This window comes from Bremerella sp. TYQ1 (assembly GCF_020150455.1).
Classification (GTDB): domain Bacteria; phylum Planctomycetota; class Planctomycetia; order Pirellulales; family Pirellulaceae; genus Bremerella; species Bremerella volcania_A.
In genome coordinates this window covers 5073620-5131290 of the sequence record NZ_CP083740.1, presented here as the reverse complement: position 1 = coordinate 5131290, position 57671 = coordinate 5073620, and the positions used below count along the sequence as shown (strand labels likewise).

The window sequence follows — 57671 nt, the reverse complement described above, 5'->3', positions numbered from 1 at the left end:
TGGGACGAACGGGGGATCTGTTACCAAACGACTGATCAAACTTGCACGGCAGCCGCTGGAGCAACATTGCTGAACTTCTACGGAATTCACTCGACAGAAGAAGAGATGGCCCAGCTTTGCCTCACACGACAGGGTACCTCTTGGAAAGGCTTTTATCGCGGGCTAAAGCTGAAAACGAAAGACACGCGGTTCGACGTACGCATGGATTATCTTACGCCAGATGAATTGGCGCGAGCCAATCGACCGGTCGTACTTCGCGTCGGAAAGCGAGATTGGTTTGGTTCAGGCAACGCCGCAGGCCTACCAGATGGGTGGAAACCTGGCGAGATTCACTCGGTCGTTTGCCTCGGACGTATCCGAGGATATTACGTAATTGCCGACCCGAATCCCGATATCGGAATTGAGTTCTGGAGCGAAGACGAACTCAATCGTGTTTGGGACGGCCATAGCGCTATGTTGGTTTCCAATTTTGAGGGGCCTCCCTTTAAGTCGTTTCCCAAAACTGAAGAGCGAATTCGCAAGCTGGCGCTTCGCTAAGTCGTTCCGCGGCAGTCGATTGTCCGGGTTTCCGTGACCAGTAAGTCGACCGGAATGTCATGAGATTCCGCAGGAACGTTCGGGTAAATCTGGCAATCAAACGCCAATCCAATCTTCCGGCAATCGGGACGAACATCGGCAAGTAGTCGGTCAAAGTAGCCTTTTCCGTAGCCGATTCGGTTGCCGTTTTCATCGAAGGCAACGCCGGGCATCACCAAGCAGTCCAGCGTTTGGGGATCGACGACGCGATCTTTTCGCAGGACTTCTCGCGGTTCCAGAATTCCAAAGGCGCCTGCGACCAGTTCTATTTCCGATTTCAACTGAAACAAACCTAAGCGGTTATCCGGCAGGCAATAGGGCACCGCCACGTGGCCGATTGTATGGAGGGCATCCTCGATGATTCGCTTGGTCTCCACTTCTTGCCGCACATGAACATAAACCAGTGGCATGGCGCCGGTTGCCCAGGGAAACTCCGCCATGAACCGCCGCTGTATTTCCAAGCTTCGCTCGGCCAGATCGCTCAGTGATTGACGGCGTGCAATGGCATCGCGGCGAATGGCCGCTTTTTCGTTCGCAGGAGGATGTGCTTGGGGGGACAAACGTTACGGTCCAAACAGGGCAGTGGATAAAGAGACACCGGTGCCCCAAAAGTAAATCGTCGACACGGTTTGGGCCAGAGCAAACATGAGCGACAACGTCGCCAAAGCGAATCCGATCCAGCGCCATGGCGAACGCTTCCAGTTGATCAGATAGACGTTCAACATGACCGCTATCGCCGATAAAAAGACGCCGACAATTGAGTAGTACGACGCAATACAGGCAAAAATTGCCAACACCGAACCACCGACGCTTGTCCAATCGTCCGGCAGCCATCGCCGGAGAAAACTCGCGAATTTCGTTTCTGAAAAGGATTCGCCTGCTTCCTGCGACTCAGTAACTTCGTCCGCCGATTCCTCTTCAATGATGGCCTGAATGGGCTCATCGTGTTCGAGAATTGCCGGAAAGAGGTATCTTTCCAATACCGGCGAACGCCGAACTGGGGGAACGCGAAAGCGATCTTGAGTGGTGTTTCTGTCGCGTTGGTCCGTACTTGTTTTTGCGGTTTCTGTTCGAGCGAACGTAGAACCGCATTTCCAGCATCGATTCACGGCCCCCATCAGTTCTTCACCGCATTTACTGCATACGACGCTCATCCAGAGGACCTATTTGGCTGTAAAAACTTCCCGGGTGATGTCATGCACACTCAGAAGCACTCCCAGTGCAAATCTTGTGAAAATCGCCGAAACGGACTAATCTAAAAAGTTTACATGGAATAGCCAACTATTTCCCTATGCTTGTCCATTCCGCCTGACAGACACGACTCGATACTGCGACCAATCCAATTCGTGTCTTTCGAGGCCCGCCCCAATAGCTCTGCTAGAGAGAATTTAATGTTGAAAACTGCGCATGCCGTTTCCCGCTACCTAATCGCGTTGGCGATTGTTGCCTATTGCGGGACTTGCCTGATGGCTGAAGTCCCGGAACCTGAAACTCCGCAGCTTGCTCCCGCTTCGGACGAAGGAGAAAAAGCGATCTCCGGTTTCAAAGTTCCCGAAGGTTTCGAGATGAGCCTTTTCGCGGCCGAACCGATGACGGCAAATCCAGTCGCATTCTGCCTGGACGATCTGGGGCGTGTTTATGTGGCGGAAACCTACCGGCAAGGGCAGGGGGTCGAAGACAATCGAAACCACAACTATTGGCTCGTCGACGATCTTGCAGCTCAATCGGTCGAAGATCGTCGAGCCTACATTCTGAAGCACCACCCTGAGGCAGCTCAGAAGTACACTCAGCACGACGACCGCATTCGCATGCTTGTCGACACCGACGGCGACGGCAAAGCGGACAAAGACACTGTCTTCTCTTCTGGCTACAATGATATCGTTGAAGGAACCGGTGCCGGAGTGCTCGCCCTCGACGGCGATGTCTACTACACCAACATTCCCCATGTCTGGAAGTTGACGGACAAGGACAACGATGGCGTCGCAGACGAGAAAGTCTCGCTTAGCGAAGGCTACGGAGTCCGGTTTGCATTTCGTGGTCACGACTTGCATGGCTTGACGCTTGGCCCCGACGGGAAGATCTATTTCAGCATCGGCGACCGCGGCTACAACATCGAAGTCAACGGAACCCGGCTAAAGGATCCAGGATCGGGTGCAGTCTTCCGCTGCAATCCAGACGGTTCGAATCTGGAAGTCTTCTGTACCGGGCTTCGCAACCCGCAGGAACTTGCCTTCGACGACTACGGCAACTTGTTCACGTGTGACAACAATTCAGACAGTGGCGATCAGGCCCGCTGGATTTATCTGGTCAAAGGTGGCCACACCGGATGGAACATGGCTTATCAATACCTCAGCGACCGCGGTCCTTGGAATCGCGAAAAGCTGTGGCATCCTTTCCATGAAGGTCAGGCCGCCTACATCGTTCCTCCGATCGTCAACATTTCGGATGGTCCGAGCGGCCTGGTCTATTACCCTGGCACCGGCTTCGGCGATTCCTTCAAAGGAACGTTCTTTCTGTGTGATTTCCGCGGTGGTCCAGCCAATAGTGGGATTCGCACGTTCCGCATGGAGCCCAAGGGGGCAACGTATGATCTGGTCGATTCCGAACAGTTCCTGTGGAAGTGCCTGGTAACTGACGTTGATTTCGGCCCTGACGGCGCGATGTACGTCAGCGACTGGGTCGACGGATGGACTGGGCTCAACAAGGGTCGCATTTATCGTTTGACAAAAAACAATCCAGACGACGCGAAGTTGATTGCGGAAGTCAAAGAGTTGCTTCCGAGCGATTTCACCACCAAATCGGACGAAACGCTAATCAAGCTGCTTGGTCACACCGACCGCCGCGTGCGCATGAAAGCCCAGTTTGCTCTGGCCGCCGGTGACAAGCTGGATGTCCTTAATGCTGTCGCCAAAGATGCCGAGCAACCACAATTGGCACGTCTCCACGCGATCTGGGGTATCGGACAGATTGCGGAACAGAAGTCGAAGATCTCGGATCGCGTCAAAGCGGTCGAGTTGCTTTCGACTCAATTGGTTAAAGATGAAGACGCCGAAGTACGTGCCCAAGTTGGTCGCGTACTTGGCGAACTGCGTGTGATCTACGGTCTGCCGGCACTGCTGGAAGATGAAAACCCACGCGTTCAATATTTCGCGATGATCGGTCTCGGCAATGCAGGTCCTCATGGCGATCCGAATCAAGTCATTGACCGAGTGGCCGCTATTCTCGCAAAGAATGCCGACCAAGATCCTGTTCTTCGTCACGGTGGTATCGTTGCGTTGGAAGGAATGCGTCACCTGCAATCGCTGGCAGACCTGGCCAACCATCCTTCAGCGAGCGTTCGCATTGCGGCTGTCGTGGCTTTGCGTCGCCTGGAAAGCCCGACCGTTGTTCGCTTCCTTTCGGATGGGAACGAACTGGTTGTCACCGAAGCGGTTCGTGCGATTCACGACTTGCCGATGGAAAACGCCATGCCTCAGGCAGCTCGTCTTATCGATGCTGGCTGGAAGAACGATGCGTTGCTTCGTCGCGTTCTCAATGCCAACTTCCGCCTCGGCGATCCCGAGAACGCAGAAGCGCTGGCTCGGTTCGCGACGCGTAGCGATATGCCGGAAGCGATGCGATTGGAAGCATTGGCGATGCTCGAGACTTGGAAAAAGCCTGGCGAACTCGATCGTGTGATCAATTTCTATCGCCCACTGGAAGATCGTGACGAAAGCGTTGCCAAAGAGGCACTCGCTAAAGCATTGCCCAAGCTGCTTACCACCGACGAAGGCGTGCGCAATCAAGCCGCCAAGCTTGCAGCGTCGTTTGGCATCAAGGAAGTTGCTCCTGTGCTCATCGGTTTGGCACAAGATGATAAGCAGTCCGCTCAAACACGAGCCGATGCGATTGCCGCGTTGGCAAATGTCGACGCCGATCAAGCTTTGCCGATCGTCCGCGAAGCGTTGAAATCGGATCAGCCAGTTCTGCGAGCGGTTGCCCGAGATCAAGTTGCCCGCTTGGCTCCTGCGGAGACTGCGAAGACGCTGGCCGATGGTATCTCAGCCGATTCAACGGTCGAACGCCAGAACGCTCTGGCGACATTGGCCAAACTGAAGCCGGAAGGAACGGACGAAATCGTTTCGGCCGCGATGACCAAACTGCTTTCGGGCGACTTGCCGGAAGATACACGACTTGATGTAATCGAAGCGGCAACGGCATTGAAAGACTCCGAAGCGATCTCGTCGCTATTGGAGAAGTATCGATTGTCGCTCGATCCAGCCGATCCACTTGCCGAATACCGAGTCGCACTTTCCGGCGGCGATTTCGAGCGAGGGCGCAAGATTTTCTACGAGAAGACGGAAACCTCCTGCGTGCGTTGCCATCGTGCTATGGGCACCGGCGGACGTGTTGGCCCAGAACTGGACGCGCTGGGTCAAACCAAGACGCGTGAGTATTTGCTGGAAGCAGTCGTCCAGCCAAATGCCAAGATTGCCGAAGGGTTCGAGTCAATTCTCGTGTTGACGGTCGACGGCCAAACCTATTCCGGCGTGCTCAAAGAAGAGACCGACGAAGCGGTGAACCTGGTCGATGCCGACGGCAAATTGATCACTATTCCGCAGGACGATATCGAAGGTCGCAAGAGTGCCAAGAGCCCGATGCCAGAAGATATCTACAAGCATCTCTCGAAGGCAGAACTCCGCGACCTGGTTGAATTCCTGGCTGGCTTAAAGAAGAGCGGATCTTCCGCAGGTCACGAGTAAGCGTATCGGTTTACTCGACGCTCTTTTTGAAAAACGACCATAACTCGTCGGTCGCGTTCAATTTACTTACGTTGGGTCCCGTCATACTGGACGGGATCGTTCGATTGGCGCCTGGCCAGGAATGGCCGTGCCCTTTCAAGTAGAGAACGGTTACTTCCGGTCCGTTGTTCGTTGAAGGATAGCGGACCTTTTTGATCGCGTCATCTTCCGCAATGACTTTCGGCTCCGAAGCACAACCGCTCGCTTCAGCCCACGTCTTCAGGAAACTCTCGACCGCAGGCGTCGTCCGCGTGCCCCACGGAAGTGTCGACTCGCCGCCTTCTAGCGGCAGTAACGGGTCTTCGGTGCCATAAACATAGAGCATCGGCAGAGGTCTTGCCGGCTTGGGATTTTCAATCGCAAGCATTCCGGCAACAGTACCAATCGCGGACAGTCGGTCCGACATCTCCGCTCCCAAACGAAATGTCATACTCCCTCCGTTGCTGTGACCGGTCGCGAACACCTGGGAAGCGTCATGGGGAACTTTGGTTTTCAATTCGTCCAAAAGCGTGCGAATATACGCGACGTCATCAATCTTTGAGCGAGGGGAACCCTCTCGCAGTTGACCGGTATTCCAGACTTGAGGATTGGCCAGAAAGTTGGCTGGCAGCCGTGGCCGCGCTGGCAATCCATTGGGGGCAACCACCACAAAGCCTTCTTGATCAGCTTTGGCGGCCCAATTGTCATGATTCAATATTGAGTCGGCTCCGCCTCCGCCGCCATGCAGCACGATGACCAGCGGAGGTGGATTAGTCGCTTGATATCCCTTGGGAATATGGACAACCGCCGTGCGTTCAAACCCCTCGGACGTGGTCGTAATTTCGTACTGCCCCGGCGAGAGTGGCGAGGAAAGTTCCGCGGCAGTCGAGGAACTCCGTCCCCAGATCATCCAGCCAACGAAGACCGAACCAAGCAGCAATACGAACCAATGGCGTCGACGAAACATGGCAACCTCGCGGCGAATGAGTTGATCGTTACCCATCCATACCCTTCGCCGCGAGCGTTGGTTTCAGCCAAAACTAGGTTCCAAGAATCACGCCACCATCTACCCGAATCGCGGCCCCGTTCGTCGCACTGGAAAGAGGCGAACAATAATAGGCCGTCGTATTCGCAACTTCCTCGACTTCGGCGAACCGTTGGATCAACGAAGTTGGTCGAGCCGTTTGGAAGAATTCCTTCTCAAATTCCTCCTTCGACTGATTCGCGTCTTCGGCCAAATTGCCGACGAAATCGGACACCCCTTCCGAAGCGGTCGGCCCAGGCAAGATCGCATTGACCGTCACGTGCGTTCCTTTGGTCAGTCGTGCGACCCCGTTGACCAAAGAAATGTTCGCCGCTTTGGTCATCCCATAATGCACCATTTCGGAAGGAATCTGCACACCGCTTTCGCTGGAGACAAACAGAATGCGTCCCCAATTTCGTTCAAGCATGCCAGGCAGAACCGATCGTGTCAGACGAACGCCTGACATGACGTTAATCTGATAGAAACGTTCCCAGTCTTCGTCGGGAATTTCGACGAAAGGCTTCGGTTCGAAGATACCTGCGTTGTTGATCAGGATGTCGACTTGGCCTGCCTCTTGCAGTAGCTTGTCGCAACCGGCGGCCGTGGAAAGATCGGCGGCAATTCCTCGGGCACCGTTCCCGATCGCCTTGGCTGCGTCGGCCGTCGACTGTTCGCTGCGGCCGTTGACGATCACGTTCGCTCCTTCGTTGGCAAGCACCTGGGCAATGGCGTAGCCGATCCCCTTAGTCGATCCAGTTATCAAAGCGTTCTTGTTGGCAAGCTGTAGGTCCATCGTAGGAATTTCCGGGAAAGGGTAGGTTGCTGAAAGTCAGGAAACGGTTGCGTTTCTCTATCCTAGAGTTCCCGATTCGTCGTCGCGGGAAAGAGGCGACACGAACTCTCCACGTTCACCCTGGCATTCCCATAGATTCTTCGAGGGAGATCCGTGCCGCGCAGTTTACCGCAAACTGCGATGACCGCGCGACACTTAGCTTTGAAGATCGGACAGCGGCACGTCTCAGTGAGCTGGAGAAGTCTTCGACTCACTCGCTGTCGTGAACGTGTGCGAGACGTGCGGCAAGCCTTCGCCATGCGAGTGCCCCAGCATGGAACCAGGGGCGAAGAACTCGAGAATGCTCACTTTAATCGAATAGCCGACCGGCACCAGGAACAGCACCAGCACCGTCGCAAAGATCTCGCCGAACGCGATACTCGTCGCCATCGGGATCAAAAGCTGAGCCTGGAGCGAGGTTTCCATCAGCAGTGGCAGAAGCCCCCCCACCGTTGTAATGGTCGTCAGCAAGACGGGGCGGAATCGCCGACTTCCGGCTTCGACCAATGCCTCGTTGATCGGCAGGCCTGCTTTCACACGCTGATTGATGAAGTCGACAAGCACGATCGAGTCGTTCACCACAATCCCTGTCAGCGCGACCAGACCGAACATACTGAAGAACGTCAGCGGCATGCCCATGATGGCGTGCCCTACCACGGCACCGATCGCTCCGAACGGGATAATCGCCAGGATCAAAAGCGGTTGAAAATACGACTTAAATTCGAACGCCAGCAGCATAAACATGGCCACCAACGCAACGATAAACCCATTGCCAAGGCTGCCCATCGATTCGGTTCGCTGTTCGTTCTGACCTTCCCAGCTTACGCTTAAGCCGGGGTATTCTTTCAGCAGCTTCGGAATGAAGTCCGCTTTGATACCCGCCACGATTTCAACTTCGTTGCCACGCTCCGGATCGATATCGGCAGTAATTTTGATCGAGCGTTTTTGCTTCAAACGGTTGATCTCGGAATAACCGCGGACGATATCGACTTCCGCCAACTCGGTGATCGGCCGCTCGATACCATCATCTAGACGAATACGAATATCGTTGAACGATGCCAAACGATGGCGATCTTTCTGCGGATATCGCACCATGATCTTCACTTCGTGACGACCACGTTGCACACGCATGACTTCTTGACCATAGAACGCGGCTCGGACCGTTTCCGCTAAATCAGCCGTACGAACACCCAATGCCTGAGCGTCTGGTTTGATACGGAAACGATATTCCCACTTGCCGGGAATCGAGTCGTCGGCAATATCGATCAGCCCCGAATAGGTTTCCATATGGGCTTTGGTTTTTTCGACCGCTTCTTCCAACTCGTCCATATGTTCGCTGCCGGCCAGCAATCGGAATTCGATCGGCGTCGCCCCTGGCCCCAAGTCCTGAGAACTAATCGTCAGCGACTCAGCCCCTGGAACTGGTCCCAACTCCTCTCGCCAGGCAGCAACAATTTCCATACTGCTGATCTCGCGCAGTTCCGTATCTTGCAGTTCGATTTCAACACTACCGACATGACTTCCGCTTGCTTCGCTGGCATTCGCTCCAGGAGGACCACCCCCGGAAACTTGCGAACCTACAGTGCGAAACGAAACAAGGCCCAAGCTTTCTCCTTCCGGCGAGAGCTTTTCATTGACCGCCCAGAATGCTTCTTCAATCTGCTTGGTCCATGCCTGGGTGACTCGTTCCGGGGTTCCGTCCGGGAACGTCAACTTGGCTTGGACCGTGTTGCCATCCAGCTTCGGAAAGAAGTCGATCGGCGCGAGGCCTGAGCGAACGATTGCGGCTGTCAACAAGATGGCCGTTACGCCAAGTCCACATACGATAATTCGATTGGTCAATGCCCAGTGCAGACTTGGCTGATAAACGTTGCGAATGAACCACTCCAGGATCCGGGTCGTCGTGTTGCTCGCAAAATGAATGATCGGCAACATCCATGCGAATATGAATAAGATGACGCCGAGGAACTTCATGAAACCATCGTTTTTGTGGGCCAGGTGACACGGCAAAATCGTCACACACTCAAACAGCGACGCCAACAGAATGGCAATAATCGCCATCGGCATCACGGCCATAAACTTACCCATCACGCCACTGACAAACAGAAGCGGCAGAAACGCCATCACTGTTGTCGCCGTCGACGAAGCGACCGAGCTCATCACTTCGGTGGTGCCATCGACCGCGGAATCCATAAGCGGTTTACCCATTTGACGATGGGCATAAATGTTCTCACCCACGACAATCGCATCGTCCACCACAATACCAAGCGCCATTAGGAAACCGAACATCGAGATCATGTTCATCGTTTCCCCAGCAGCAAACAGATAGATGCCTGCGGCGAACAGAGAAAACGGAATCCCCATCGAAACCCAAATCGCGAGTTCCAGATCGAGAAACAAAATCAACAACACGAAAACGATGATCAAACCATAAATGGCGTTCTCGACCAAAAGATTCAATCGACCGCGGACTTCGACCGATTGATCGCTCCATGTCAGAAGCTCGTAACCGCTGGGCAGCTTCTTTTCCGAAACATAGGTCTTCACCACGTCGACCATCTTCAGAAGGTCTTCGTCCGAGCTACGCGAAATGGTCATTGCCATGGCCGGTTTGCCTTGGATGTAGGCTCGCGACGTCGTATCGGCCAGCTCGTCGCGCACCGTGCCTAGGTCTTCGATCGTCAACACGGCTCCGTCGATTTTGGTGATCAACGGTAACTCGGCAATATCGTCTCCCGTGGTACGTCGATTGTTACCACGCAGCAACACCTCTTGCGATTCGCCTCGGATCGTGCCCGCTGGAAGTTCGCGATTTTCACGGCGAATAATTTCAGCGACCGTTCCCAGTGTCAGTCCATGAGAACGCAGCACGGACTCGTCCATTTCAACATCGATCTGGTATTCACGATTGTTGATGAAATCGACCTGTGAAACCCCTTCGAGCTGCAACAGCTCGTCACGCACCTTTTCAGCAACCGAACGCAACTGCAGTTGGGCTTCTTCGGTATCAAACTCTGGGCCAATCACGCCGACACGAATGGCTGGACGACGTGTTGTGACACGGCGGACTTCCGGGTCTTCCGATTCTTCGGGGAAACTCGGAATTCGATCGATCTCGGAGCGGACTTCATCCAGCACGCGATCTGGATTGGTCACCGACGTCTGCAATTCAATGACGATACTTCCCACACCTTCGGCCGCGACGGAAGTAACTTTTTTGATTCCTTCCAACGATCGAACGGCTTCCTCGATCTTCTGGCAAATGCCTTCTTCTACCTCTTGCGGAGCCGCTCCGGGATAGGGCACCTGAACGAGGATCATGTCCAGATCGAAGTCAGGAAACGTCTCGCGCTTCATGCTCGAAAGGGAGTAGCCCCCGACGATAATCGCGGCGAGCATCAAGATATTCATGGCGGGCGTGTTGTTAATCGCCCAGCGAACGATGCCGTGCATAGTTACTCGACTACCTCGACTTTCGCGCCGTCAAATGGTGAAGCAAGTGGTGACACAACGACCATTTCGCCTGGTTGAATACGTCCTTCACCTGCGTAGACAAGTGCCGTCTCGTCGTCAGAAACCGCCACTGATATCTCTCGACGCTGTAGCTTGTCGTCTTTGACAACCCACAACCGATTTCCGGGATAAATGGCCGACACAGGAACGGAAACCAAAGGCGAACGTGGATTCACATGCACATCGACTTGCACGTACATCCCGACCATCAACGTCGGCACTTCATCCAAAGTATCGACATGCCCATCGTCCGTAATCCGCTGCACATGAAGCGGGTTTTCGACTTGCACGCGGCAAGGAATCATTCGCGTTTGCTGGTCGATTTCGCCACCGTCGTAGCGAGAAATCTTTCCGTCCCAGACATACACTTCGTTCCCAATTCGATACTGCACCGTTACCGGCGTTGGGGGAAGTTCGTAAGCGCCACGCTTTTTCGTTTCGGTCGAACCTGTCGACGATTCCCACAGCCACTTCATTTCGTGTGCTTGAAGGCTGCACTTGATCTCGAGTTTCGAGGTATCGCGGATCTTGCAGATTAACGTTCCCTTTTGCAAGTAACTGTCTTGTTCGACGTTATCTTCCACAACGACACCATCGATCGGCGACTTGATCGTCGTACGACTTAACATCAACTGCGCGGCGGCGACCTCAGAGCGAATCCGATCACGAGCGTTTTCGAGGCGACTCTTCGACGTCTTTAACAACGCCAGCTGGTCTCGCTGAGTTTGAAGCGACGTCTTCGCCGTCAGTTCCGCACGCAGCGCATCATCCAGACTCGATTCCGTGGTCGCGTTTCGACTGACCAGGCTACGAATTCGATCGGTCGAGCGAGTTTGAATTACGAGATTCTGTTCAGCCAACTCGATCTGACCTTCGGCCGACGCAATCTGAACATCCAATTCCGCGATGTTCCCTTCCGCTTGATCGAGGTCCTCTTGCAGGCGCTCCAGTTCCAAGTCATAGTCTCGGCGGTCGATCAGCACGATCGGTTCGCCAGCGGAAACCACGCGACCGACGCGCAGCTGATCCGATTTTTCGATCACGCGTCCATCGACTTCGGCAGCCAACTGGATTTCGCGATACGGAACGACAACGCCATCGACGTCAAAAGTGATGCCGGACTCGTGAGGCTCGATCGCTTTCAGCTCAACTAAGCGAATGTCTTCCGGAGGTGGCTGGTCCGATTCCGTTTTGGCTTGGCCCAGAAACACAACCGCAGCGACACCACCCGCCACCAGACAGAGGGAGATGAGCGACTTGAGAGCCAGCTTTAAAATGCTGGTGTACTTCGACATAGGACGTCTCGTGGTACCCAAAATCGAGAATTGCCAATTTCGTTAGCTACGTTAGTATTAAACACGTGTTTAACTCGATAGTATCGACGAAACTCTAAAAAAACAATCGCAAGATTCCAAATTCATGAATTCGTCACAGCCTGACGCCAAGCAGCGACTGCTCGATGCGGCCATCCAGGAATTTGCCCTGCATGGCTACGATCACGGTACGGTTCGCCGCATCTGCGGTCGGGCCGACGTGAACGTAAACGCTGTCAAATACTACTTCGAGGACAAAAAAGGGCTCTACATCGAAGCGGTCAAAGAGGCCCACCGAGCCCGTCACCGCTCGATGGCTCCTAGCGGTTTTATCCCTCCCGGCGATGATCCGAGCATGGAACCCGAGGTCCGCCTGAAAGGATTTATCCGTCAAATGGTCGGCATGGCGATGTCGGCCCAGGATCGGATTGACCACAAACATCTGCTGATCTTTCGGGAAATGTCCGATCCGTCCGGGGCGACCAAGGACATCGTTCAGGAATTCATTCAGCCCCATTTCGAACGACTCGACGGAATCTTGCGGCAGTTGTTGCCAGCGGATACGTCGGACGCCGATCGCCACATGTTTGGGTTCAGCGTCGTGGGGCAGTGCATGCATTACAAAATGGCTGGGCCGATCATCAACATGCTGATCTCGCAGGACGAGCTGCAAGCGTTGACCGCCGATCGCGTCTCGGACCACATTTTCCAAGTGATCTCGGCGGCGATTGCCTATCGTCACCGCACCGATTCCGCTTGATTTTCTGCGGCCAATCCATCACGCTGCTGGCTGTCGCGTCCTCGTTCTTTTCACGGAGGTTTGCCATGCGGATTCTCTTGGCCAGCACGATCTTGTTTTTGCTTTTCAGCACCACCGCGATCGCCGACGATTGGCCACAATGGCGTGGCCCGAAGCGTGATGGTGTCTGGCGTGAACGTGACATCCTCCGCCGCTTCCCAGAAGATGGGCTCCGGCGCCAATGGAGCGTCCCGATCGGTCCCGGCTACAGCGGACCAGTGGTGGCCGATGGGTACGCCTACGTCACCGATCGGGTCGTGGAATCGGAACAAAAAGAGCGTGTCCACTGCGTCGACATGATTAATGGGAAAAAGCTCTGGACGTTTGAATATCCGTGCCAATACGTCAACATCGGCTATATGGCAGGCCCCAGAGCATGTCCGATTGTCGACGACTCAAACGTCTATACGCTCGGAACGATGGGCAACCTGCACTGCTTGAATGCGATCACTGGCGACAAAATCTGGTCGCGCGATCTGCGAAAGGACTTTCGCATTCGTATGCCGCACTGGGGCATCGCTGCTTCACCACTGATTTGGCGGGACTACATCATTCTGCAGATTGGCGGAGCGGACGGAGCATGCGTCGTCGCTCTCGATAAGGACAGCGGCGAAGAAGTGTGGCGTAGCTTGAACGATCAAGCCTCGTACTCGTCGCCAATCATGATCGAACAAGCAGGTCGACCGACGGTTCTTGTCTGGACCGGCGATAGCGTGGCTGCCCTGGATCCGCACGATGGGGACGTTCGTTGGCGATATCCTTGGGCGCCAAAGGACATGCCGATCGGCGTTGCGACTCCGGTCGTTCAAGGAGACCGTGCGTTTTTTACTTCGTTCTACGATGGTTCGCTGATGCTGCGAATCGATCCGCATGAGTTTCGCTACGAGGTTCTCTGGCAGCGGATGGGTCGATCGGAAAACGATACCGACGCGTTGCACTCAACAATCAGCACCCCGGTTTTCGAGGGGAATTACATCTACGGCATCGACAGCTACGGCGAGTTCCGCTGTTTGGATGCGACCAATGGCGACCGCATCTGGGCCGATCAAACGGCAACACCGAAAGCTCGTTGGAGTACCGTCCATTTCGTCAAACATGGCTCGCGTTATTTCCTGTTCAATGAACGAGGCGAACTGATCATCGCGAAGCTTTCCCCCGAAGGCTTCCACGAGATCGATCGAGCGCAAATCATTCAGCCGACGCGCGATCAACTTTCGCGACGTGGTGGCGTTTGTTGGTCTCACCCCGCATTTGCCGACGAGTGCATCGTCGCTCGCAACGACGAAGAGTTGATCTGCATTAGCCTGGAAGACTAACGACTTACCAACCGGTTCGCGAATCGTTGATCGCTTGCTCGAGAATCGCGACCACCGTGTTAGGATCGTACGGCTTGCGAACGTAAAAGCGTGCTCCGCTTCGGCGAATTTCCCGCACCGTCCCTGCGTTGCCATTGGCACTGAGGATGATGATCGGAATCTCGCTCGTCTGGGCCGCGTCGGTCAGTTGGGCACAAACATCTAAGCCGTTGACGTCCGGAAGATTCACGTCCAGCAAGATCGCCGCGGGACGCTCTTTAAACGCCAGGCGAATGCATTCGCCACCTTGATGGGTTACGATCGGATTGTAGCCGCGACGCTTGACGAAGTGGGCGAGAGCCTCGCAAATATCAGGCTCGTCGTCGCAAATAAGAACTTCCCCCTTCATCTCGAAGTCGGCTAGTTCTTCCATCTTTGGGTTGGCTTCCGCAATCATGCGAGTCCCCGTTTGCGTTTCGCCTTTGAGAATCGGTCAGTCCATCGAACCCTCAAGGATGCCGCATGGATTGATGATGTCAAAACGCAACGGTTGCGAAAACACAACGTTTTTCGCAGGCCGCCTCCCTACAATCCTCAAAGTCTGTTTCTACCGATTCTTCCAATCGATATCGTTCAATTGGCACAACGCCAATTCCAGGGCGTGCGTGCCGAGGCGTCCATGTCCTTGAGCTTTCACCGCTTGATAAAGCTGTTCGCCGAGGGCCAGACCTGGCAGGGCGATTCCCATCTTGCGTGCTTCGGCCAGCGCGATGCCCATGTCTTTGATGAAGTGCTCGACAAAGAAACCGGGGTCGAAGTTGTTATTGATAATCCGCGGTCCCAAGTTCGACAACGACCAGCTTCCTGCTGCCCCGGACGCGACGCTTTGCATGACCGTTTCCAAGTCGAGGCCTGCTTTGTGACCATACAGCAATGCTTCGCAAACGCCGATCATCCCAGTGGCGATCAAAGTTTGATTGACCATCTTGGTGTGCTGCCCTGCGCCGGGACCTCCTTGGCGAACGATCGTTTTGCCCATCGCTTCCCAGCATGGCTTCAGTGCGGCAACAACGTCTTCGTCCCCTCCTATCATGATCGACAGCCGAGCTTCTTTTGCTCCGATGTCGCCGCCTGACACCGGGGCATCTACGCTGTGCACTCCGCGGGCTTTTGCCGTCTCGGCAATCTCGACGGCCAGTGTCGGTTCGCTGGTTGTCATGTCGACGATGATGTTGCCTGACTTGCTGCCGGCGAGGACTCCTTCGTCCCCCAAAATCACTTCGCGGACGTCTGCGGGAAAGCCGACGATCGTGAAGATCACGTCGCTCGCTTCGGCCACTTGCTTCGGCGTGTCGGCCCACTGGGCTCCCTTGGCAAGCAAGTCGGCGGCTTTCTCTTGGGTGCGGTTATAGACCGTGGCGGAGAAGCCATTGTCGATCAAATGGCCGCACATGCTGCTTCCCATAACGCCGGTGCCGATCCATCCGATTTTGGTTTTTCCTGGGGCGATTTCGATGCTGGGCATGGCGGTGACTCTCGGAAGAAGTTCGTGTTGGCGATGGATCATCAAGGGACGCTGCCGGAACCAATCTCAATCACATCTTTGCCGAGGTGGCGATTGTTTTTCGGGTTGGCTGCGGTGCGAAATGGGTAGACGCAACTACGATTGTACCACACTGTACAGGCGTCATTTGTCGCGGTGTTGTAAGTCACGCTGCGAGAAACGTTTAACGGCAGATTTGCGTGGAATTCCGTTCGACCGCGAATCGCAAACGACGCTTCAAGCCAGATTTTTCCGCCCAAGATGCCGCACACTTGGTCAACACTTCAGCGATAGATGCGCAGACTTTATCAATACTTCGCGCAGACTTCAGCGAGAATGAAAGAGACTTCGCGAGCAATGCGTCTCAAACAGCCACGCAAGCGAAGTGATCCAGAAGCGCAGAATGGTCGATTCTGCGCGTTTCGTGAAAATTACCGACGCGGGATCTGCCGGCGGTTGATGATCTCGCCGAGGATGAACGCGTTGCGAACCTGGGCAGGGTCGCGAAGCATGGCTGCGATCGCTGCGCCCGCGTTCTGCGAAGAGGGGGTCACTTCGGTATCGTAGCTAAACTGCTCTGCTTCGTAGTGGTTCTCTTCCGCTGCGGCCGAATGGATCGGCGAATCGAACGCGTATGGCTGGGCTTCGGTCGCTCGCTCAGGCTCAGTATGCGTCGTGTCGATCTTGGATTCGAGATGATGATCGCGTAGCGATTCGTGGGCCGCTTCCGCTTCGACAAGTTCATCGTCGTAATCGTCTTCGACCGATTGAGCTGGAACGCGGGAAGACGAACTGGGCTGACCGCCACGACGGCTTTGCTCCAGGAAGTCTTGGATTTCTCGTTCCAGGTCAGATTGAGGTTCTCGCCTGCGACGGTTTCCGCGATCGTCTTGCACGGCTTTCCCTCCTAACAATTGCAGCAAATAAGGTCCGAAGATAAAGACCACAACCACGCCGATTCGTATCAGAATCTCGATCGCGTCTGCTTCGGCAAGTAAATTCCAAAATCCCACGTTGGGCGTCCTCGGCTGGTGGGTTACTTATTCGAGCCGATCACGCCGCCGCTCGACTGAGCGATCGACTTCCGCATGTCGGTGTCGGCTTGAACGTTTCGCAGCGAGTAATAATCCATGATGCTCAAGCGGCCGTTGTGAAACGCTTCGGCAATCGCTTTGGGCACTTCTGATTCGGCATCGACAACCGCTGATCGGGCATTTTCGATCTCGGCGAGGTTCTCGCGTTCTTCGGCGACTGCCATCGCACGACGACCCTCGGCACGTGCCCGGGCGACTTGCGTGTCGGCTTCGGCCTGATCGGCTTGCAGCCGAGCCCCGATGTTTTCGCCAACGTCGATGTCGGCGATATCGATCGAGACAATTTCAAACGCCGTGTTGGCGTCGAGTCGGCGCGAAAGCACGGCCTTCGAGATTAAGTCGGGGTTTTCCAGCACGTTGGAATGGGTTTCGGCCGAACCGATCGCACTGACGATCCCTTCGCCGACGCGGCCGATGATCGTTTCTTCGGTCGCACCACCAATCAGTCGTTGCAAGTTGGCACGCACGGTCACGCGAGCTTTCACTTTCAACTGAATGCCGTTCTTAGCCATCGCGTCGAGCGACGTTCGCTTGGCGTTCCGGGGTGGGCAATCGATCACTTTCGGATAGACACTCGTCTGAACCGCTTCCAGCACGTCGCGACCGGCCAGGTCGATTGCCGTTGCTTCGCGGAAGGTCAACTGAATCGTTTTCGCTTTGTTGGCGGCGATCATCGCTTTGATCACTTGCGGAACGTTACCACCGGCCAGGTAATGGGCTTCGAGTGCTTTGGTAGTGATGCCGGACGAATCGCCCAGGCCGGCTTGAACGGCCATGATTTTACCGCGAACGATCATCTTGGCGTTGACGTTTCGGAACGACATGCCGAGCAGATCGAAGATGGTGATCCCGGCTCCTGTCCAGATCGACTGAATCCAAAGCCGAAAGTAAAACGCGAAGATCCCCAGAATGACCAACATCAGCAGCGCCGCGGCGAGCATGCCGATGATCATAACGTTGGTCCAGAAACTAGCCGCCACAAGGGCATGGTCTACGAGGTTTAGCATGAGGTGTTTGTCGACTGTAGGGCCGTGGTGTTTTCTTAAGTGAGTGCTGCGACTTCTATCTGGGGGCCATGCTTACATTTGCGTAGGCATGGATTTAAACCGACAACTACCAGGTGCCATGCCGTCGTCTTCGTTGGCATGCTTTTATTGGTCAGGTATTGGTACCCTAGCCCTCTTCCCTGCGAGGAAGAATGGACTGGAAATGTTCGTTTCGATTTGCCGTAGGGCCTGCGTGTCGTGGGTCGCCAAGTTGTTTCAGGTGTTCGACCCGCGACACGCGGGCCCTACGGGTGCGAGTTATGTCACCTGTTATGCCATTCTGACAGGGAAAGTCAAGCAAAGGGGTCGTCTTCGAAGATCTCGTCGTTTCGGGTCGTGAGGGACTCGGCTCCTTCTTCCGCGTCGGCGGCAACGGGGGCGTCTTCCATTTCGTCGACTTTGGCGACAAGGATTCGGTTGCCTTCCACTTCGATGACTTCAATTAAATCGCCTCGATCGGCCGCAGGGCCAATGATGATGACGTCCCAGTGCTCGCCGTCGATCTCGGCCACACCGCTGGGCAAAAGGTTGCTTTTCGCGATCCCACGGCGGCCGACCAGTTCTGTATGCACGTTGCTGTTTAAATCGTCCTGCGACTGTTCGGTGGCTGAATCAAGCAGGATCATGCGTCCCAGCGGCGTGTAGGGCCAAACGCGAATGGCCATGCCGATCAAAATTGGAACGGTAATGACCGTGGCGGCGAGGAACGCAGTCCCCACGGCGATGTCGCACTTCAAATAGGCGTAAATAACTGCCCCCACGAGCGCGACCGCCGCGAGAAAGCCCAGCACACCCCCGGACGGGATGAACATCTCGAGCACAATCAGCGCGAGGCCTGCGAACAGCAGGAGCAGGGCAATGATAATGGGTGACATGGTCGATCTCTCGATCTTTCCCAGGGTCGTTCCAACGTAATCGTTTCCGCGCGTCTGCTTACGACGCCGCACGAACAATGGCGTAGTTGCCGCGGACTTCCACGACGACAATCTTGTCGCCTGATTCAATCATATCACCGTCGGAGGTGACGCTCACGATCTCGTGTCCGATTTTGGCTTTGCCGCTAGGCCGCAGCGCCGTCAGGGCATGTCCCGTGTTGCCGACCAGGTGCGAAAGATCGACGATTGTTTCGCGGCGGCGAATCTCTTCCATCGCCTCGTCGTCAGGAGCGTCGAGCATCGTTTGATTCAAGAATGGCGTCCGCGGCAGTACATGTTTGGCAAACAGCGCCGCGGCGATCATCCCTGAAAACAGCACCAACACGGTCGCCAGCGAGTAAGGCACCTGATCGAGTTCGTAGTCGGTCGATGGCCAGATGAATGTCTGCATCGCGAGCACGATCCCCGTGATGAACATCATCCCCCCGCCGAGACCAAAGATCCCGAAGCCTGGCAGAACCAACACTTCCAGCAAAATGAAGAACAAACCGCCCACGATTAGCAATGCTTCGAGCCAGCCAGCGGTGCCGTTTAAAAAGCGGCTCCAGAAGAACAGACCGAAACACATGATGGCGACGAAACCCGGAACGCCAACGCCGGGGGCTTTGAATTCGCTGATCATCGCAATCACGCCGATGAACAAGCAGAACATCGCCAAGCTAGGGCTGGCCAAGATCTCGATGAACTGTTGGGCCCAGTTCGGCTTGGGAACGGCCAATTCGTCCGGCAGTCCATACCGGCGTGTGACATCGGAAACACTACTCGCCGGCGCGTCGGCCACGCCCCAGTCGAGCGCTTTGGTACCGCTTAGTTGAAGTGGTTGATCGGGCTGAGTGACTTCCGCCCCTTGTTTCCACTCGCCGGCTTGCGGCATGTCAGCCGCTTCTCGCTCGCTGAGGTATTTCACCAGCGTTGTGCCAGGTCGGTCGTAGCGGAAGACTTTCAAATCGGGATCGTTCATCGCGCCCCAAACCGACCAGGAACGGTTGGCTTCGGTCGAGATCTTCGCGAGATAATCTTCCAAGTCGGCGCGGCCTTGCGGGGTGTAGGTATAGCTGCCGGGACCGCCGAGCTTTGCTTCCGGAGCGATCGCGATCTCGTCGCACGCAAGGGCAATCAGCGAAGCGTTGGAGGTGGCTTCCTGGGTGATCAATGCCACGGTATGAACTGTGTCAGGCAGCCCCAACAGGAAGTTGACCATGTTCTCGCAGGCAACCGGATCGCCCCCTTGCGACTTCAGTTCGATCAACAGAAAGTTCATGCCGTTGGTCACCGCATCTTGCATGGACAAAGAAGTCCGCTGCACCATGCGGTTGGAGATCTCGCCATCCATGATGAAGCGAGCCGCTTTCCAATTGCGGTTCAAGCCGAGATCTTGCGTGATCTGGTTTTCGGGAATCTCCAGCAGCGCGGCCAATTGGCGATAGTTCTCGCTCAGATGGCTGATCAATTGCAGATCTTGTCGCAGTTGATTGGCGGTGAAGAGGCCCATCTGCCCACGCGGCACGAGCTTCTCGGAGGTGGCGACTTGTCCTTCCGCTTTCAGTTTTGCATACTCCTCGCCGTCGACAAAACGGCGATCGTTGACGCGGTAGATCTCGAGGCTTGGGTCGAGCATTCCCAACGCAAGCGTCGGTGGCAAGACATTGCGGAAGCCGGCAATCTCTTCATACGCCTGCCGCATGGTGGTCGAGATCGAGGCTTCGTCGATGCCTGCTTTGCCGAGTTCGGCGTCGGGATGCATGACGATTTGTTCACACGCCAAGGGAACCAAAACGGCGTGACCTTCGATTGGACCTTTCAGAAACGCGACCGTCTTGAGGCGTGTCGCTTCTTTCGAGGTAAGGAACCGGGCAATGGCGAGACTTCGCTCGAACTCGCTTCCTTGCGTTTGCCCCTGATCGTCCGCTTCCATCTCGAGGATCACGACAGGACGCTGGTCCTTGTCGGTCAGGCGAGAGAGCAACTTTTGCAGGCTTTGCTTGATGTCGGTATCGACCGTACCGGTGATCGGCAGGGGGACTTTCAGCCGCACGGCCGTCAGTTTGGCGGCAGCAGCCGGATCTCGTTCCGCTGGGTCTGGCTGGATTTCCTCCTTAGCAGCGGGATCGTTATTTTGCGACCAAACTGCCGAGGGGAAACAGGTGACTAGAGCCAGGAACAGAAAAGCGTCTGCCCACCAGACCCAGGTGCCGCGAGCTTTCAACATCCGGGAACCTTATCTACGCAGGAATCGAACGTCGGAATTGGCGTCGATATTCTCAAGTAACTGAATTATAGCGCGCTTGTAAACGGGGCAAAAGAAAATCCACCTTTCCGATTCGTGAAGGAATCGAGAAGGTGGATTCTGTGCGAATTAAGGCGATTTGGGTGGGTTGCGTCTTCAACCCGGTTTTAACGCGGAATCGACGCGTTGGGCCGGCCTGCGTTGGCGGGGGCCTGGCCACCCTGCTGCATTCCTGGCGACTGCTGCACGACGCGTTGCCAACCGCTGGGCAGTTGCGGCTGATAGAACGATCGTTTGAACATTTGCTGCAAGTTCGCGGTCAGGCCACCTTCTTCGTAGGTCTTACGATCCGAGAACTGGTAGACGGTTCGCGAGTAGTTGGGCATGTTCGGCGGCTGTGCCTGAGGGTTGTAGTTCCGATCGAACACGGCAATGGCGAACGGCAGGAACTCTTCTCGGTCGATCAAGATATCGATGTAACGATACTCGGCGGCATCTTGTGGACGCTTCGGCCAGGCCTCAAGCCAATATTCGTTGGGGTTGTTCGTCTGATGGGGCGAGACACGCAGGTAAAACCGCTCCTTGATCTCTTGCTTCTTGGCACCGAAAAGGAAGGGAAGGGGACCGTTGGTGATCGCTTGCCCTTGCTGCTCCGGCGGTAGCGGCCAGATCTTCAACTGCTTCGCGGCCACGTCGAACTCGAAGATCGACTGACCATCGCAGACCCAATGTTCGAGCACTTCGGCTGGGCGAAACTCGTAGGAAGGGGCCGATCCGGCTTCCTTCGGTGGCGTGTAGTGCTGAATAGAATCCACTTTGAACAAGCCTTTGTCAGGCTGTTCGTACTTGATGGTGCCTTTGCTGTAGGTCTTGTGCGTGTCTTTGTTGGGTGGTCCGAAGACGGTGTCGTATTCCCAGCGTTCGAAGGAAGCTTCGTAGTGGTTGACCTTCTTGCTGCGGAATTCCCAGAACTGCAGGATGTCGTCAATGTACTTCTCTTCCTGCGGATTGATCTGGAACGGAGCCGGCATCATTTGCGGCTGGCCCGCTTGAGCCTGGCCGGCGACCATGCCGGGTTGAAGATTTTGCTGCTGCGGATTTACCTGCTGGCCATTCTGAGCAAGACCGAGAGGCTGGCCGTTGTTATTGGGGGCCTGGGCGAAGGAGCTGCTGCCGACGAGGCCAATAACGGCCATGCACGCCGCGAGGAAGATTCCGTTCTTCATCGAGGATTTCCGCTTTTGAGGGGGACCAAACACGACTGAGAAGCCCCAGCCGATGGGGAAACGAGTTTGGATGGTATCACATCGCCAGCGTGTGACCTAGATCGAATCTTCGCGCGGAGCTAGCAAGTGGTAAAGCTCGTTAAAATGGGTTGCTACATGAGTGGCCAATTGGTGACCTGCCACCGTTTGAGGGGCTTTGCCTTCGGTGAAAAGGACACTCGGGCAACCGGCATGATGCGCCGAGAGAATGTCCAGTTCGTAGTCGCCAACCATCACCACTTCGTCGACCGCAAATTGCCAACGCCGGCAGATCTCTTGAATTGCCCACGGATCGGGCTTGTGAGGACCATCTTCACGACAGATGACGATGTCGAAGTAATGCCCGATCTCCAGCAGTTTCAACGTTTGCTGCGTGACAGGCGTGCTGTTGCGCGTGACGATCGCCATCGGTCGACCTTCCAATGCCAGCGCGGCGAGCAATCGATCCGCCCCGTCGATCATCGAGGCCCGTTTGGCCCCGTCCATTTCGTGACGATGAAGAATTTCTTCTTTGGCGATGCGCTCTGCTTGGGAGAGCTCGACTAACTGCTCTAAGATGGGAATGCCTGGCCGCAAACCCATTTCGGAACGCATGGCAGCAAAGTCGAGGCCCGAGTCGACAAGCGTCCCGTCCATGTCGAAGATGATGCCTTTAAGATGGGAAAGTGCGGTCATAAAGCGTGGCTACAAATTTGAATTGCGAAGTTCAACGATAAATCTTGTTTCCTCTCCCCCGCAGACGGGGGCGAGGGGACAGGAATGGAAATACCGAAAGGGAAGCTGTGGAAGTTGCTGTCTTTGGAACGAAATCGTACGACCGTCAATTCCTGGAAGCGGCCGCCGAAGGGAGTGACATTCAGTGGCACTTCATCGAGCCACGATTGACCGCAACGACGGCACCACTGGCTCATCCTTTCGAAGCGATCTGTTGTTTCGTGAACGATGAAATCTCGGACGGCGTCCTTACCAGGCTGGCCGAAGGAAAGACGAAACTAATCGCCATGCGATGTGCCGGGTACAACAACGTCGACTTGCCGAAAGCGGACGAGCTCGGCATACAAGTCGCCAGGGTACCGGCTTACAGCCCTTATGCGGTCGCCGAGCATGCGGCTGGTTTAATCCTGACGCTCAACCGCAAATACCACAAGGCGTACAACCGTGTCCGTGAAGGGGATTTCTCGCTCGGAGGGCTGCTTGGCTTCGACTTGAATGGCAAGACGGTCGGCGTGATCGGTACTGGGAAGATCGGCCAGCTGTTCGCCAAAATCATGCATGGATTCGGGTGCGATCTGCTGGCCTACGACATCCACGAAGCAGAAGAATGCACCAAGCTGGGCGTCCACTATGTTCCACTGGATGAACTGCTGGCCAAGTCGGACATTATTTCGCTGCATTGTCCCTTGCTGCCGGCCACGAAACATTTGATCGGCGACGACGCCATTGCCAAGCTGAAACCAGGGGCAATGATCGTCAACACCAGCCGCGGCGGCTTGATCGATACGGTCGCAGCGATCGGCGGGCTCAAATCAGGCCAAATCGGCTCGCTGGGAATTGATGTCTACGAGGAAGAAGCCGAACTGTTCTTCGAGGACAAGTCGGAAACGGTGATCCAAGACGACGTCTTTGCCCGACTGATGACATTCCCGAACGTGCTCGTCACCGGTCACCAAGGCTTCTTCACCCAAAACGCCCTGGAAGCGATCGCAGAAGTGACGGTACAGAACTTGAAAGAGTTTGGAGCGGGAAAAGAGCTCACCAACGAGGTTAAGGTTTCGTAGAAAAGAGCCAGACTCGCTACGACCTCTTCGGGATCTTATACACCGAAGCGAGCTATTTGGGTGGCCCGGTTTGCTTGCAAACCGGGGAGGCGAAGCCGAATCGAGGCCCTCACGTTCGCTTAACTTGCCGAAGTGACTTCAATTGGGCTTCGCCTCTTCCTACTTTCTGTCGCCCCTTCAGGGCTCACTTTCTATTTCACCGTTTTCCAGGGGCTTACGCCCCTGGCTATTATCGATCGCCCTTTCAGGGCTAAGAGATTGTCCGACTTGGCGAAACAAAAGAACTCAAGCCGTTGTCCCTTGAGCGTACGTTGCTTCTACAACGTCACGCTGGCCAGTTTCAGGATGGCGTCGAATTCTTTCTTTTTCACTGGCTGGACCGACAGGCGAGAGCCTTTGCGCATCAGTTCCATATCGGCCAAGGCTTTGACGCCGGTCAGTTGATCTCGGCCCAACGCTTCGGGGAACTTCTTTTTCAGCTTGATGTCGACCATGAACCAGCGTGGGTTCTCTGGCGTGCTTTTGGGGTCGTAGTGGTGGTCGTTCTCGTCCCACGAGGTGAAGTCGGGGTAGCTTTCTTTGACCACCTCGGCCACTCCGACAATCGATGGGGGCTTGGCGTTGGAGTGGTAGAAGAGCACCAGGTCTCCCTTCTTCATGTCATCGCGCATGAAGTTGCGAGCCTGATAGTTGCGGACGCCGGACCAAAAGGTGGTTTTCTTCTTTTCTTTGGCCAGATCGTCGATCGAGTACGACTCTGGCTCTGTTTTCATTAACCAGTAATTCATCGTTGCGTGCTATCACTTATCGAGGATTTCGCCGTAAATGCCGACGATTTTCATGTTTCTTTCCAACTCGATAGAATAAACGATGCTTGGTCCGTTTGTCATGGGTGCTCAGCTGCTGTTGACGTAGCCGCCCTATTGCGAGACAAACGCCCCCTCAACCCTATCCGGTCTGGATGCCCAGCGTAAGAGTTTCACGGAATTGAACAGCATCACGCGAAAAAGCGACGAATTTCTCGCCGTCCCCATGTTTGTGGCGACTGTGGCGATGCTGTCGTTCTTCGCGCTGACGGTGCAGTTTTTCATGGCCAGTGAGGCGAACCAATCGGAGGCGCTCGTCAACGCGTTTCTCTGGCTTACCTTCGCGATGTATCCCATCTTCTGGCTGGAAGCGGCGTGGCATTTTTCGATCGATAGCCCACGCAAATGGCAAACGCTGTATGCGTGCCTCTTGCCACCGCTGCGGTTGGCCCGACGTGACATGGACACCGGCACACGCATGTGGCTGCCGATCCTCGGTTGGCGGCATATCGATGAAGATCTGCACGAAGAAGTCGAGCGTGATTTGAGCGTGCCGATGATTATTGTCGCGGTGGCCATCTTGCCGCTGCTGGCGATTGATTTCATCTGGACGCGGCAAATGGAAGCCAACCCTTGGCTGCAGCTAGTGGTCGAAACGGGCTTCAGTATTACCTGGCTGGCATTCACGATGGAATTCATCGTGATGTTCTCTATCGTTCATAAGAAGATCGATTACCTGAAAAAGCACTGGGTCGATCTGCTGATCATCTGTCTGCCGCTGATCGCATTCCTCCGTGTGTTCCGCATGACGCAGATTTTGCGGCTCCAGCAAGTCACCAGGGCGACGCGGGTCTACCGAATGCGTGGATTGGCGTTACGCGTATGGCGTGGACTGCTGGCGATGGATGTGATCAGCCGACTCGCACGCGTCTCGCCGGAAGCAAAGATCGAAACGCTTCGGCAACTCATCAGAGAGAAGCAGCGTGAGATCTCGAACATGGAAAATGAGATCAACAAGCTACAAGCCACGATCGATTCCGCCCCAGAGAAAACAACCGCCACAAGCGACCTCCGCGAAGGGGAAGCGGCGTAAGATTTAATGCATCCCCAGCAAACAGGCCATCTTCTATCAGGTAGGGTGTGTTTCATCGCACCACGCATTACCTGACGATTTTCAACACGCATCAATCCTAGAAGCCATTGGCAAAAGGAACCAATGGCAGGACTTTTCCAGGGTTCGGTGCGTCGAGACGCACCCTACGTGGCGGGCTGATTTAGCCGGTCGTGTGCTCGACGAAGAGCTGCTTTAGCTTCTTGGTGATGGGGCCTGGCTTGCCGTCGCCGATTTCTCGGTCGTCCACTTTCACCACGCCGATCACTTCCGCAGCGGTCCCTGTCATGAAGCATTCATCGGCGACGTAGACATCGTGCCGCGTCAGGGTCTTCTCGAACGTTGGAATGCCCGCTGCTTTGGCCAATTCCAGCACCACTTCCCGCGTGACACCTTCCAGAATGCCAGCGTCGGTCGGCGGGGTCAGCAAGTTGCCGTCGCGGACAATGAAGATATTGTCGGCGGTACACTCCGACACTTCCCCCTTATGATTCAACATCAATGCTTCCAAACAACCAGCATTGCTGGCTTCGATCTTCGCCATGATGTTGTTCAGGTAGTTCAGCGACTTGATCCGTGGCGAAAGGGCCGCAGGATGGTTGCGGATAGTGGCCGCGGTGATGATCGCCAAACCGTTGTCGTAGAACTCTTGGGGGTAGAGCTTGATCTTGTCGACAATGATGATGACCTGGGGATCGTGCGTCCGTTCAGGTCCAAGCCCCAGCGTACCGGCACCGCGGGTAATCACCAGGCGAATGTATCCGTCAGTGAATTCGCTTTGCTTGACCGTCTCGAGACAAGCGGTCGTCATCTCTTCGACGCTCATCGGGATCTTCAGACAGATCGCCTTGGCCGAATCATAAAGACGGCGAATATGCTGTTCTAGGCGGAAGATTTTCCCGTTATAGATTCTCAGCCCCTCAAACACCCCGTCGCCGTACAAAAGTCCATGATCGAAAACGCTGATCATCGCTTCGTTCGGAGCGAAAAACTTCCCGTTGATATAGACTTTCGCGGACATGGGTATCTTACTGACAGACTCGGGGTGTGGGGTGGAAACTCGCATTATACCCTAATCCTATGATTGCGCCCTAGTGCCCTCCACAGGACGCCTCCGGCGGAGTGTTGAAACTTCACACTCTCTGCCAGACATGCGATTCAGGACAAGGTTCAGCAGCGGGAAAGGATTTTGACCACCGCTGGCCAACCCCACAAGAGGGGGCAGCCTAGACGATATCCAACGCCCTACGGATTTCGTTCTGGACCGAGTCGACCGGCTGGGTTCCGTCGACTTCGACGACAAGTTCTTTGCGGCGGAAGATTTCCAGCACCGGCTTGGTCTTTTCGTGGTATTCGGCCAATCGATTGGCGAGAACTTCTTCGGTGTCGTCTTGCCGGCGAATCAGCTTGCCGCCACAGATATCGCAGCGACCTTCGATCTTCGGACGGTGATCGATCACGTTGAAGTCGACGCCGCAGTCTTCGCACAAGCGGCGTGCAAGGACACGCTTCTTGATCACTTCGTCCGGCACGACAATATGAACAACCGCGTCGATGTCGTAGCTTTCCAGGAAGAACCCGGCCTGATTGGCGTTGCGAGGAAAGCCATCCAGAATGAAACCAAAGTTCCAGTCATGCTCTTGGAGGCGACGCTGGACGATCTCTTCGACGATTTCGTCATCGACCAACTTCCCCGCATTGAGAATACGCTTGATCTTCGCGGCCAGCTTGGTGTGGTTTTTGATATTCCACCGCAGAATGTCCCCAACACCGATATGCGTCAGGTCGAGATGCTGTTCCAACAGTTTGGCCTGGGTCCCTTTCCCGGAACCCTGTACGCCCATGAACACATACTTGTGCATGGCGACGTCCTTGCGAAATCGATCAAGTGGTGGGGTATTTTCTACGACAAGACCTCGATTGTAGTCCTTTCCGAGGTTCAGCGGAATTGGCAAACGTCCGAATCAAGCGTCTCGTTTCGGCATTTCTCGGCGAAGTTGACATCGTCGTCGTCGTAGGTGCGACGTGCGCGTGGTTTCTGTTTGCAGACCGTCGAACTCCCCCTGATAATGGTTTCGCAGGTCTACCGAGGAAACCGAATCATGTTGACCGCCGTTCCCCACGCCACGAAGCTGGCCATTGTCGAGAAGTCCGTCCACGTCGATTCCGAACCGTGGCATGTCACGGTCGATCACGATCAAGCCGCCATTGTGCCGCGGCCGATTCCATGGCGGCACATGCTCGGCTTCGATCTTTGCTTCACGCTTTTTTGTGCCACATGGAGCCTCCCGATCCTGTTTTGCGGACGAGATGAAACACGCTGGTCGATGCCTCTCTTCGCGGCCGCATTGGCTGTTGCCATGTGCCTGATTTGTAACGGCGTCATGCTGTGGAAGCTGGGCATCGCCTGGCTGCGCGGCCCAAGGCTTGTGGTCGACCTGTCGCTGGACAATTTCCAACTTCCCACCTACATGCGTACCGTTTCTCGGTCGAGCGTGATCGGCATTGAAGTTCAACATACGACAACTCGAAACGCCTTGATGCGCGAACGGCAGATGTCGGAACTTGCCGTCCTTCTTCGCGAAGCAGACACGGTCGAGCGGCTTGTCATCCTTCAATCGACGGAGCCGGGCATGTGTGATCGTCTGGCCCAGCAGTTGGCCACGCTCGAGATTATTCCGGTGAGTATTTCCCAAGAATCGAGTAGCTGAGACGAACACTTTTTCGGCGGGTCACTTACGACAACTTTGGTGAAGGGTTTTAGTTTGCGGGGCATGTCATGGTTCAAACGCTTCCTTCTCCTGTGACAGAATACTTGTCGCGGCTTGAACGCTGCTTGAAGTCAAAGTCAGGCGTTGTGCCGGAGGACGCGTTGGCGACCGTTCGTTCGCATCTGCAGGAACAGCACCGCAAGCTGCGTGAGACGCAACCAGAGCTTTCCGATGAACAGCTTCTCGAGCAGTTCTCCGCCAAGTATGGCACGCCGGAAGAAGTTGCCGAGCAATATGAAGATGTGGCCCAACCGTTTCAGCAGTTTCTGCCGGGCTATGCGCCTGGATGGCGGATCTTTTGCACGCAGTGCGGTCGCAGCGTTCCGCTCGCCAAAGCTGGAGGAGTCCGCATTGGGGCCAAATCGAAGCATAAGTATGTCCTCGGTTGGTGCCGCGGATGCCGTTGGTTTCGCTGGCTTCGCGTGAAACAAGATTTAGACGACGCGAATCTGACCGAACGCTTGGGCGCGGAACAAACGCCAGAAGCGATTCGCGCCACCATGCACATGAACTTCTGGATCGTGTCGCTTCTGTTTGCGGTGGGACTCGTGGCGACAATCGTGCCGCTTTTATTGCTTTTTCGGTAAAAGTGGCCCAAAGCTGGCTTTCCATGTTGCGGCGTGGCAAGATGAACTAACCGACCCTGCCCCGAAGCTCCTCGGGTCGCTCGCGTTTTGTTGGATTGCGTGGCGACACCTGCCTGCCCTACTTGCCTCTTCACCTCCTTTCCGACAGGGATTTTCCCACAATGAAAACGCCTGCGTTCTCAATGCTATTCGTGTTGCTGTTTGCCGCTTCTTCTCTCGCCGAGCCGATCACTACCGTTGAAGCACTCGTTCAAGCGGTGCAAGAAGGCGAAGAAGGAGCGACGATTACGATCGGCCCTGGCACGTTTGAACTGGCAGGTCCCCTCGAACCGAAATCGGGAATGACCCTACAAGGTGCCGGAATCGGTAAGACCGTTATCACGCACGTCGATCGCTGGAAGCCTTCGACGAAGACGCTTCCCGACCCAGAGATGAAAACAAACGGCATGGATACCCAGGCTTATCTTTTTCGCCTGCAAGATAAAGCGGCCGGCGTGACGATTGCCAACATGACTTTGCGTGGCCCGCAGTTGCATGGGGCCATCTTTGGTTATGGCAACGAAGACTTGCATTTGCATCACCTGCGTATCGAAGATTTCCTGTGGAGCGGTATTCGTACATTCGCCATGCAGCGAGCCAAGATTCATGACTGCGAATTCATCGACGCCGGCGGCCGCTGGGAACGAGGCCAGCCTGGCACACGCGGAGGTATCACCGGTGGAGCGATCTTCGCGATCTGGATGAAAGATAGCGAGATCGCTCATAACCGATTCACGCGGACGCAGATGGCAAAAGAAAAAGAGTTTTACGGCATCAAATGTCGTCAAGGAAAACGATGCCGGGTTCATCACAACACGATCGAAGTCAACTTCTCGATGGAGTTCCCTTTTGAAAATGATGAGGACGTCGAAATCGACCACAACATTTGTCACGGAACACTCTCGATCCCCAAGCATGCCGGCGGACCTGTTCCGGAAAGTGGGCGGACGTTTCATATCCATCACAACTATCTGCGCGACAGCTACTCGATTGAGTTCGTTCGCAATGGCGTGGAGATCGATCACAACCGATTCGACTTCGACACCGAGAAAGATCACGGAAACCTGATCTCTGGTTTTGGCAAAGCGCCCGCTTCAGGCCCCGCCGTTTTCCACAACAATTTGATCAGCAACCCTGGCCGTGGTGTGATTTGGATTAACGAACCATACAACCATTTGACGGTGCGGAATAATCACATCCGCACCAGCACCACAAAAACGCCTCGCACGGAAGGTTTGTTTGGGCTGAATCGCGAATGCGACTTTAAGACGATCGCCATCCGCGACAATGTGATCGAGTGTGAAGGAGAAGCCCGGCCGTTGCTCAGAAACGAAGAAAGCTACGCGATGTCGATTACCAACAATCGGCTGACCAACGTGAGCGACACCGACCGCTACGAAAACCGCAAGACCGACGCAAAAGTCGGACTCGAAAAGCCGCTGAAATTTGATTGCGGCGTTTATAGCGAACTGACCGTCGACGGCTGGGAAACGCGTCCTTCGCAGGGGACGCGTTAGCTAGTTAGATCGCCAGTCTCGCACTTTAGTGAGCCGGTCCTGGTCTATTTCTCGGCGTTGTCCAGTTCGGCGTAGACAGCTTCAAGCTGCTGCTTGGCTTGCTGCTGTTCTGGAGAGAGGTTCTCTTTGAGCGACTTCCCTGGTGGCAAACCAAAGTCGACCACGGGACGAAGCGTCGTTCCGTTGAGCAGGAAATAGTCTCGATTGCGAACCAAGCGTTTGTTGCCGTAGTGAGCGTAAATCCAGTCTCGCTTGGCTCCTTCTTTGCCCAGCAGTTGCGGGGCAAAGCTGCGGCCGTCGAGATATTGCTTCGGTTGAGGAGCGTCGGCAAGCTCCAGCATTGTCGGCATCAAGTCAGAAAGATCGATCAAGTCGTTGTTGACCTGATTCGGCTTGATCGTGCCGGGCCAGTTGGCGATGAGAGGGACCCTGATTCCGCGATCGGTCATCGTCCCTTTGCCGCCGTGAACGTTTCGCGAGACGTTTCCATCGGACCAGTTTGACGTGATGCGTCGGTCGCATCCGTTGTCGCCGGTGAACAAGATGAGGGTGTTGTCGCGAAGCTTCATTGCGTCGAGTGCCGCGACGATTTGGCCGACCTGAAAGTCAAGATACTCGACCATGTCTTTCATGTACCGCTTATCACCATCGCCGTTGGCTGCCTTCAATGGTTCGTCGCTGTTGGGGGTCGGCTCCCAAGGGTAATGTGGCAATAATGCCGTATAGTAAACCAGAAACGGCTGGTCCTTATGCCGTCGCATGAAGTCGATCAGAAACTCGACATTTGCTTCTGGTCCGTAGCCGCCATGCAGTTCTTTCTGCAGTACTTTGCCGTTTTGACGCATGGTCGGGTTTGCATAACGCGAGGTCTTTTCGCCGTTATGGAAGATCTGCCACATCTGCGACTCGTCGAAGCCATGACCGGCCAACAAATCGCGCTCGTTCAGAAACGACAGCTGCCACTTCCCGGCCATCGCCGTAGCGTACCCTTTTTGCTTAAGCTGCGTGGCGAAGCTTGTTTCCTTGGCAGGGTCGAGGAATTCGCGATGCTGATCCGGCAGGTAAATAATACGAGGAATGCCGTTGCGAAACGGATATCGCCCGGTGAGCATCTGGGCCCGTGTCGGCGAGCAAACCGGATTGGCGAAGCAATGCGTGAACTGCAAGCCACCTTGGGCCAACGCATCGAGATTGGGCGTTTCGTACGACTTTCCTCCGTAGCACCCGACCCCTTCTATGCCGAGATCGTCCGCCATGATGACGACCAGATTGGGAAGTCGCTCTTGAGCGAGGCAATTCGTGGAAACCAGCAGTAGGGCAACTACAGCGATCGAAAGAGAAAACAGCTTGTGCATGAGAAGCTCTTGATGGAAGGGCAAGGGGAAAGGTGGACGTTCTAGCGTAAACGACGTTAGCCGCGTTGTCATCCGATTGACCATTGCCCCGACAGACGGACGTCAGGCATTTTCAATTCGCGGAAGAAAGAATCGACTCGCTTTGCGTCAATTTTTGCAAGCCAGCGAGATCGAATCAACTCGTCATTTCCAGCAATCACTGTTTATCAGACCAGCCTTAGCACTGCCACACACCCTTGTTTTGCGACAACGCTGATGTGCACTTGGTGGGCTCGACAAGTATTCTGGAGGTAAAAGATGACACTTTTCACCGTTCCTGTCAGACAACCTCCATGATGCGTGCCCCTATGTTCTTCCGGTCGGCTTCTAAACTGTTCTATTGTGTGCTGCCGCTGCTGACGTTTCTGCTGCTGAGTCCGAACGTGCATGCCGACAAACCGAGCGGGCCCTGGAAGTTCGACCTAGGCGATGGCCCTGCAGGCGATGGCTATGTTCCTGTGGGAAGTAAGAGTATCTACTCCGACGAACAGCAGTTTGGGTTCGATCTAAATACGTCGCCCCGGTCGATCGAACGAGAAGACAACAATGACGTCCGCAGCGATGCGATGACGAGCGACGAACCGTTCTTTTTCTCGGCGAAGCTACCGGAAGGAAATTACCGCGTGACGGTAACTTTCGGCGATGCCGAGAACGCAACATCGACTTGGGTCAAAGCAGAGTCGCGCCGCTTGATGCTCACCGAAGTGGCCACGCGGCCAGGCGAATTCGAGCAGCGAGCATTTACCGTTAACATACGCACTCCAGCTCTGCCGGACGGCGACCATGTCGGATTGAAAACGCGCGAGCAGGGCGTGCTTCACTGGGACGATAAACTAACGCTCGAATTCAGTGGCAAGTCGCCATCGATTAACGCGATTGAAATAGAAGCGGTTCCAGAGGCAACGACCATCTATCTGTTGGGCGATTCGACCGTCACCGATCAACCGCGAGAGCCATGGAACAGTTGGGGACAGATGCTACCCCGATTTTTCGGACCGGAGGTTGCGGTTGCCAATCATGCGGAGTCAGGAGAATCGATCAAGGGCTCGCTCCGGGCCCGACGTGTGAAGAAGGTCCTGACGTCACTCAAGCCTGGCGATTACGTGCTCGTTCAGTTTGGGCACAACGACATGAAGGACAAAGCACCTGACGCGTTGGCCAAGTACAAGATGAACTACGAACAACTTGTGGAGGATGTCCGTTCCCGAGGAGCGACTCCGGTGCTGATCACCTCGATGGAACGAAAAGCTGGCGTCAAACAACTAACCCTGCAAGGCTACCCCGATGCCGTTCGAGACGTAGCCAAAGCGAAAGACGTGGCGTTGATCGATCTGCAGACAACGAGTGTTACGTTGTACAAGGCCCTGGGAGACCAACTCGGAGCGGCGTTTCAAGACGGCACGCACCACAATGCCTACGGCAGTTACCTGTTGGCCAACTGCGTAGCAGAAGGCATTCGTGACAACGTACCGGAATTGGCGACGCATCTGCGAACGGACGTGCCGCCGTTCGATCCGCACAAACCGATGCCTCCCAAAGCGTTCCGTGTGCCGCCAAGTCCAAGTGTGGATTTAACGAAACCAGATGGAAGTTAACATCGTTTCATTCGCCGAAATGTTGCTTCAGGAAAGCCAACGTCTTGTTGTTGGACCAGGCATGGCCACCTTCAAAGAAATCGGCATCGACGTTTTCGGGGCAACCTAACAGCTCGTACACCTTTTTGAGTCGGGCATACTCTTTCCTTGCTCCGTCGATTGGGAAAATACGATCGTCGATGCCATTGATCAGCAAGACCGGGCGCGGGGCGTGCAACGCAACGACATCAGCCATCTCGCCTTCGCGCATGATGCCAGGCAACGTGTTGCAGATGCAGTGATGGATGGCGTAGATCGATGTTCGGTACTCGGAGAAAGCCCCTGCGATCATCGCGAGCTTGACACGATCGTCCAAGATCGGCAGGTACATCGTTAGCGTACCACCTCCCGATAGGCCGCAAACACCGATGCGTTGTGGATCGACTTGATCTTGCGTTTCCAGAAAGTCGATCACCCGCATGGCATCCCAGCAGCGAATTCCTTGCGGGGTCATGCCCATCAGAAACGCGTTCATCGTCGTCTCGTGACAACTACGACGCGGAGACTTGATCCCGTAATCTTGCCGCCCGGCTGTTTCGTTCCAACCCCGCACGACAATTGCCGCGGTAATGTAACCATGCTCGGCCATGTAAACGGCGTAATCGAGTGCGTGCTCGTCGGTCTTCTTTTTTTGTGCCGGCGTTTCGTTCAAGCGAATATAAGGATCGATGCCGCTGTGCCCATGCAGGCAGACGATTGCCGGAGTTTTCTTGTTCAAGTCGTGCGGCACAAAGTAATAGACGGGGATTCGATAGTTCAATTCGCCACGAACGTAGATTTTGTGGCGCGTGAACTTGTCGAATTTCTTCTCTTCCTCCCATGTCACTTCCAACGGGATCGGATCCGGCATTTCTCCCAACAGTTCGACGACCGTGGCATGCATCTTTTTCCGCCACGCTTCGTGCTGCTCCGGCGTGGTCGCATCGTGCATCTGAGCGGGAACAACCTTCATTCCGAGAAGCTGGAAGTTGACACTGACGTTGTTTAAGTCAGGAGCTTGTTGAGCCGTTGCCGTAGAGGCGATGGTGGAAAGAACCAAAAGCACGAATAGCACACGAAGCGTCGTCATCGGCGAGATCTCTGGCAGGAGGAAGGGAGGCAGGTAACGCCCTTACTTTGTCATACCGACGACGAGAAGAAAAGCAGTTTCTCTATCACGCCACGAAAAATGCCCACGGCAAGCGTGGGCATTTGCTGAACTTCGTGGTTCATGAAGGTACTTACAGGAGTTCGCTGGCGATGTCGGCGAGTTCGGAGCGTTCGCCTTTCTCGAGCGAGATGTGGGCGTACAAGTCTTGCCCTTTCATCCGGTTGATCATGGTCGACAAACCGTTGGAAAGACTATCCAGATAAGGATGGTCGATCTGGTTGATGTCGCCGGTAAAGACGATCTTGGTTCCTTCGCCGGCCCGGGTGATGATCGTTTTCACCTCGTGCGGAGTCAGGTTCTGAGCTTCGTCAACAATCATATACATCCGCTGCAAACTACGACCACGAATGTAAGCCAGCGGCGTGATGACCAGCTTTTCCTGCTCGAGCATGCGGTTGATCCGCTGGGCCTCTTTGTCGGTATCGTTGAACTGATGCCGAATCACCGAGAGGTTATCGAACAACGGTTGCATGTAAGGATCCATCTTCGCGGAGATGTCACCTGGCAAGTAACCGAGGTCTCGATTGGAAAGCGGAACGACCGGACGAGCAAGCAAGATCTGTCGATATGCAGACGAGCAAGCCAATGCCGATGACAACGCCAGCAGCGTTTTCCCGGTACCTGCTTTGCCGGCCAACGTGACCAACTTGATGTTGTCGTCCATCAACGCTTTGATCGCGAAGACTTGTTCCGCGTTGCGTGGCTTGATGCCGTAAGGGCTGTACTTCTCGATCCTTCGCAGGATTTGCTCTTCCTGATTGAAGGTGGCAAGCACCGACTTCGAACCGTTTCGCAGCACGAAGTTTTCGTTGGCGATCGGCGCTTCGACTTCGGGAAAGTCTTCCAGCTGGACGTTGCCGGAATCTTGGTAGAAGCGATCGATCTGTTCGGTGGTGATGTTCTCGAGGATTCGACGTCCTGAATAAAGACTGTCGAAGCTTTCGATTTTGTCGTTGATGTAGTCTTGCGACTGAAGGCCAAGACTTTTCGCCTTCATCCGAAGGTTTACGTCCTTGGTAATGAGAATGACCCTGCGATCTTTCACATAATGTTGAAGATGCAGGGCCGTGTTGAGGATTCGATTATCAGGCGAGTCGTTCAGGAAGACCTGGTGGAGCCGGGCGTCTAGCTCGTTGGTGATTACCACCCGGAGCCGGCCTTGGTCCTCCCCAAGATTCGCCCCTTCCGCGGAGAGCAAGTCTCCGGTCATCTGGTCGATTTGGCGAAGAAATTCGCGGGCCTGGAAGTTGATGTCCTCGTTACCTTTTTTGAACCTGTCCAGTTCTTCGAGGACAGTGATCGGCAACGCGACGTCATGTTCCTCGAAGTTTTGGAAGGATCTTGCGTCGTGCAAGATAACGTTGGTGTCGAGAACGAAAAGCTTTAACTGAGTCTGCACCGACTGACTAATCATGCGTTCTCCGTTTGCACGGGACCATGGGCACGCGAGAAATGAAATGCCGAGTCGAAGGGCAACAGTGCGTTCCCTGATGGTCACAGTCCATTGCTAAGCTGGATTGTGACCGAGGTGTCAGCCTGCGGAAACCCCGCTTTTTCCCTTCGATGCAATTTTCGGGGAAATAGGCGGGTTGCAGGAAATGGCCACCTCGGAGTGTTTCCGTGCTTCTGTTAATTATACCGATATGGACCGATTCGAGTTTCTCTGGTTCGGACCGTTTTAGCACTTAGAACTATTGCTCCGAGAGCGCAAGTTCTCCTTAGAAGAAACTTTGCGGAACCTTCGCGAGAACTTTGCCTCTCGGGAAAGTCTGCCCAGGTGGACATCACAAAGATCGAAAAACTCTGTTCTTTGAGTTGCCGCTTATCGGGGGCAATGCCTACAATCGACCATACATGGAAGCGGTTTCGCGGATAGTTGCGAGATCCAAGTCGTGCACACTCTTGAGACGAAAGGTTCTCAATGGATTATGCGTCGATTCTGGCTCGTTACATCGGCAGGGAAGTTTATGTATCGACATTTGGCCACGTACGCCTACGTGGAGAACTGGCCGCAGTTTACGAAGATTGCGTCCGTCTTATAAACGCCTCGACTTCGCAAGAGTCGGAGGATGCTCCGTGGTCTAGCTCGGTAACGGATTTTACCGAAGAGGGGACCACACCTGATGGCTCAGAAGCATTGGTTCACTTTCATCACATCGTGGCGATTCGCTGCGGAGATGACGAACTGATGGACCTTCCTGTGCTACCAGAATTCCACTCGGAAGGGCCGGGACAGATCGTGGAAAACGATCCCCCCCAGGCCGAACTTGACGGGCAGGAACCGTGGGAAGCGTTTCTGGAGATCGACCGCTTAACCCTGGAAATGGGACAAAAGTTGGTCAAATTGGTCCATCCCGAGTCGACCGATATCATGCAACGAACCTCCGCGATTCGTTGCCATTTGGCCGATGCGCTGGGGATCGTTATTCCACGGCTGCGGCTGCGAGACTCGCTCGATCTGGGCGATCAGGAATACCGCGTACTGATCGATCAGTATGAAGTCGCACGAGGGCGTCTCGGTCCCGGGCAATACTTGGCCCTCGACATGGGAACCTCCAGTGGAACGCTGGACGGCGTTCGCGGAATCGATCCAACATTCGGTGGCCCTGGCATCTGGATTCAAGAGAGCCAACAGCAAGAGGCCGAGCAGCTGGGGTACCTGGTCATCGATCCAGCCATGCTGATCATTACCCACCTGCAGGAAACACTGCGCCGGCATGCCCACGAGATTTTGACGCTCGGCGATGTGCGGGAAATGCTTGAACGCCTCCGTGATCGCTCACCGGGCGAGTTCGAGGAAATCCGCTCCAGCCCGATGACAGTGTCCATGCTGCACGCTGTTTTGCGTCGGCTTTTAGAAGAAGGGGAGTCGATCAAGAACTTCTCCCGCATCGTCGAGATTTTGGCACTGCACGGACATCGCAATCAAGAGATCGAGTCTTTGGTGGCCATGGTCCGCGTAAGACTGGGGCGACAGTTGGTGCAGCGTTACATCGACGCCGACGGTAAAGTCCACGCGGTGGGTCTCGATCGCGAACTGGAAAAACCGCTGTTACAGATGAGCGACGAAGAAGCTGGCCGGCAAGTTCGCGGCTGGATGGAACGTCTGGTCGATGTGCTGCGGGAATCGTTCGGTCGCTTGGATGATCAGCAGCGTCCTGTTGCCGTGATCGTTTCCTCCGAACTACGAACGCGCTTGTGGCAGATATTGTCGCCTCACTTCCCGCAGATCACGGTGCTGAGCCTGGCCGAGATTCCGCGGGGGACCGAAATCTATTGGCAGATGATTATCTCGCCTGAGGAGGTCGGAGCACTGGAGCCAGCCGTCAAACGCAATCCGCATCCAGCGGTAGCTAAAGATGCGACCTATCGCCCTAGCAAAGGGAAGATGACGGAGCATCTTGCCGAAGAGCTGCCACCGAGACGGCCTCGTTAGCTACCAATCGATTCCCTTGGAAACTTGTAGGATGGCTACTGGCGCTTCGCCGGGTAGCCATCTTTTTTTTGCGCACTAAGCAAAAGCGAAGTCCAGACGGGAGCGTTTGCCAAACGCCGAAAGCGATGGCTTTCGATTCGGAAACCGGAGCCATCCTACGTCGATCTGCTCCACGCAACTTCCCAAGCTTTATTCTTCGATTGCCTTATGGTCTTTCTGATCGGGCACGATGTACGAGTCGACCACTTCCGATCGGCCTGGCGAGCTGCGATAGGTTCGTGTTTCGCCGTCGACGGTGGTGCTGGCTTGGATATGAAACTTCGACTTGGCCCAACTGAGAAAGCGTGCCTTGATCCATGCCCGGCAGGGCGGAATTAGCATCGCGAAACCAACCCCATCGGTTAAAAGACCAGGCGTCATCAGCAACGCCCCTGCGGCAAAGATCATCGCCGCATCGGCCATCGCACTGCCAGGCATTTGTCCAGCGGCTAGCTGCGACTGAATTTTCTGCCACGTCGAAAAGCCTTGGCTTCGCGCCAGCAGTGAGCCCAGGATGCCGGTGAAAAGCACGGTTCCGAACGTCACCCAAATGCTGGTGGCATGAGAAAGCCATAGCAATAGAAAAAGTTCCACCAAGGGAACGGTGACGAATAACGCAAGTAAGAGAGCAAAGATTTGAATGGTTCTGATCCGAAGTGAAAACGTCTTACTCTTAGTGGAATAATACCATGCCGTTATTCGTCGCCAATTGGAAAAGCTTAGAAACGAACGGTCCCCAAGGCTTCGACCAACGTGTCCAAGTGCTGCCGCGTGTGACCTGCGGAAAGACTGATCCGCAGGAGACACTCCCCGTCAGGAACCGACGGGGGACGAATGCCGGGGACAAGCATGCCCAATTGAAATAACTTCGCCGAAAGCTCCATCGCCAGTGTCTCGGTACCGACGATAATCGGGATGATCTGACTTTGGCTGTCTCCCAAACTCCACCCTTGCTCGCGAAGTTTCTTTCGCAAATAGTCGGCGTGCTCCATCACCGCAATCCGCCGTGATGGTTCGCTCTGCACGATTTCCAGCGACGCCAACATAGCGGCGGCATTTGCGGCCGGGGCGGCGGTTGAAAAGATATAGGGACGCGAGCGATTGACCAGCCAGTCGATCAGAGCTTGCGAACCAACAACGAACCCACCATGGCCGCCGAGTGCTTTGCTGAACGTACCGACACGGATCGGCACTCGGTCTTCCACACCGAAGTGTTCGCACAGCCCATGCCCATGGTTGCCGAACACCCCAGTCGCATGCGCTTCATCGACCATCAGCATGGCGTTATATTGCTCAGCGAGTTCGACCAACTCTTCCAGCGGAGCGATCGTGCCATCCATGCTGAAGAGCGTATCGGTCACGATCAATCGCCGGCGAAACGTGCCGCACTGTTTGAGCAGGTTCTCGAGATAGTCCACGTCGCGGTGCGGGTACACTCTTACGGTCGCTTTGGAAAGCCGCGTGCCATCGATAATGCTCGCATGATTCTTTTCGTCGCTCAGAATGACATCGCCACGATCGGTTACTGCATCGATCGTCCCGGCATTTGCAGCGAAGCCACTAGAAAATGTCAGTGCGGCTTCGGTTCCTTCGAACGCGGCAAGGGCCTTCTCCAACTCTCGCTGCTGGCGACCATGCCCCGTGATTAAAGGACTCGCCCCACTTCCCCAACCATCTTGCTCGATCGCCTTTTGAGCCGCTTCGGCAAGGCGGTTATCGGCGGCCAGATCGAGGTAGTCGTTGCTGCCAAAGTTGATCAGCGTCGCATCTTTCCACGCCACAGTCGCCCCTTGAGGTGTCGCTCGAACATGAACGTCACGGCGACGCTCCATGGCCTGGAGAAGATCGAGCTGTTCAGGAATCCAATCGAGCGAATCAGACATGGGCACTTTCCGAGAAAACGACGACATACGCTTCATTATCGTCGTTCGTCGCTTCATTCAAAGCCGGGGATCGAAGTGCCGTGCGTCGGAAGAAAGTGCTACTTCGCCAACTGCTTCTTTAGATAGTCGATCAAGTCGAGCTTGACGGTGCCGTTTTCCAGCTCTTTGGCGATCGCCTTATTGGCTTCGCGAACTAACTTTTCGTTCTGCTTGGCGACCTTTTTGACAAGCGTCCCTTCCAATTGCTCACCGATTTGTTCGGCCACTTCGCCGTGGGCTTTGCCGATGCGGTGGACGTAAAACCGCTCGAGATCGATCTGCCCGCCGGTGACGGTAGGTGTGAATTCGGCCGTGGATAGCAACTTGGAGCGGTCCCATTTGCTGTCGAGCTGCACGTCGAGTCGGATTTTTACGGTCGCTTCCGCCACGACACTGACTCCCAGAAGACGTACGCCCCGAAGCCACTGCTGATACTCCGCTTCTCCCTGAAATTCGACGCGGGCATGGATTTGGCACGTCGAACGCATCGGGCCGACGTTGAGATCTTCGATCCAGATTTGCACATGCTGTTTCGGATCTTCAATATGTCCCAGGTAGCGAACCCAATCGCCATGGTTTTTCGCCTCGCGGACACGCTCCAGCTTCAAGCTGTTCCATTTCCCACGAACTTTCAGCCGCTTGGTGAAGTCGTGCGTGCGATTCCAATCCGACTCGTCTTTGAACGATGTCGGCAACGAACGCCGGACCGCATCTTCCAGAATGGGGGAAAGAAACTTCTCGAAATCGGCGGAGGGAGCCGCTGATAGCATGCTTGGCATCGCCAACAGAATGCCTAAGACCAACGGCAACGTGGCTCGGCAGCTTGGCAAATGCATGCATCTCTCCCCATAAAAGTGTGACTTTCCCTTCTGTTTATCGCACTTTTCTCGGTTTGGTTCGCAGGAATTCTCTAAAGTCGGGCGAACCGGATTGGCACGATCTTGCCGTTTCTTCTAAGATTCCGTCGCGATTCTCGAACTTGATCTCCTTATATTCTCGTGGTTTGTCGAATGAACGGACTCATTCCAGCCTTCGGTCGCCCCTTCTCGTACATGTACGCGATCGCCACGCTAGCGATGCTAGCCGCCCCAGTTTTCGCCGATGTGCCAAATATGTGGTACCTCGACGCGCGGCTGAATGACGTCACTTTCGTGGACGATCGGCATGGGATTGCTGTCGGCGATCATGGTTCCATCTGGCGAACCAGCGATGCGGGAGTTCAATGGGAACAAATTCCTTCCGGCACCGATGCCCATCTGCACAGTGTCCACTTCACCGACATGCGTCACGGCTGGGCCGTAGGTGGTCACCAACAGCCGTACAGCAATCAGACGCGCGGCGTCGTCATACGAACCTCCGACGGTGGCGTTACCTGGGAGACACTTCCCGAACAATCGCTGCCGAAGCTGACGGCGGTTCGGTTTGAAGACACCCGTCATGGCTGGGCAGTCGGCTACAACTCGCATCTATTTCCCAGCGGTCTATTTGAAACGACCGATGGCGGCCGCAGTTGGCGATGCCTGCCAGGAACTCAAAATCGGCGTTTCCATCGATTTGCCGTCCTACCCAACGGCGAATTGATTCTCGCCGGTGGTGGAGGCAATATTTCGTTGGCCGATCGAGGCGGGATTCGTAAACCGACCATTGAAGTCGACCCGCTTCGTGACATGCAAGATATCGTCGTCGCCGGTTCACAAGATGCTACCGCGGTCGGCGAAGGGGGACTGATCCTCAGCAGTACCAACGCCGGCGTTTCGTGGGAAGTGGTCGCCGCAGATCCACTGGCTGAAACGGACCGCAACGTGGATCTCTACGTGGTCGAGCGACTCGGCAAACATATTTGGATCGGCGGTTCGCCTGGCAGTTTCTTGCTGCATTCCCAAGATGGCGGACAAACGTTCTCGACACAAAAATTGCCGACCACTGCGAACATTCACGGGCTCTTTTTCCGCAACGAATCGACCGGCTGGGCCGTCGGCTCGCTCGGAACGATCCTGCACACCACCGACGGTGGAACGACTTGGACTGTCCAAAAACAGGGTGGCGAGCGACTTGCACTGCTGGGAATCTTTCACGATCCTTCCATCATTCCGTACGAGCTCATCAGTCACCATGCCGGCACCCAAGGCTATTTAACCGGTATCGACATCATCAATCGCCCCACGCAAGAGAGCGGCCTGCCGCGGCTCCCCTTGCAAGATGCCATTGTGCATGGAGGTGGAAACTTCGGTCACACGGCCTGGCAATTCCCGGCCCACGATACGCAATTGAAGTTGAGCGGCAAGCAGATGGTTGCTGAATGGGACACGGCCAACGATGGCCGAGGGCTCGCTGCTGCCGAACGCTATTTGGTGCAGCAAATCCGCCAGTGGCAACCGACCGTGATCGTGACAGACTATGCCGACCCGACCGGCAAGACACCGCTGGCATATCTGATCAATCAAATGGTTCTCAAAGCGGTCGAGCAAGCGAACGATCCGGAAGTGTTTCCGGAACAACTTTCCAAGCTGGGACTAAAGACCTGGTCGGTGGCCAGGGTCTGTAGCGTCGTTCCGGAGAACCAAAACGGTTCGATTTCGTTGAACTCGACCCAAATCTCTCCCCAACTGGCGATGTCCCTTTCCGAGCACGCCGGCGTGTCGCGAGGCATCGCCACCGGCAAGCTCGAAGACGGCCCTTCCACGCTACGATTCAAAGTACTCCGGTCCAGCGGACTGCTCGGGGATCGGCTCAGCGACTTGTTCACCGGACTTTCGGTGCCCGCTGGAAAGGGAGCCCGGCGGCCGCCACAGCAGATGCCCATCGTCGACCTAGCAAAGCTGCAGCGAACCGCGCAGAAACGCCGCAACATGCTGGAAATGATCAATCTGGCCGTGAAAGACGACCAGCGTAGTGCGTTAGTCCTAGGTCAAATGTTGAAGCTTTCTGAAGAACTACCGCCCGCTCGAAGCGTGGAAGTCCTTTCTCACTTGGCTGGCAAAGCAAACGCAAGTGGCAATTTAACTCTCGCCGCTGACATGCATCATCAATTGGTGCGCAACTTCCCAAACCATGTTCTTGCGGAACGTTCGGCCGCATGGCTTTTGGCCTATTACGCCAGTGAGGAGATTCAGTTCCTCGGCCGCGATACGGTCGAGTTCGCAACGCCGACTAAACCACAGGAAACAGAAACGAAAGAGACGGAAGCGGACAAGCATGACATCGCCACGGTCTCTTTCAATAAAGCCAGCAACTACCAGCGTCCTACGAAGTCTCCAGAGCGAGCGGTAGAACTGATTGCTGAACTGAATCAAACGATGCCTCACGTGCTTGCCGATCCTTCCCTGGCATTTTTGCTTGAGCGGCTGCTGTCCGAACAAGGGCACTCGCGTCAGGGAGAATCTTACGTGCGACGGCTGCTCAATCTTGGTCAAGAGAATGCGTGGTGCCAGCGAGCTCAGTGGGAGCTGGTCTTAGGCCGCGGTAACAGCCGAGTCGATGCCCCAATTGTGGCGGCGAACTACGACGAATCGAAGCCAATTCTCGATGGTCGACTAAACGACCGGATCTGGCAAACTGGCAAACCGCAAGACTTTCAAGCAGGAACGACCTCGACGGCCAAGGGTGCTCCTCCAGCCGCGATGCTGATGGGGTTCGACGAAGACTATTTGTATATTGCGATTCGTTGTATGAAATCGAAAGCGTTCCGCTACGACACCACTTCGGAACATCGTCGCGAACGCGACTCGAATCTTGACGAAAGCGATCGCGTCCATATCTATCTCGATCTCGATCGCGACTATGCGACCGCCTACTGTTTGACGGTCGATTACCGTGGGATGACCTCCGACTCGCTGGCCGGCAACCAGTCGTGGAATCCACGCTGGTATGTCGCTGCAGAACAGGACGCCCAGTCTTGGACGATCGAAGCGGCCATCCCCTTCGATGAATTGACCGGCGAACTACTCCAACCAGGCGACTCTTGGGGAATGGCTGTACAACGAGTGATTGTTGGCGAAGGGACGGAAGCGTGGCCTGCGACGGCTGGCTTTGAAGTAACCCCCAGCGACTTCGGCCTCTTGCAATTTCGGTAAATCGCCTTAGAACCAAGCGAGTTCGTATCTTTCGAGAAGACTCGCTGACAGGCAAACACGTGGCATATTTGATCGGAGTAGATGAAGCAGGCTACGGCCCCAACATCGGTCCCTTGGTAATCGGCGGCACCGTTTGGCAGCTTGACCAACGGCATGACGATCTGGACCAGGTCGAACTATACGATCTACTCCAAAAAGCTGTCGCAAGGAAACCGAGCAAAACGCATTTAGCCATTGCTGACTCGAAGGCGGTTTACGGCAAGCGAAACGATTTGTCGCTCCTTGAAGAAGCTGTGTTTGCCTCGGCTGCCAAGCTGACATCTACGATGCCCATCTGGCGAGGCTGCTGCGAACCAGATTTAGAGGAAGACGCAGCCTCAGATCTCGCGCCGTGGTATGAAGACTGGAACCCTACGTTTCCACTGCAAGCGATTGCCGACCGCTTGGAATCTCGAGCAACATTATTCCAACAGGCATGCGAGGAAGCAGGTATCGGGTTGACGGATGTTCGCTGTGTCTTCCTGACCGAAAAAGCCTACAACAAACGCCTGACGCGAATTGGTAACAAGAGCACCGTTCTTTCGCACGCGTCGCTTGGCCTCTTAAGAAAACTTCTTCAATCGATCGACGACGGTCACCCTCAAGCGGTCCGAATCGTTTGCGATAAACATGGGGGACGCGACTATTACGCCGGCCTCTTGCAGCATTTTTTTCCCGACGCGTGGTGGAAGATTTTGGAAGAGTCTCGTGGCGTGAGTCGATATTTCGGAGAAGTCGGGCCGTTGGAAGTGACAATCGAATTTCGCTCGAAAGGCGAAGGCTTTCTGCCGACCGCGTTGGCATCGCTGTTTGCAAAATATCACCGAGAAGTCGCAATGAAGGCCATCAATCGCTATTGGGCGGCGGAAGTGCCTGGCATTGCGGAAACGGCCGGCTATCCCGTCGATGCCGCACGATTCGCTCAAGATACAGAAGAGCGACGCAAACAACTGAAAATCGAGTGGGAAACGTTCTGGCGACTTAAATAAAGGGGGCGAACCGCTCGTTGTCCGATTGGGTCCTGGGGAATAAAATAACCTAAGTATGCGAAAAATGAGCAGGCGTTCTAAGACGCCTCATTCCCCCAACAGAACTCAATTTCATGGCCACTTTCGACGTGGAATCGCAACTGGACGTTGAGCGCATCCGAGCCGATTTCCCCATTCTGCATCAAGTCGACGAAGAGAACAATCCGCTGGTTTACCTCGACAACGGTGCCAGCAGCCAACGCCCGAAGTCGGTGATCGACTGTTTAAGTGACGTCTACGAAAAGCGTTACGCGAATGTGCACCGAGGGGCTCATCGACTCAGTGGCGAATCGACCGACCTGTTTGAAGTGGCTCGTCGTTCGATTCAAACATTTTTGGGAGCGAAATCCGAACACGAGGTGATTTTCACCAGCGGAACGACCATGGGGATCAATCTAGTCGCTCGAAGCTGGGGAGATGCGAACGTTTCCCAGGGCGACGAGATATTGCTGACCGAAATGGAGCATCACTCGAACCTCGTTCCCTGGCAGCAGTTGGCCGAGCGAACCGGAGCAACGATTCGAGCGATTCCTATTACGGAAGATGGCCAGCTCGATCTCGACTTTCTTCCCAAAGTCTTGACCGACAGGACGAAAGTGGTTGCCGTTGCGGCCGTGTCTAATGTCCTGGGAACGATCAACCCGATTTCGTACATCACCGAAGCGGCCCACGCGGTGGGTGCTAAAGTAGTGGTCGATGCCGCCCAGGCTGTTCCTCACGAAGCAATCGACGTGACGGGTTGGGACGCCGACTTTGTGGCGTTTAGTGGCCATAAAATGCTAGGGCCGTCCGGCGTCGGCGTACTGTACGGAAAGCAGCAGCTCTTGGAAGAAATGCCGCCGTTCCTCGGGGGCGGAAGCATGATCGACATGGTCGAGATCGATCGATTCACACCAGCCATGCTGCCGGCTAAATTTGAAGCCGGCACACCTCCGATTGCTGACGCGATTGCGATGAAACCGGCCATTGAGTACCTGGAAAACGTTGGTCTCGCTCGCATTTTGCAGCACGAACAGTCACTGGCAAACTATGCCCATGAACTGCTTGCCGATGTGCCAGGGCTACGAATCTTAGGACCTGACGTCAGCAAAAAAGCAGGCATCGTCAGCTTCGTGATCGACGGACTCGCGGCAAGCGATATTGCGACATTCCTCGATGGTCGCGGAATTGCCGTACGAGAAGGACACCACTGCACGTTGCCACTGCATAAGAAGTTGGGCATCAGCGCAAGTGTGCGAGCCAGTTTCTATCTGTACAATACTCGGGAAGAAGTAGAAAAGCTGGCCGACGCAGTGAAGACCACCGTCGACTTTTTCGGGTAGAAGGTAATAAGGCTAACCAGACGGCCGTGCCCTTATCCGATAAACTGACACTTAGCTTCGACAAACCATCTTCCCCCTCCGGACAAGGAGAAACAGGCCCCATGTCCCAAAAAGATTACACCCGCCGCGACTTTCACAAGCTTTCAGCCGCTGCGTTAAGTGGCATGATGGCAGCCGGAGCAATCGGCTGTGGTTCTCAGGCCAAACCAACCACATCCGACAGCGACGCCCCCTCCGACGAAACCGATACCTCCACGGTCGCCAAGCATGCTTGTCGTGGCTTGAACGAGTGCAAAGGGCAAGGCGCCAAAGGCACCAACGAATGTGCAGGCGCCGGGACGTGTGCCACCGTTGAGCATCACGTTTGTGGTGGCCACAACGAGTGCAAAGGGCAGGGCGGTTGCGGCAAAACGCCTGGTGCGAATGAATGCAAAGGCAAAGGCGGTTGCCATGTGCCGATGAGTGGTGGCATGTGGGAGAAGGCCCGCGACTTGTTCGAGGAACGCATGAAGGAAAAAGGCGTCGAACTGAAGCCAGCTCCGGAAGCCGCCGCCTAACCGACAGAGGCGAAACTATGCCACAGCCTCGGCTTGGCCACGAAAACTTGGGACTTGGGGTTGGCCTTCGAGCCCCCCACTTCTCGCACATTTTAGAGTATTGGCCGGCGGTCGATTGGTTCGAGATCATCTCCGAGAACTACATCGACTCGCAAGGCCGACCGCGGTACGTCTTGGATCAAATTGCCGAACGTTACCCTATCGTGATGCATGGGGTTTCCCTTTCAATTGGCAGCACAGACCCGCTCGACTTCGACTATCTGAAAAAGCTGAAAACGCTTTCTACTGCGATCGATGCAAAGTGGATTTCCGATCACGTTTGCTGGACTGGGGTGGCCGGCAAGAACACGCACGACTTGCTGCCGATTCCTTACAACGAAGAAACTTTGCAACATGTAGCTTCACGCGTACGCCAGGTTCAAGACTTTCTCGAGCAGCCTCTCATCCTGGAAGATCCGAGCAGCTACGTAACCTTCGCTGCGTCGACGATGCACGAGTGGGAATTTCTCTCAGCGCTCACGGAAGAGACCGGGTGCGGTCTGCTACTGGATGTCAACAACGTTTACGTTTCCGCGATTAATCACGACTTCGATCCGGCCGAGTATATCGAAAACCTACCGTGGGAGAGCATCGTCCAGTTCCATCTCGCCGGTCATACCAATATGGGCGATTACTGCATTGATACCCACGACGGCCAGGTAATCGATCCGGTTTGGCAACTGTATCGTTTGGCTCATCAGCGCACCGGAGGTGTTTCGACTTTGCTGGAATGGGACGCCAACATTCCAGACTTCGCTACGATGCACGCCGAAGTGCTTAAGGCGAAGAAGTTCATCGCTGGAGAGTCGATCTCAGTCGAGTCTCCTTCCCAGGAAACGGCCACGACCGTTCCTCATCCGGCTCATCGCATCGAGCATGAAGTGAACTAGGCAAATGGATAACGCCAAGTCGATTCCTGCGGACTTGCCGATCTTGCAAAAGTGGATGCAGTCGGTCATTACCAACGTGGGTGGCGTAGAGCAGGGCATTCAATCCGACGAAGCTCGCCGATTGATCAACATCGATGCAGCCGAGGTCGAATCGGTCGTTACTCGCAGCGAGAAACGGACGAGCCTGGAGCGTTTGGAAGTTTACGCAAACGCCTACTATGCGCGGCTGATTGAGTGCCTGAAATCGATCTATCCACTGTTTGCCAGGTCGGTAGGGGACGAACTGTTCGACCAATTTGCGCTCGCCTATCTTCAGCAGCATCCATCGACGTCGTACACCCTCAATCGACTGGGAGATCAGTTTCCTGAGTTCCTTGAAGTGACCAGTCCGACGTACCGAACCGATGAGTGGAGCCTGGAAGACTTTCTGGTAGGCCTTGCCGTTACCGAACGTTCGATCGACCAGATCTTCGACGGCCCCGGCTACGAAGGACAAGAGGTCGTCTCTTCAAAGCAGTTGGAAGGCATTGAACCTGAAGCGTTCGCTGAGGCAACGTTTACGATGGTGCCCTGCCTGCGGATCCATTCGTTTCCCTTCCCCGTGAACGACTTCATCACGGCGGTCAAGCAAGATGCGAACGCCCCGATCCCTGCGTTTCAGCCCAGTTACTTGGCCCTGACGCGGCGCGAGTTCGTCGTCCGCCGCGTTCCTTTGAACCGCTTCGAATACTTCGTATTGTCGGGTCTTGCCGCCGGCGGGACAGTCAATCAGGCCATTCATGGGGCTCTCATTGAAGTAGGCGAGCCGGAGAATCTTTCGCAGTCGCTAGCAGCCGCATTTCAGAAATTTGCAGCCGAACAGTTCTTTTTCACAATCGAACTGTGAACGCGACGAATACCTCCTCTGGGGATCACTGGAGACAGGGCATACCCTGAACTCTTCAAGATCCCGAGAATGGGTAAATCTTATGTAAGAAGCAAGGAAATGGAGGGGGATTGGGGTGCACCGCGGCTTGTGATTGCACGGCAACCCCCTACAATCAATGAGTTACTTTGGGGTGCCATTTCTGGTGCTTCGATGATTGGCAGGGGTCCCCATCCGGTTTCCCCCTATCCTTGCCTGATCTAGTTGTTTGAGGGCCGCAATGGCATTGGTTAGCTGGGTTCGAGGTCGTGTCTTTAACTTCGTTCACCGTAACAACTTAGTTTACAATACCTGCTGGGAAGACCCTCGCTTGGATCGGGTCGCCCTGGAGATTCAACCTCATCACAACGTGATGGTGATTACCTCGGCTGGTTGCAACGCCCTGGACTATGTCCTGGCAGGTGCCAACCATGTTTACGCCGTGGACATGAATCCCCGTCAGAATGCTCTGCTCGACTTGAAGAAAGCAGGCATCCAGAACTTGGAGTATGAAGACTTCTTCTCCATGTTCGGCAAAGGGCAGTTGCTCGACTTCAAAGACATCTACAAGTCGAAGCTTCGAGGATCATTGCCAGAATGGTCTCGCAGCTACTGGGACCGGAAGATCAAATACTTCCGTCCTCGTAAAAAGCGAAGCTTCTACTTCCGCGGAACGTCCGGTGCATTCGCCAAAGTGGTGAACATGTACGTCGAGAACGTCCTGCGAATGCGTCCGCTCGTGCTCGATTTGCTCGATGCGAAAAATCTCGATGAACAACGCGAGATCTTCGAGGTGATCGACCGCAAGTTGTGGACTGGCCCGTTGAAGTTTGCGATGAGCCGCGACACCACATGGAGCCTTGTTGGCGTGCCGCGAGCCCAACGCGAACACCTCGAAAAACAGTACGCCAATGGTATTGTTGACTTCGTACAAGACAACATGCGTGCTGTCTTTGCCGAGTTGCCGATCCAGGACAACTATTTCTGGCGGGTCTATGTGACCGGTCAATACACGGAAGCTTGCTGTCCAGAATATCTCAAGCCAGACAACTTCCAGAAGCTGAAGGATGGCCTGGTCCACAAAGTCAGCACCCATACCGATTCGGTTCAGCACTTCCTGGAAAAGCATGACGATCATCCGGTCCATCGCTTAGTGCTGCTGGACCATCAAGACTGGCTGACCGACAAGCTTTACTTCGCACTCGTCAACGAATGGCAAGCGATTACCAATCGCCTGGCCGGCCAGGAAGACTCGCGAATCATCTGGCGAACCGGTGGCTTGAACACCGACTTTGTTGACGAAGTCGAAATCACCCACAATGGTCAAAAGAAACAAGTGGGCGAACTTTTGACATACAACCAGGAACTAGCGGACGAGCTTCACGTCAAGGATCGCGTGCATACCTACGGGGCGTTCCGAATCGCGGATATCGCTGCCTAAGCCGACGCACGCCAACTTCGAGGAGCAACGCATGAGCCTGGCTTCGGACTTGAAAGTCTTGTATCACCTGGCCGTCAAACCGGTTAAAGGTGACAACCACGCAGAACGCCTGGACAGCTTTTACAGCGGTCAGGCCGGAGCATATGACGACTTTCGCAAGCGTCTGCTCAAAGGGCGGGAAGAAATGTACCGCTCGATTGCCCCCCCTCAAGATGCCGTTTGGGTCGACATGGGTGGCGGAACGGGATCGAACCTGGAGTTCATTTCCGACCGAATTGGCAACCTCAAGCAGGCATACGTGGTCGATCTTGCTTCGTCGCTGCTCAAAGTCTGCGATGACCGCATCCAGGAACGTGGCTGGTCAAATGTCAAAACGGTGGAAGCGGACGCAACCACTTGGACGCCTGAGGAAGGGTATGCCGACGTCGTTACGTTTTCCTATTCGTTGACGATGATCCCAGACTGGTTCGCCGCGATTGACAATGCTCTGCGAATTTTGAAGCCAGGCGGCACCATTGGCATCGTCGACTTTTACGTGTCGCGGAAATTCCCGGATGAGACTCTCAAGCGACATTCGTGGTTTTCGCGGAGCTTTTGGCCGGTTTGGTTTGCGTCAGATAACGTGTTTCCGTCGCGAGACCATCTCCCCTATTTGCGTCGACACTTCGAAACCAACAAACTGGAAGAGAATCGCGCCAAGGTTCCCTACCTGCTGTGGTTCAAAACGCCGTACTACATCTTTACCGGCACCAAACGCGAATCGTAATCCTGCATCCCTTCGCCCAGCCCTGCCAAACTTCAACTAGCGAAACAGCAAAGCCCATGGCGAAATCGGTCCTCTCACCATCCTTCCTGTTTCAATACTCGGTTCCGCTGAAGTATAGCGCTAAGATCTGGAAACAGGCCCCCTTAGCTTATTCGGACGAGCACAAATTACGGGGCTTCGGAGAACTCGATAGTCGCAAACAATTCGCTGACGTGCGAGGCGGCTGGAACGAACGCGGGGTCTCCTTTTCGGTATTGGTCTCTGGCAAACGCCAACCGGTATGGTGCCGCGAAAGCCGTGTCGACGAGAGCGACGGCTTTCAAATCTGGCTCGACACCAGGGCCACACACAATGTGCATCGTGCCACGAGATTTTGTCATCGGTTCGCCTTCCTACCGATTGGAGCCGGCCCCAGCTATCGTAATCCTGTTGGCGATCAACTGCTGATCAATCGTGCTCGTGAAAACGCTAACCCTGTCCGCCCCGGCGATCTTCGCGTTCGCGGAACGCTGACGAAGGATGGCTATTTGTTGGAATGCTGCGTCCCTGCGACAAGCCTGACGGGGTACGATCCGAGTGAATATGACAAGCTTGGCTTCTTCTATGCGGTGATGGATCGCGAACTGGGCTGGCAAACCCAGAGCGTCAACACACAGTTCCCCATCGACGAAGATCCCAGCATCTGGACGACGCTGGAATTGGTCCGTTAGAAGTCGCGCAAGATTTCGACAGCCGCATTCTTACCGCATGCCCCCATAACGCCACCGCCGGGGTGACTAGCCGCTCCGCAAAGATAAAGTCCCTTGATCGGCGTACGATGATCGGCCCAGCCAGGAATGGGACGCATGGCGAATAACTGATTGAAGTTCATCGCCCCTTGCATGATATTGCCCCCAGTGAGTCCGTAGACACGCTCTAAGTCGAGTGGCGAAAGCACCTGTCGATGCATCACCGCAGCAGGGACGTTTGGTGCGTATTGGCCGATCTTTTCGACACAGCGGTCGGCGAACGATTCCTTGATGTCGTCCCAGTTCGCATCCCGGAGTTGGTAAGGGGCATACTGCACGAAGATCGACAAAATGTGCTTCCCTTCCGGGGCAATGGTTTTGTCGACCGAAGTTGGCATCGTCATTTCCAAAATCGGCTCTTCGCTTGGTCGACCATACTTGGCATCGTCGTAGGCACGCTCGATGTAATCCATGGTAGGCGAGATGTGCATCGTCCCGCGATGTATGGGGCTCAATCCCTGCTCAGGATAAGCCGTAAACTGCGGCGGTTCCGCCAACGCCAAGTTGATCTTCGCAGACGCCGAAGCGTAATCGATATTTGAAATCGCTCGCAGAAAATCGGCCGGCAGCTGTTTCGGATTTAGAAACTTTCGGAACGTCAAATTCGCGTCGACACTTGAGGCGACAACTTTCGCGTCGTAGGTCGTACCATCGGCGATCTGAACGCCTTGGGTACCGTGCTCGGAAGTCATGATCTTTTCTACCGGCGCTTCGCGTACGATTGTCACACCAAGCTCTTCGCAGGTTTTCGCGAGGGCCGCAGCGATCCCGCCCATGCCCCCTTCGACGAAGCCCCAGACGCCGCGTTTTCCGCCAGCTTCGCCCATCACGTGATGCAGCAGCACGTAAGCTGTTCCCGGCGACGAGATCGATGCAAACGCTCCGATAATGGCATCGGTGGCCAGGGTCGCGCGAAGTGGTTCGCTTTCAAACCAACGTTCTAAGATCGGCCGCGCCGCCCCGGACAAAAGTTCGATCGCTTCCGGAATTTCACCTCCTAGCTTGCCGAACGTTTGATAGAAGTTCCAAAGCCGAGAGGTGTCGCGAATTCGCTTGGTGATAGGGATGCTTCGCCAATCTTTCGGCATCGGCAACGGATCAGGCGCCGTCTGCATAAGGATCGGCTCGACAACGGCTGCGATACGCTCTAACAATTCGTTGTATTTCGGATAATTCTCCGCGTCACTCTGACTGAACTTGGCAATCTCTTTAGCGTTCGAGTGGACGTCGTGCCCCAAAAGCAAGTAACGTCCATCATCGGTCGGCGTGAACGACGCAGGATCGCGGGGCAAGATTTTGAGGCCGTTTTGCTTGAGCTTAAGATCCCGAATAATCTCAGGCAAAAGCAGACTGACAACATACGAGGCCGTCGAGACTTTGAATCCAGGCCAAAGCTCTTCGGTCGTCGAACAACCACCGAGCACGTGCCGACGCTCAAGAACGGCAACCTTCTTTCCAGCTTTGGCAAGATAGGCTGCAGTAATCAGCCCGTTGTGTCCTGCGCCGATAACGACGCAATCGTAGTAGCCTCCACTGGTTGCCATGCGAGCCGATTCCTTGCTGACGAAAGTCTAGAAACGTGGGATATCAATCTAGACTTCGCCCAAGATTGGCGGAAAAGTTTACTTGCTCGGCGGCAATCGAATCGATCGCTATAACCGGGACAACACTTTGAGTTGATGGCAGAACTTAAAGTGGAGGAATGGTCTTAATTCCAGTCAACCGCGTGAATTCTTGCAAACGTTGCTGCGAAGTCACTTTCTCGATGGAGTCGTCCATGTTGCCATCGGCTCTCTTGTACCATTGAGCAGCACGCTCCAGAAATTGATTTCGCTCAGCACCAGGGCCGCTGGAAATACCGATGTCCCACCAGCCCTCGGCAATCTTAAACTGAACTCGTGGATCGACAGGTTCCGTCAACTCAGTCTCGGCCAAGTATTCAAATCGGTCGTCGTTCCCCCGCATGAGAAACGTAAAACCCTTCTCCCAATTGTTGCGATGTATGCACCAATACTTGCCCACCATGAGATTGCCTTGCTCGTCCAGTGACGGCACTTCCAGCGAAAGGAATTTGGCCTGAATGGCTTCGTAGTCGCGGCGAGCAGCACTCAGCTTTTCTTTCATTTTCGAAAGCTTCGCCATCGTCTCTTGATCGTTTTGGCTTGCAGCATAGTAGGTGCCGATTCGGATCAGCTCTTCGATCGCAGCGAAGTTATCTTGCTCGACGGCACGATCCAGAATCGTCTTGGCAAGCTCGCGGAACTCTGGCAGGCGGTGAGCAGGTATATGCTGAATGTTGTCCGCGCCGAACTTAATCGTAAACATGTCCGAGCTGAATGTATCGACTTGGTATTTCGATTGAAGCTTGTCGAAGGCGTCTTTGACGATCACTGGCTTCTTGGCTAAAACCCCAAAACGATAAGCAATCTGAAGAGCAGCACACTCTTTCGTCGGATCATCCTTAAGATAGTCCGCGTGCTGGATCAACTTCTCAGCGATAGCGGCTTTCTTCGCATCGGTATTTGCCTCGCGAACTTCATTTTGGAACAGCCGCCGCAGCTCGACCGTTGCGCTGTCCAAATCGATTGTCATCGGAAGAGGCAGCTTGGAAGGGTCGAAGTCGCCCCGGCCCATTGCCTGCATGGGCAATTCTGTCTTTGTCAAAGATGTCTCTTGAGTCGAACCACGAGGAGCAGTCGCCGGAGCGTTGGCAGCAAGTTCGTCCATGGTGATAGGATTGCTGACCACGAACAAGCGATTCAGATGATCGTTACTAATCACAGGCACATCGTGCACCACGCCATCGCCGGTCACGCAGAGAAAACTCTTCTCGGGCCAACCGTTTAAACCTTGTGCGGGCTCGGATGGATCAAGCGAGAGATCTTGCGGCTTTGTCCAAACAACACGATTCGCTGGATCCGCGACTTCCAACACCACGATGGCATTATGCAAACTTCGCGAGGTAAGGGACGCGACGGGAGTCGGTCGCCGATCTTTCGCCGCGCATGTTGGCCCCGTCACCAAGACGAAGTTCGTTCGATCGTCACTCAAGCCCGGTGTTGCAAAAGCATAAGGCTTCTCTCGGGTTAGCTTGATGTTGTGAGGGCTGTCCCATGGTTCATCCAGCTTGAACTTGTTGTACAAGTCGGTATAGCCAAGATAAGGCAACAAGTGAACACGCCAACTAAGAAGCTGCCGCCCTTGCGAGTCGACCGGACCGCTCGCTGGAATAACGTTCGAGTCCGCAATTTGTTGAGCGACCGCCTGACCGAGGAGACTTAAGATTGCCTTGGAACGAGCTTTGGTTTCGCTGCGATCTCCTTGAATTGGCTGCAGACGAAATCCCTCCAGGATAGCAAAGCGATCTCGAGCTCCCGGGATTTGATTCGCTGGTGGTTCCGCGGTGGGCAATTCAGCCGCTGGAGCCTCGGCGGTTGCAGGCTTCGTTTCCTCGGCAGGTGCAGCCTTAGCAGGAGTTGCTGCCGTTTGTTGAGGCTTAGCTTTCGGTTTCTCTGCAGGCTTTGAATCAGGCTTCTTCTCCGCTTTCGGAGCCGGCTTTTCTTCTGCCTTAGGTTTGGGCTTCGGAGCTGGCTTTTTCTCCTCCTCTTCTTCGTCGCCACCACCACGATTCAATTGAAATCGAGCGAGTTTATCGGCCGGCGAATTTCCACCGCAACCACCACAGCCGGTGATCGCGAAACAGATAGTGGCGATAAAAGTCAAAGTGACGAGACGTTTCGAATTTGCCCAGAGCTTCGAGCCAAGAGTCATTGCTAACCATTGGGGTCAGGTTGATCGTCGGAGGCGACCATCAACAGGTTTCAAGATCGGTCGTTCCATAAAGGAAGACGCCATACTGCATCGAAGCGTGCATTGTAGACAAGTTCGTATCTTGCCAATTGGAACTCAATTGCAATTAGCGCATTCTTCACACGCTCGCAACATAGTCATCGCATCGAACGCATGAATACTTAACTCGACGTATACCAACGCCCAAGTTGTAACCCTAGCAGGATAGCCCCCACCCCCAATGCGACATTCAAAACGACATTCGCACCTGCCAGGTAGAGCTTTCCATACGGCGCGTCTTCGTACAAAAGGACGGTCTCGAATCCAAACGTAGAGAACGTCGTAAACGAACCAAGGCATCCCGATAGCAGTGCCGTACGCCAGAATGGCGACAAGATATCAAGATGATGCCCCAGGTAACCCAGGAACCCAAACAACAAGCATCCCAAGACATTGACCGTCAGCGTGCCAACAGGGAACCGATACGATTCGGTTGCCGGCACGAAGCTTTGTACAAACGTACCGACATAAACACGGGCAAGCGCACCGAGCGCTCCAAAGACGGCAATCATGAGGATCAGTTTCACGTTCGTCATGGGCGATTAGCCTTGGGCTTGACCGCGGGCAAGCGTGATTAACATGGACGGCGGCAGGTTTTCTACGCCGCTATGTCGAAGCATATTAATTGCCTGGGCAGTCGTGTAATGGGCATGCGTTGCCACATGCAAGAGAACATCAAGCATAGAAGAACCAATGCGTTGTCCTTGGTAGCTGCTGGAACTCTTTCGATAGATCGTCTTGGTGAGCATATCGGACGTCAGCCCATCGAGGAAACGCTCCCAACGAAGATCCAATTCGTCCCATCGCTGAAAAAGCGTTTCGAGTGAATCCGCCGCGTTCTCGCCCTCTTGGTTTCCAGGCAATTTGCCTACGACATCTCCTGGAGCAACGGCATCATCTATTCCTTCTAATGCCGCCAGCCAGACATACTCTGCCGCATACATATGGCAAAGTGTTTTCCAGATGGTTCCTTGCCCAATGGCATGCGTTTGCCGCAATTGCTCTGTCGTCAACAGATGGCAGACATCACGTAGGTGCCGATTGGCCCAGAGGCGATGTTCATGCAGACGAAGGATCGGCGTTACGGCATTCATTGAGCGATTTCCTACGACAAAAAAAGCGGCCCTGGCAATCAGGACCGCTTTAACATATTCGATCGAACGTGATTGTTCGACTTTATTTATCGTTCAAGACATCAACGGCCTTAAAAGCCTGACCTTCCAGCATCGAGAGGCTGGCTCCACCCCCGGTCGAAACGTGGGTTACTTTGTCGTCGAGTCCGAATTGACCGATGGCCGCAGCACTGTCACCACCGCCAATGATGCTGATGGCATCCGACTGGGCAATCGCATCCGCAACAGCCTTAGTACCGGCATCGAATGGAGGCATCTCGAATACGCCCATTGGACCATTCCAGACAACCGTTTGTGCATCTTTCACCAATTCAGCATAAAGCTTGGCCGTTTCTGGCCCCACGTCCAAACCTTCGTATTCGTCTGGAATTTCTCCGGCTTTGACAATGACTTTATTGCAGTCGCCACTGAAGTCATCCCCACAATGCGTATCGAC

General features: G+C 54.8%; 48 protein-coding genes (2 of these 48 running past the window's edge). 20 read left to right on the top strand and 28 right to left on the bottom strand.

All coding sequences use genetic code 11. From position 1 onward, the window contains the following. Positions 1–537, top strand: the 3' portion of a protein-coding gene (locus tag LA756_RS20940) for a cysteine peptidase family C39 domain-containing protein (RefSeq protein WP_224436672.1). 375 nt of this gene lie to the left of the window's left edge; the window shows 537 of its 912 coding nt (coding positions 376–912); its start codon lies off the left edge, out of view; the stop codon is at positions 535–537. Here LA756_RS20940 and LA756_RS20935 read toward each other — a convergent pair. Next, entirely contained in the window at positions 534–1136 is a 603-nt protein-coding gene (locus LA756_RS20935; RefSeq protein WP_224436671.1) for a 5-formyltetrahydrofolate cyclo-ligase, read from the bottom strand. The genes LA756_RS20940 and LA756_RS20935 overlap by 4 nt on opposite strands. Before the next feature lie 3 nt (positions 1137–1139). After that, on the bottom strand, positions 1140–1556 hold the full coding sequence (locus LA756_RS20930; protein WP_224436670.1) for a hypothetical protein: 417 nt from the start codon (positions 1554–1556) through the stop codon (positions 1140–1142). 411 nt (positions 1557–1967) lie between these two features. Between LA756_RS20930 and LA756_RS20925 the strand changes: the two genes are divergently transcribed. Then, positions 1968–5318 carry a PVC-type heme-binding CxxCH protein gene (locus LA756_RS20925; RefSeq protein ID WP_224436669.1) on the top strand — a complete coding sequence of 1117 codons (3351 nt, stop codon included), beginning with the start codon at positions 1968–1970 and terminating at the stop codon, positions 5316–5318. Positions 5319–5328: 10 nt separating this feature from the next. Here the strand turns inward: LA756_RS20925 and LA756_RS20920 are convergent, their stop codons facing one another. The 4 genes from LA756_RS20920 to LA756_RS20905 form a co-directional block, all read right to left on the bottom strand. After that, positions 5329–6339: a PHB depolymerase family esterase gene (locus LA756_RS20920; protein WP_224436668.1), complete on the bottom strand. Its 1011-nt coding sequence runs from the start codon at positions 6337–6339 to the stop codon at positions 5329–5331. Between the two features lie 37 nt (positions 6340–6376). Then, entirely contained in the window at positions 6377–7153 is a 777-nt protein-coding gene (locus LA756_RS20915) for an SDR family NAD(P)-dependent oxidoreductase (protein ID WP_224436667.1), read from the bottom strand. A gap of 225 nt (positions 7154–7378) precedes the next feature. Continuing rightward, positions 7379–10645, bottom strand: coding sequence for an efflux RND transporter permease subunit (locus tag LA756_RS20910; RefSeq protein WP_224436666.1), 3267 nt, complete (start codon positions 10643–10645; stop codon positions 7379–7381). A gap of 2 nt (positions 10646–10647) precedes the next feature. Continuing rightward, positions 10648–12000 (bottom strand): efflux RND transporter periplasmic adaptor subunit, encoded by a 1353-nt coding sequence (locus tag LA756_RS20905; RefSeq protein ID WP_224436665.1) that lies wholly within the window; start codon positions 11998–12000, stop codon positions 10648–10650. Between the two features lie 124 nt (positions 12001–12124). On the opposite strand from LA756_RS20905, the gene LA756_RS20900 reads away from it, so the two are divergent. Both LA756_RS20900 and LA756_RS20895 read left to right on the top strand, forming a co-directional pair. Further along, a complete protein-coding gene (locus LA756_RS20900) occupies positions 12125–12778 on the top strand; it encodes a CerR family C-terminal domain-containing protein (RefSeq protein ID WP_224436664.1) in 654 nt (217 codons plus the stop codon). A gap of 65 nt (positions 12779–12843) precedes the next feature. Next, positions 12844–14133: a PQQ-binding-like beta-propeller repeat protein gene (locus tag LA756_RS20895; protein ID WP_224436663.1), complete on the top strand. Its 1290-nt coding sequence runs from the start codon at positions 12844–12846 to the stop codon at positions 14131–14133. A gap of 4 nt (positions 14134–14137) precedes the next feature. Here the strand turns inward: LA756_RS20895 and LA756_RS20890 are convergent, their stop codons facing one another. From LA756_RS20890 to LA756_RS20855, 8 genes are all read right to left on the bottom strand, one after another. Beyond that, the gene (locus LA756_RS20890; protein ID WP_224436662.1) at positions 14138–14569 is read right to left on the bottom strand and encodes a response regulator; all 432 of its coding nucleotides are present in this window, start codon (positions 14567–14569) and stop codon (positions 14138–14140) included. Between the two features lie 150 nt (positions 14570–14719). Continuing rightward, a complete protein-coding gene (locus tag LA756_RS20885; protein ID WP_224436661.1) occupies positions 14720–15637 on the bottom strand; it encodes an NAD(P)-dependent oxidoreductase in 918 nt (305 codons plus the stop codon). A 449-nt stretch (positions 15638–16086) separates the two neighbouring features. Continuing rightward, positions 16087–16668 (bottom strand): hypothetical protein, encoded by a 582-nt coding sequence (locus LA756_RS20880; protein WP_224436660.1) that lies wholly within the window; start codon positions 16666–16668, stop codon positions 16087–16089. Positions 16669–16691: 23 nt separating this feature from the next. Further along, positions 16692–17690 (bottom strand): flotillin-like protein FloA, encoded by a 999-nt coding sequence (gene floA, locus LA756_RS20875; protein WP_315858363.1) that lies wholly within the window; start codon positions 17688–17690, stop codon positions 16692–16694. 398 nt (positions 17691–18088) lie between these two features. Continuing rightward, entirely contained in the window at positions 18089–18670 is a 582-nt protein-coding gene (locus tag LA756_RS20870) for an NfeD family protein (protein ID WP_224436659.1), read from the bottom strand. Between the two features lie 58 nt (positions 18671–18728). Then, positions 18729–20939: an NfeD family protein gene (locus LA756_RS20865; RefSeq protein ID WP_224436658.1), complete on the bottom strand. Its 2211-nt coding sequence runs from the start codon at positions 20937–20939 to the stop codon at positions 18729–18731. 185 nt (positions 20940–21124) lie between these two features. Next, positions 21125–22183: a TIGR03009 domain-containing protein gene (locus LA756_RS20860; RefSeq protein ID WP_224436657.1), complete on the bottom strand. Its 1059-nt coding sequence runs from the start codon at positions 22181–22183 to the stop codon at positions 21125–21127. Between the two features lie 96 nt (positions 22184–22279). Further along, positions 22280–22897 carry an HAD family hydrolase gene (locus tag LA756_RS20855; RefSeq protein WP_224436656.1) on the bottom strand — a complete coding sequence of 206 codons (618 nt, stop codon included), beginning with the start codon at positions 22895–22897 and terminating at the stop codon, positions 22280–22282. A gap of 107 nt (positions 22898–23004) precedes the next feature. Here LA756_RS20855 and LA756_RS20850 point away from each other — a divergent pair, with 107 nt between their 5' ends. Next, positions 23005–24000, top strand: coding sequence for a 2-hydroxyacid dehydrogenase (locus LA756_RS20850; protein WP_224436655.1), 996 nt, complete (start codon positions 23005–23007; stop codon positions 23998–24000). Between the two features lie 317 nt (positions 24001–24317). On the opposite strand, the gene LA756_RS20845 is transcribed toward LA756_RS20850, so the two are convergent. Continuing rightward, a complete protein-coding gene (locus LA756_RS20845) occupies positions 24318–24788 on the bottom strand; it encodes an EVE domain-containing protein (RefSeq protein ID WP_224436654.1) in 471 nt (156 codons plus the stop codon). Positions 24789–24987: 199 nt separating this feature from the next. Here LA756_RS20845 and LA756_RS20840 point away from each other — a divergent pair, with 199 nt between their 5' ends. Next, on the top strand, positions 24988–25899 hold the full coding sequence (locus LA756_RS20840; protein ID WP_224436653.1) for a hypothetical protein: 912 nt from the start codon (positions 24988–24990) through the stop codon (positions 25897–25899). Between the two features lie 181 nt (positions 25900–26080). On the opposite strand, the gene ilvE is transcribed toward LA756_RS20840, so the two are convergent. Then, the gene (ilvE, locus tag LA756_RS20835; RefSeq protein WP_224440417.1) at positions 26081–26938 is read right to left on the bottom strand and encodes a branched-chain-amino-acid transaminase; all 858 of its coding nucleotides are present in this window, start codon (positions 26936–26938) and stop codon (positions 26081–26083) included. Positions 26939–27143: 205 nt separating this feature from the next. Then, positions 27144–27779 carry a nucleoside monophosphate kinase gene (locus LA756_RS20830; RefSeq protein ID WP_224436652.1) on the bottom strand — a complete coding sequence of 212 codons (636 nt, stop codon included), beginning with the start codon at positions 27777–27779 and terminating at the stop codon, positions 27144–27146. 240 nt (positions 27780–28019) lie between these two features. Between LA756_RS20830 and LA756_RS20825 the strand changes: the two genes are divergently transcribed. From LA756_RS20825 to LA756_RS20815, 3 genes are all read left to right on the top strand, one after another. Continuing rightward, positions 28020–28628 (top strand): hypothetical protein, encoded by a 609-nt coding sequence (locus LA756_RS20825; protein ID WP_224436651.1) that lies wholly within the window; start codon positions 28020–28022, stop codon positions 28626–28628. A gap of 68 nt (positions 28629–28696) precedes the next feature. Continuing rightward, on the top strand, positions 28697–29275 hold the full coding sequence (locus LA756_RS20820) for a hypothetical protein (protein ID WP_224436650.1): 579 nt from the start codon (positions 28697–28699) through the stop codon (positions 29273–29275). A gap of 161 nt (positions 29276–29436) precedes the next feature. Continuing rightward, positions 29437–30831, top strand: coding sequence for a right-handed parallel beta-helix repeat-containing protein (locus LA756_RS20815; RefSeq protein ID WP_224436649.1), 1395 nt, complete (start codon positions 29437–29439; stop codon positions 30829–30831). A gap of 44 nt (positions 30832–30875) precedes the next feature. Here LA756_RS20815 and LA756_RS20810 read toward each other — a convergent pair whose 3' ends face one another. After that, the gene (locus LA756_RS20810; protein WP_224436648.1) at positions 30876–32186 is read right to left on the bottom strand and encodes a sulfatase-like hydrolase/transferase; all 1311 of its coding nucleotides are present in this window, start codon (positions 32184–32186) and stop codon (positions 30876–30878) included. Positions 32187–32518: 332 nt separating this feature from the next. On the opposite strand from LA756_RS20810, the gene LA756_RS20805 reads away from it, so the two are divergent. Then, positions 32519–33820 (top strand): rhamnogalacturonan acetylesterase, encoded by a 1302-nt coding sequence (locus LA756_RS20805; protein WP_224436647.1) that lies wholly within the window; start codon positions 32519–32521, stop codon positions 33818–33820. 7 nt (positions 33821–33827) lie between these two features. Here LA756_RS20805 and LA756_RS20800 read toward each other — a convergent pair whose 3' ends face one another. Both LA756_RS20800 and LA756_RS20795 read right to left on the bottom strand, forming a co-directional pair. Further along, positions 33828–34928, bottom strand: coding sequence for a S9 family peptidase (locus LA756_RS20800; RefSeq protein WP_224436646.1), 1101 nt, complete (start codon positions 34926–34928; stop codon positions 33828–33830). Positions 34929–35079: 151 nt separating this feature from the next. Beyond that, the gene (locus LA756_RS20795) at positions 35080–36423 is read right to left on the bottom strand and encodes a PhoH family protein (protein ID WP_224436645.1); all 1344 of its coding nucleotides are present in this window, start codon (positions 36421–36423) and stop codon (positions 35080–35082) included. A 507-nt stretch (positions 36424–36930) separates the two neighbouring features. Here LA756_RS20795 and LA756_RS20790 point away from each other — a divergent pair. After that, positions 36931–38445, top strand: a complete 1515-nt coding sequence (locus LA756_RS20790) for an FHIPEP family type III secretion protein (protein WP_224436644.1) — start codon at positions 36931–36933, stop codon at positions 38443–38445. A 189-nt stretch (positions 38446–38634) separates the two neighbouring features. Here LA756_RS20790 and LA756_RS20785 read toward each other — a convergent pair whose 3' ends face one another. The 3 genes from LA756_RS20785 to LA756_RS20775 all read right to left on the bottom strand — a co-directional run bounded on the left by LA756_RS20785 (position 38635) and on the right by LA756_RS20775 (position 41242). Further along, complete coding sequence (locus LA756_RS20785; protein WP_224436643.1) at positions 38635–39291, bottom strand: FxsA family protein; 657 nt, start codon at positions 39289–39291, stop codon at positions 38635–38637. Then, a complete protein-coding gene (bioF, locus tag LA756_RS20780) occupies positions 39204–40367 on the bottom strand; it encodes an 8-amino-7-oxononanoate synthase (RefSeq protein ID WP_224436642.1) in 1164 nt (387 codons plus the stop codon). Before bioF ends, LA756_RS20785 begins: the two co-directional genes overlap by 88 nt. Positions 40368–40465: 98 nt before the next feature. Further along, on the bottom strand, positions 40466–41242 hold the full coding sequence (locus tag LA756_RS20775; protein WP_224436641.1) for a hypothetical protein: 777 nt from the start codon (positions 41240–41242) through the stop codon (positions 40466–40468). A 174-nt stretch (positions 41243–41416) separates the two neighbouring features. Between LA756_RS20775 and LA756_RS20770 the strand changes: the two genes are divergently transcribed. The 9 genes from LA756_RS20770 to LA756_RS20730 all read left to right on the top strand — a co-directional run bounded on the left by LA756_RS20770 (position 41417) and on the right by LA756_RS20730 (position 52175). Beyond that, positions 41417–44479 (top strand): YCF48-related protein, encoded by a 3063-nt coding sequence (locus tag LA756_RS20770; RefSeq protein WP_224436640.1) that lies wholly within the window; start codon positions 41417–41419, stop codon positions 44477–44479. Positions 44480–44538: 59 nt separating this feature from the next. Then, positions 44539–45507 carry a hypothetical protein gene (locus LA756_RS20765; protein WP_224436639.1) on the top strand — a complete coding sequence of 323 codons (969 nt, stop codon included), beginning with the start codon at positions 44539–44541 and terminating at the stop codon, positions 45505–45507. Between the two features lie 113 nt (positions 45508–45620). After that, a complete protein-coding gene (locus LA756_RS20760; RefSeq protein ID WP_224436638.1) occupies positions 45621–46868 on the top strand; it encodes an aminotransferase class V-fold PLP-dependent enzyme in 1248 nt (415 codons plus the stop codon). A 101-nt stretch (positions 46869–46969) separates the two neighbouring features. Then, entirely contained in the window at positions 46970–47425 is a 456-nt protein-coding gene (locus LA756_RS20755) for a twin-arginine translocation signal domain-containing protein (RefSeq protein WP_224436637.1), read from the top strand. A 17-nt stretch (positions 47426–47442) separates the two neighbouring features. After that, on the top strand, positions 47443–48354 hold the full coding sequence (locus LA756_RS20750; RefSeq protein ID WP_224436636.1) for a DUF692 domain-containing protein: 912 nt from the start codon (positions 47443–47445) through the stop codon (positions 48352–48354). A 4-nt stretch (positions 48355–48358) separates the two neighbouring features. Further along, positions 48359–49240: a DNA-binding domain-containing protein gene (locus LA756_RS20745; RefSeq protein ID WP_224436635.1), complete on the top strand. Its 882-nt coding sequence runs from the start codon at positions 48359–48361 to the stop codon at positions 49238–49240. Between the two features lie 259 nt (positions 49241–49499). Then, on the top strand, positions 49500–50699 hold the full coding sequence (locus LA756_RS20740; RefSeq protein ID WP_224436634.1) for a DUF3419 family protein: 1200 nt from the start codon (positions 49500–49502) through the stop codon (positions 50697–50699). Positions 50700–50730: 31 nt separating this feature from the next. Further along, positions 50731–51465: a class I SAM-dependent methyltransferase gene (locus tag LA756_RS20735; protein ID WP_224436633.1), complete on the top strand. Its 735-nt coding sequence runs from the start codon at positions 50731–50733 to the stop codon at positions 51463–51465. Between the two features lie 56 nt (positions 51466–51521). Next, positions 51522–52175, top strand: a complete 654-nt coding sequence (locus LA756_RS20730) for a hypothetical protein (protein WP_224436632.1) — start codon at positions 51522–51524, stop codon at positions 52173–52175. Here LA756_RS20730 and LA756_RS20725 read toward each other — a convergent pair. The 5 genes from LA756_RS20725 to pgk form a co-directional block, all read right to left on the bottom strand. After that, on the bottom strand, positions 52172–53797 hold the full coding sequence (locus tag LA756_RS20725) for an NAD(P)/FAD-dependent oxidoreductase (protein WP_224436631.1): 1626 nt from the start codon (positions 53795–53797) through the stop codon (positions 52172–52174). The genes LA756_RS20730 and LA756_RS20725 overlap by 4 nt on opposite strands. Positions 53798–53942: 145 nt before the next feature. Next, complete coding sequence (locus tag LA756_RS20720; RefSeq protein WP_224436630.1) at positions 53943–55976, bottom strand: DUF1559 domain-containing protein; 2034 nt, start codon at positions 55974–55976, stop codon at positions 53943–53945. Between the two features lie 248 nt (positions 55977–56224). Next, entirely contained in the window at positions 56225–56638 is a 414-nt protein-coding gene (locus tag LA756_RS20715) for a CrcB family protein (RefSeq protein WP_224436629.1), read from the bottom strand. 6 nt (positions 56639–56644) lie between these two features. Further along, positions 56645–57196, bottom strand: a complete 552-nt coding sequence (locus tag LA756_RS20710; protein WP_224436628.1) for a DinB family protein — start codon at positions 57194–57196, stop codon at positions 56645–56647. Between the two features lie 82 nt (positions 57197–57278). Continuing rightward, a protein-coding gene (pgk, locus tag LA756_RS20705) for a phosphoglycerate kinase (RefSeq protein WP_224436627.1) crosses the window boundary here: on the bottom strand, positions 57279–57671 show its 3' portion. Its footprint extends 792 nt past the window's final position; only the last 393 of its 1185 coding nucleotides appear in the window; its start codon lies off the right edge, out of view; the stop codon is at positions 57279–57281.

Coding starts and splice junctions, on each gene's coding strand:
- LA756_RS20925 (WP_224436669.1), top strand. CDS start 1,968: ATGTTGAAAACTGCGCATGCCGTTTCCCGCTACCTAATCGCGTTGGCG.
- LA756_RS20920 (WP_224436668.1), bottom strand. CDS start 6,339: ATGGGTAACGATCAACTCATTCGCCGCGAGGTTGCCATGTTTCGTCGA.
- LA756_RS20915 (WP_224436667.1), bottom strand. CDS start 7,153: ATGGACCTACAGCTTGCCAACAAGAACGCTTTGATAACTGGATCGACT.
- LA756_RS20910 (WP_224436666.1), bottom strand. CDS start 10,645: ATGCACGGCATCGTTCGCTGGGCGATTAACAACACGCCCGCCATGAAT.
- LA756_RS20905 (WP_224436665.1), bottom strand. CDS start 12,000: ATGTCGAAGTACACCAGCATTTTAAAGCTGGCTCTCAAGTCGCTCATC.
- LA756_RS20900 (WP_224436664.1), top strand. CDS start 12,125: ATGAATTCGTCACAGCCTGACGCCAAGCAGCGACTGCTCGATGCGGCC.
- LA756_RS20895 (WP_224436663.1), top strand. CDS start 12,844: ATGCGGATTCTCTTGGCCAGCACGATCTTGTTTTTGCTTTTCAGCACC.
- LA756_RS20890 (WP_224436662.1), bottom strand. CDS start 14,569: ATGATTGCGGAAGCCAACCCAAAGATGGAAGAACTAGCCGACTTCGAG.
- LA756_RS20885 (WP_224436661.1), bottom strand. CDS start 15,637: ATGCCCAGCATCGAAATCGCCCCAGGAAAAACCAAAATCGGATGGATC.
- floA (WP_315858363.1), bottom strand. CDS start 17,690: ATGCTCGCCGCGGCGCTGCTGATGTTGGTCATTCTGGGGATCTTCGCG.
- LA756_RS20870 (WP_224436659.1), bottom strand. CDS start 18,670: ATGTCACCCATTATCATTGCCCTGCTCCTGCTGTTCGCAGGCCTCGCG.
- LA756_RS20865 (WP_224436658.1), bottom strand. CDS start 20,939: ATGTTGAAAGCTCGCGGCACCTGGGTCTGGTGGGCAGACGCTTTTCTG.
- LA756_RS20860 (WP_224436657.1), bottom strand. CDS start 22,183: ATGAAGAACGGAATCTTCCTCGCGGCGTGCATGGCCGTTATTGGCCTC.
- LA756_RS20855 (WP_224436656.1), bottom strand. CDS start 22,897: ATGACCGCACTTTCCCATCTTAAAGGCATCATCTTCGACATGGACGGG.
- LA756_RS20845 (WP_224436654.1), bottom strand. CDS start 24,788: ATGAATTACTGGTTAATGAAAACAGAGCCAGAGTCGTACTCGATCGAC.
- ilvE (WP_224440417.1), bottom strand. CDS start 26,938: ATGTCCGCGAAAGTCTATATCAACGGGAAGTTTTTCGCTCCGAACGAA.
- LA756_RS20830 (WP_224436652.1), bottom strand. CDS start 27,779: ATGCACAAGTATGTGTTCATGGGCGTACAGGGTTCCGGGAAAGGGACC.
- LA756_RS20825 (WP_224436651.1), top strand. CDS start 28,020: ATGTTGACCGCCGTTCCCCACGCCACGAAGCTGGCCATTGTCGAGAAG.
- LA756_RS20820 (WP_224436650.1), top strand. CDS start 28,697: ATGGTTCAAACGCTTCCTTCTCCTGTGACAGAATACTTGTCGCGGCTT.
- LA756_RS20815 (WP_224436649.1), top strand. CDS start 29,437: ATGAAAACGCCTGCGTTCTCAATGCTATTCGTGTTGCTGTTTGCCGCT.
- LA756_RS20810 (WP_224436648.1), bottom strand. CDS start 32,186: ATGCACAAGCTGTTTTCTCTTTCGATCGCTGTAGTTGCCCTACTGCTG.
- LA756_RS20805 (WP_224436647.1), top strand. CDS start 32,519: ATGATGCGTGCCCCTATGTTCTTCCGGTCGGCTTCTAAACTGTTCTAT.
- LA756_RS20800 (WP_224436646.1), bottom strand. CDS start 34,928: ATGACGACGCTTCGTGTGCTATTCGTGCTTTTGGTTCTTTCCACCATC.
- LA756_RS20795 (WP_224436645.1), bottom strand. CDS start 36,423: ATGATTAGTCAGTCGGTGCAGACTCAGTTAAAGCTTTTCGTTCTCGAC.
- LA756_RS20790 (WP_224436644.1), top strand. CDS start 36,931: ATGGATTATGCGTCGATTCTGGCTCGTTACATCGGCAGGGAAGTTTAT.
- bioF (WP_224436642.1), bottom strand. CDS start 40,367: ATGTCTGATTCGCTCGATTGGATTCCTGAACAGCTCGATCTTCTCCAG.
- LA756_RS20775 (WP_224436641.1), bottom strand. CDS start 41,242: ATGCATTTGCCAAGCTGCCGAGCCACGTTGCCGTTGGTCTTAGGCATT.
- LA756_RS20770 (WP_224436640.1), top strand. CDS start 41,417: ATGAACGGACTCATTCCAGCCTTCGGTCGCCCCTTCTCGTACATGTAC.
- LA756_RS20760 (WP_224436638.1), top strand. CDS start 45,621: ATGGCCACTTTCGACGTGGAATCGCAACTGGACGTTGAGCGCATCCGA.
- LA756_RS20755 (WP_224436637.1), top strand. CDS start 46,970: ATGTCCCAAAAAGATTACACCCGCCGCGACTTTCACAAGCTTTCAGCC.
- LA756_RS20750 (WP_224436636.1), top strand. CDS start 47,443: ATGCCACAGCCTCGGCTTGGCCACGAAAACTTGGGACTTGGGGTTGGC.
- LA756_RS20745 (WP_224436635.1), top strand. CDS start 48,359: ATGGATAACGCCAAGTCGATTCCTGCGGACTTGCCGATCTTGCAAAAG.
- LA756_RS20740 (WP_224436634.1), top strand. CDS start 49,500: ATGGCATTGGTTAGCTGGGTTCGAGGTCGTGTCTTTAACTTCGTTCAC.
- LA756_RS20735 (WP_224436633.1), top strand. CDS start 50,731: ATGAGCCTGGCTTCGGACTTGAAAGTCTTGTATCACCTGGCCGTCAAA.
- LA756_RS20730 (WP_224436632.1), top strand. CDS start 51,522: ATGGCGAAATCGGTCCTCTCACCATCCTTCCTGTTTCAATACTCGGTT.
- LA756_RS20725 (WP_224436631.1), bottom strand. CDS start 53,797: ATGGCAACCAGTGGAGGCTACTACGATTGCGTCGTTATCGGCGCAGGA.
- LA756_RS20715 (WP_224436629.1), bottom strand. CDS start 56,638: ATGACGAACGTGAAACTGATCCTCATGATTGCCGTCTTTGGAGCGCTC.
- LA756_RS20710 (WP_224436628.1), bottom strand. CDS start 57,196: ATGAATGCCGTAACGCCGATCCTTCGTCTGCATGAACATCGCCTCTGG.